51 protein-coding genes, 5 pseudogenes and 1 riboswitch are annotated in these 51,167 nt (G+C 35.5%); of the genes and pseudogenes, 7 read left to right on the top strand and 49 right to left on the bottom strand.

What is annotated here, in order from left to right; all coding sequences use genetic code 11:
- Positions 1 to 195: 195 nt before the first annotated feature.
- The gene (locus LRP84_RS18080; RefSeq protein WP_230576347.1) at positions 196 to 1,086 is read right to left on the bottom strand and encodes an SDR family oxidoreductase; all 891 of its coding nucleotides are present in this window, start codon (positions 1,084 to 1,086) and stop codon (positions 196 to 198) included.
- 79 nt (positions 1,087 to 1,165) lie between these two features.
- Positions 1,166 to 1,345 (bottom strand): annotated as a pseudogene (locus LRP84_RS22675) (hypothetical protein); the annotation flags it as partial.
- A gap of 104 nt (positions 1,346 to 1,449) precedes the next feature.
- Between LRP84_RS22675 and LRP84_RS18075 the strand changes: the two are divergent.
- Positions 1,450 to 1,752 (top strand): iron-sulfur cluster biosynthesis family protein, encoded by a 303-nt coding sequence (locus LRP84_RS18075; RefSeq protein WP_230576346.1) that lies wholly within the window; start codon positions 1,450 to 1,452, stop codon positions 1,750 to 1,752.
- Positions 1,753 to 2,034: 282 nt separating this feature from the next.
- Here LRP84_RS18075 and LRP84_RS18070 read toward each other — a convergent pair whose 3' ends face one another.
- The 29 genes and pseudogenes from LRP84_RS18070 to phaZ all read right to left on the bottom strand — a co-directional run bounded on the left by LRP84_RS18070 (position 2,035) and on the right by phaZ (position 26,795).
- Positions 2,035 to 2,778: an NAD-dependent protein deacylase gene (locus LRP84_RS18070; RefSeq protein WP_230576349.1), complete on the bottom strand. Its 744-nt coding sequence runs from the start codon at positions 2,776 to 2,778 to the stop codon at positions 2,035 to 2,037.
- A gap of 69 nt (positions 2,779 to 2,847) precedes the next feature.
- Entirely contained in the window at positions 2,848 to 3,495 is a 648-nt protein-coding gene (gene pcp, locus LRP84_RS18065; RefSeq protein ID WP_230576345.1) for a pyroglutamyl-peptidase I, read from the bottom strand.
- A 14-nt stretch (positions 3,496 to 3,509) separates the two neighbouring features.
- Complete coding sequence (locus LRP84_RS18060; RefSeq protein ID WP_230576344.1) at positions 3,510 to 4,472, bottom strand: DUF979 domain-containing protein; 963 nt, start codon at positions 4,470 to 4,472, stop codon at positions 3,510 to 3,512.
- A gap of 1 nt (position 4,473) precedes the next feature.
- Complete coding sequence (locus tag LRP84_RS18055; RefSeq protein ID WP_230576343.1) at positions 4,474 to 5,169, bottom strand: DUF969 domain-containing protein; 696 nt, start codon at positions 5,167 to 5,169, stop codon at positions 4,474 to 4,476.
- Positions 5,170 to 5,196: 27 nt separating this feature from the next.
- Positions 5,197 to 5,952, bottom strand: coding sequence for a 5-oxoprolinase subunit PxpA (pxpA, locus tag LRP84_RS18050; protein ID WP_230576342.1), 756 nt, complete (start codon positions 5,950 to 5,952; stop codon positions 5,197 to 5,199).
- Entirely contained in the window at positions 5,949 to 6,947 is a 999-nt protein-coding gene (locus LRP84_RS18045; RefSeq protein ID WP_230576341.1) for a 5-oxoprolinase subunit C family protein, read from the bottom strand. Before LRP84_RS18045 ends, pxpA begins: the two co-directional genes overlap by 4 nt.
- Positions 6,944 to 7,651: a 5-oxoprolinase subunit PxpB gene (gene pxpB, locus LRP84_RS18040; RefSeq protein ID WP_230576340.1), complete on the bottom strand. Its 708-nt coding sequence runs from the start codon at positions 7,649 to 7,651 to the stop codon at positions 6,944 to 6,946. The genes LRP84_RS18045 and pxpB overlap by 4 nt, the downstream gene beginning before the upstream one ends.
- A complete protein-coding gene (locus LRP84_RS18035; protein ID WP_230576339.1) occupies positions 7,651 to 8,418 on the bottom strand; it encodes an IclR family transcriptional regulator in 768 nt (255 codons plus the stop codon). Before LRP84_RS18035 ends, pxpB begins: the two co-directional genes overlap by 1 nt.
- A gap of 178 nt (positions 8,419 to 8,596) precedes the next feature.
- On the bottom strand, positions 8,597 to 9,139 hold the full coding sequence (gene lepB, locus LRP84_RS18030; protein WP_230576338.1) for a signal peptidase I: 543 nt from the start codon (positions 9,137 to 9,139) through the stop codon (positions 8,597 to 8,599).
- 13 nt (positions 9,140 to 9,152) lie between these two features.
- Positions 9,153 to 9,833: a copper homeostasis protein CutC gene (locus LRP84_RS18025; RefSeq protein WP_230576337.1), complete on the bottom strand. Its 681-nt coding sequence runs from the start codon at positions 9,831 to 9,833 to the stop codon at positions 9,153 to 9,155.
- Positions 9,834 to 9,893: 60 nt separating this feature from the next.
- Positions 9,894 to 11,048, bottom strand: coding sequence for an acyl-CoA dehydrogenase family protein (locus tag LRP84_RS18020; RefSeq protein WP_230576336.1), 1,155 nt, complete (start codon positions 11,046 to 11,048; stop codon positions 9,894 to 9,896).
- Positions 11,049 to 11,279: 231 nt separating this feature from the next.
- The gene (locus LRP84_RS18015) at positions 11,280 to 11,906 is read right to left on the bottom strand and encodes a YdcF family protein (RefSeq protein WP_437438791.1); all 627 of its coding nucleotides are present in this window, start codon (positions 11,904 to 11,906) and stop codon (positions 11,280 to 11,282) included.
- Positions 11,907 to 12,390: 484 nt separating this feature from the next.
- The gene (locus tag LRP84_RS18010) at positions 12,391 to 12,555 is read right to left on the bottom strand and encodes a DUF2197 domain-containing protein (protein ID WP_230576334.1); all 165 of its coding nucleotides are present in this window, start codon (positions 12,553 to 12,555) and stop codon (positions 12,391 to 12,393) included.
- Positions 12,556 to 12,779: 224 nt separating this feature from the next.
- Entirely contained in the window at positions 12,780 to 12,998 is a 219-nt protein-coding gene (locus LRP84_RS18005) for a TetR/AcrR family transcriptional regulator (RefSeq protein ID WP_230576333.1), read from the bottom strand.
- Between the two features lie 51 nt (positions 12,999 to 13,049).
- Positions 13,050 to 13,301 (bottom strand): hypothetical protein, encoded by a 252-nt coding sequence (locus LRP84_RS18000; protein ID WP_230576332.1) that lies wholly within the window; start codon positions 13,299 to 13,301, stop codon positions 13,050 to 13,052.
- A gap of 381 nt (positions 13,302 to 13,682) precedes the next feature.
- Complete coding sequence (locus tag LRP84_RS17995) at positions 13,683 to 14,180, bottom strand: GNAT family N-acetyltransferase (protein ID WP_230576331.1); 498 nt, start codon at positions 14,178 to 14,180, stop codon at positions 13,683 to 13,685.
- Between the two features lie 10 nt (positions 14,181 to 14,190).
- Positions 14,191 to 14,403 (bottom strand): annotated as a pseudogene (locus LRP84_RS17990) (GNAT family N-acetyltransferase); the annotation flags it as partial.
- On the bottom strand, positions 14,340 to 14,516 hold the full coding sequence (locus LRP84_RS17985) for a hypothetical protein (RefSeq protein ID WP_230576330.1): 177 nt from the start codon (positions 14,514 to 14,516) through the stop codon (positions 14,340 to 14,342). The gene LRP84_RS17985 and the pseudogene LRP84_RS17990, both read right to left, overlap by 64 nt.
- A 153-nt stretch (positions 14,517 to 14,669) precedes the next feature.
- Entirely contained in the window at positions 14,670 to 16,982 is a 2,313-nt protein-coding gene (locus LRP84_RS17980; protein WP_230576329.1) for an AAA domain-containing protein, read from the bottom strand.
- 443 nt (positions 16,983 to 17,425) lie between these two features.
- Complete coding sequence (locus LRP84_RS17975) at positions 17,426 to 18,805, bottom strand: sensor histidine kinase (protein WP_230576328.1); 1,380 nt, start codon at positions 18,803 to 18,805, stop codon at positions 17,426 to 17,428.
- A 1-nt stretch (position 18,806) separates the two neighbouring features.
- The gene (locus LRP84_RS17970; protein WP_098310774.1) at positions 18,807 to 19,478 is read right to left on the bottom strand and encodes a response regulator transcription factor; all 672 of its coding nucleotides are present in this window, start codon (positions 19,476 to 19,478) and stop codon (positions 18,807 to 18,809) included.
- 96 nt (positions 19,479 to 19,574) lie between these two features.
- Positions 19,575 to 20,822, bottom strand: a complete 1,248-nt coding sequence (locus LRP84_RS17965) for a DUF1015 domain-containing protein (RefSeq protein WP_230576327.1) — start codon at positions 20,820 to 20,822, stop codon at positions 19,575 to 19,577.
- Positions 20,823 to 20,921: 99 nt separating this feature from the next.
- Positions 20,922 to 22,094 carry a phosphoglycerate dehydrogenase gene (locus tag LRP84_RS17960; RefSeq protein ID WP_230576326.1) on the bottom strand — a complete coding sequence of 391 codons (1,173 nt, stop codon included), beginning with the start codon at positions 22,092 to 22,094 and terminating at the stop codon, positions 20,922 to 20,924.
- A gap of 12 nt (positions 22,095 to 22,106) precedes the next feature.
- Positions 22,107 to 23,189, bottom strand: coding sequence for a 3-phosphoserine/phosphohydroxythreonine transaminase (gene serC, locus LRP84_RS17955; RefSeq protein ID WP_230576325.1), 1,083 nt, complete (start codon positions 23,187 to 23,189; stop codon positions 22,107 to 22,109).
- A 463-nt stretch (positions 23,190 to 23,652) separates the two neighbouring features.
- On the bottom strand, positions 23,653 to 23,844 hold the full coding sequence (locus tag LRP84_RS17950) for a DUF378 domain-containing protein (RefSeq protein ID WP_230576324.1): 192 nt from the start codon (positions 23,842 to 23,844) through the stop codon (positions 23,653 to 23,655).
- A 175-nt stretch (positions 23,845 to 24,019) separates the two neighbouring features.
- Complete coding sequence (locus tag LRP84_RS17945) at positions 24,020 to 24,220, bottom strand: NETI motif-containing protein (RefSeq protein WP_230576323.1); 201 nt, start codon at positions 24,218 to 24,220, stop codon at positions 24,020 to 24,022.
- A gap of 4 nt (positions 24,221 to 24,224) precedes the next feature.
- Complete coding sequence (locus LRP84_RS17940; protein WP_230576322.1) at positions 24,225 to 25,400, bottom strand: MFS transporter; 1,176 nt, start codon at positions 25,398 to 25,400, stop codon at positions 24,225 to 24,227.
- A gap of 111 nt (positions 25,401 to 25,511) precedes the next feature.
- Positions 25,512 to 25,820: a hypothetical protein gene (locus LRP84_RS17935; RefSeq protein ID WP_230576321.1), complete on the bottom strand. Its 309-nt coding sequence runs from the start codon at positions 25,818 to 25,820 to the stop codon at positions 25,512 to 25,514.
- A 78-nt stretch (positions 25,821 to 25,898) separates the two neighbouring features.
- Positions 25,899 to 26,795: an intracellular short-chain-length polyhydroxyalkanoate depolymerase gene (gene phaZ, locus LRP84_RS17930; RefSeq protein WP_230576320.1), complete on the bottom strand. Its 897-nt coding sequence runs from the start codon at positions 26,793 to 26,795 to the stop codon at positions 25,899 to 25,901.
- A 199-nt stretch (positions 26,796 to 26,994) separates the two neighbouring features.
- On the opposite strand from phaZ, the gene LRP84_RS17925 reads away from it, so the two are divergent.
- From LRP84_RS17925 to LRP84_RS17915, 3 genes are all read left to right on the top strand, one after another.
- On the top strand, positions 26,995 to 27,411 hold the full coding sequence (locus tag LRP84_RS17925) for a MarR family winged helix-turn-helix transcriptional regulator (protein ID WP_230576319.1): 417 nt from the start codon (positions 26,995 to 26,997) through the stop codon (positions 27,409 to 27,411).
- A 17-nt stretch (positions 27,412 to 27,428) separates the two neighbouring features.
- Positions 27,429 to 28,628: an MFS transporter gene (locus LRP84_RS17920; RefSeq protein ID WP_230576318.1), complete on the top strand. Its 1,200-nt coding sequence runs from the start codon at positions 27,429 to 27,431 to the stop codon at positions 28,626 to 28,628.
- A gap of 93 nt (positions 28,629 to 28,721) precedes the next feature.
- Positions 28,722 to 29,975, top strand: coding sequence for a serine hydrolase domain-containing protein (locus LRP84_RS17915; RefSeq protein ID WP_230576317.1), 1,254 nt, complete (start codon positions 28,722 to 28,724; stop codon positions 29,973 to 29,975).
- A gap of 45 nt (positions 29,976 to 30,020) precedes the next feature.
- On the opposite strand, the gene LRP84_RS17910 is transcribed toward LRP84_RS17915, so the two are convergent.
- From LRP84_RS17910 to LRP84_RS17890, 5 genes and pseudogenes are all read right to left on the bottom strand, one after another.
- The gene (locus tag LRP84_RS17910; RefSeq protein WP_230576316.1) at positions 30,021 to 30,359 is read right to left on the bottom strand and encodes a hypothetical protein; all 339 of its coding nucleotides are present in this window, start codon (positions 30,357 to 30,359) and stop codon (positions 30,021 to 30,023) included.
- 56 nt (positions 30,360 to 30,415) lie between these two features.
- Positions 30,416 to 30,578 (bottom strand): annotated as a pseudogene (locus LRP84_RS17905) (flavodoxin family protein); the annotation flags it as partial.
- Between the two features lie 59 nt (positions 30,579 to 30,637).
- Positions 30,638 to 32,089: pseudogene (locus tag LRP84_RS17900) on the bottom strand (RNA-guided endonuclease InsQ/TnpB family protein).
- Positions 32,090 to 32,266: 177 nt separating this feature from the next.
- A pseudogene (locus tag LRP84_RS17895) lies at positions 32,267 to 32,644 on the bottom strand (NAD(P)H-dependent oxidoreductase); the annotation flags it as partial.
- A gap of 289 nt (positions 32,645 to 32,933) precedes the next feature.
- Positions 32,934 to 33,236, bottom strand: coding sequence for a hypothetical protein (locus LRP84_RS17890; RefSeq protein WP_230576315.1), 303 nt, complete (start codon positions 33,234 to 33,236; stop codon positions 32,934 to 32,936).
- A 68-nt stretch (positions 33,237 to 33,304) separates the two neighbouring features.
- A riboswitch (SAM riboswitch) is annotated at positions 33,305 to 33,403 on the bottom strand.
- A gap of 146 nt (positions 33,404 to 33,549) precedes the next feature.
- Here LRP84_RS17890 and LRP84_RS17885 point away from each other — a divergent pair.
- Entirely contained in the window at positions 33,550 to 33,741 is a 192-nt protein-coding gene (locus tag LRP84_RS17885; protein WP_230576314.1) for a hypothetical protein, read from the top strand.
- 66 nt (positions 33,742 to 33,807) lie between these two features.
- Here the strand turns inward: LRP84_RS17885 and LRP84_RS17880 are convergent, their stop codons facing one another.
- The 9 genes from LRP84_RS17880 to rraA all read right to left on the bottom strand — a co-directional run bounded on the left by LRP84_RS17880 (position 33,808) and on the right by rraA (position 43,953).
- Positions 33,808 to 34,530 carry a YwiC-like family protein gene (locus tag LRP84_RS17880; protein WP_230576348.1) on the bottom strand — a complete coding sequence of 241 codons (723 nt, stop codon included), beginning with the start codon at positions 34,528 to 34,530 and terminating at the stop codon, positions 33,808 to 33,810.
- Positions 34,531 to 34,705: 175 nt separating this feature from the next.
- On the bottom strand, positions 34,706 to 35,170 hold the full coding sequence (locus tag LRP84_RS17875; protein WP_230576313.1) for a VOC family protein: 465 nt from the start codon (positions 35,168 to 35,170) through the stop codon (positions 34,706 to 34,708).
- Positions 35,171 to 35,577: 407 nt separating this feature from the next.
- Positions 35,578 to 37,029: an RNA-guided endonuclease InsQ/TnpB family protein gene (locus LRP84_RS17870; protein WP_230576312.1), complete on the bottom strand. Its 1,452-nt coding sequence runs from the start codon at positions 37,027 to 37,029 to the stop codon at positions 35,578 to 35,580.
- Between the two features lie 312 nt (positions 37,030 to 37,341).
- Complete coding sequence (locus LRP84_RS17865; RefSeq protein WP_230576311.1) at positions 37,342 to 38,028, bottom strand: ECF transporter S component; 687 nt, start codon at positions 38,026 to 38,028, stop codon at positions 37,342 to 37,344.
- Complete coding sequence (locus LRP84_RS17860) at positions 38,004 to 39,656, bottom strand: ABC transporter ATP-binding protein (protein WP_230576310.1); 1,653 nt, start codon at positions 39,654 to 39,656, stop codon at positions 38,004 to 38,006. Before LRP84_RS17860 ends, LRP84_RS17865 begins: the two co-directional genes overlap by 25 nt.
- The gene (locus LRP84_RS17855) at positions 39,635 to 40,513 is read right to left on the bottom strand and encodes an energy-coupling factor transporter transmembrane component T (protein WP_230576309.1); all 879 of its coding nucleotides are present in this window, start codon (positions 40,511 to 40,513) and stop codon (positions 39,635 to 39,637) included. The genes LRP84_RS17860 and LRP84_RS17855 overlap by 22 nt, the downstream gene beginning before the upstream one ends.
- Before the next feature lie 6 nt (positions 40,514 to 40,519).
- Positions 40,520 to 41,293 (bottom strand): DUF4430 domain-containing protein, encoded by a 774-nt coding sequence (locus LRP84_RS17850; RefSeq protein WP_230576308.1) that lies wholly within the window; start codon positions 41,291 to 41,293, stop codon positions 40,520 to 40,522.
- Positions 41,294 to 41,348: 55 nt separating this feature from the next.
- The gene (locus LRP84_RS17845; RefSeq protein WP_230576307.1) at positions 41,349 to 43,001 is read right to left on the bottom strand and encodes a DUF4430 domain-containing protein; all 1,653 of its coding nucleotides are present in this window, start codon (positions 42,999 to 43,001) and stop codon (positions 41,349 to 41,351) included.
- 466 nt (positions 43,002 to 43,467) lie between these two features.
- Positions 43,468 to 43,953, bottom strand: a complete 486-nt coding sequence (gene rraA, locus LRP84_RS17840; RefSeq protein ID WP_230576306.1) for a ribonuclease E activity regulator RraA — start codon at positions 43,951 to 43,953, stop codon at positions 43,468 to 43,470.
- 121 nt (positions 43,954 to 44,074) lie between these two features.
- Here rraA and ybaK point away from each other — a divergent pair, with 121 nt between their 5' ends.
- Together ybaK and LRP84_RS17830 are read left to right on the top strand one after the other, a co-directional pair.
- Positions 44,075 to 44,548, top strand: coding sequence for a Cys-tRNA(Pro) deacylase (gene ybaK / locus LRP84_RS17835; protein ID WP_230576305.1), 474 nt, complete (start codon positions 44,075 to 44,077; stop codon positions 44,546 to 44,548).
- A gap of 359 nt (positions 44,549 to 44,907) precedes the next feature.
- A complete protein-coding gene (locus LRP84_RS17830; protein ID WP_230576304.1) occupies positions 44,908 to 46,206 on the top strand; it encodes a histidine--tRNA ligase in 1,299 nt (432 codons plus the stop codon).
- A 159-nt stretch (positions 46,207 to 46,365) separates the two neighbouring features.
- Here the strand turns inward: LRP84_RS17830 and LRP84_RS17825 are convergent, their stop codons facing one another.
- The 4 genes from LRP84_RS17825 to LRP84_RS17810 all read right to left on the bottom strand — a co-directional run bounded on the left by LRP84_RS17825 (position 46,366) and on the right by LRP84_RS17810 (position 50,398).
- Positions 46,366 to 46,962, bottom strand: coding sequence for a hypothetical protein (locus LRP84_RS17825; RefSeq protein ID WP_230576303.1), 597 nt, complete (start codon positions 46,960 to 46,962; stop codon positions 46,366 to 46,368).
- 210 nt (positions 46,963 to 47,172) lie between these two features.
- Entirely contained in the window at positions 47,173 to 47,967 is a 795-nt protein-coding gene (locus LRP84_RS17820; protein ID WP_230576302.1) for an SDR family oxidoreductase, read from the bottom strand.
- A gap of 57 nt (positions 47,968 to 48,024) precedes the next feature.
- Positions 48,025 to 49,680 carry a putative ABC transporter permease subunit gene (locus LRP84_RS17815; protein ID WP_230576301.1) on the bottom strand — a complete coding sequence of 552 codons (1,656 nt, stop codon included), beginning with the start codon at positions 49,678 to 49,680 and terminating at the stop codon, positions 48,025 to 48,027.
- A complete protein-coding gene (locus LRP84_RS17810; protein WP_230576300.1) occupies positions 49,673 to 50,398 on the bottom strand; it encodes an ABC transporter ATP-binding protein in 726 nt (241 codons plus the stop codon). The genes LRP84_RS17815 and LRP84_RS17810 overlap by 8 nt, the downstream gene beginning before the upstream one ends.
- Between the last annotated feature and the right edge of the window lie 769 nt (positions 50,399 to 51,167).

Below are 51,167 nucleotides of genomic sequence, written 5' to 3'. Positions count from 1 at the left end.
ATAACAACCTATCAAAATTTATTATCAAGACCTAAATTATAAAAATCCTTAAAAATAAAGGAGAACACATATTATTCATGTATAATATGTGTTCTCCTTTTATCTGGCATTAAACAAAAACACCCGTTATTTTAAGTACATTTCTTCACAATCTGCTGGCAGGTTTAATATCGTTTGAATCGAAGGGATTTACTCTTATCCATTTATAATCACTCCACCGTTTACATGAAGAATTTGTCCTGTCATATATGAGGAGTCGTCCGACGCCAAATAAACATAGGCAGGGGCCAGTTCAAAAGGTTGTGCAGTACGTTTCATTGGCGTAATGCTTCCAAATGTTGCATAAATTTCCGGCGGAGTGCTTGAAGGGATAAGAGGAGTCCATACAGGCCCTGGAGCAACGCCATTGACCCGGATTCCTTGATTAATGACTGATAATGCTAACGAGCGGGTAAATGCAACGACAGCCCCCTTGGAAGCGGCATAATCAATTGCGGGCTCAAGTCCATTGTATGCGGCGAGTGAAGCCGTATTGATAATAGAGCTTCCATTTTTTAAATAGGGCATGGCTGCTTGTGTTAAATAAAAATATGAAAAAATGTTTGTTTTAAAAGTACGTTTGAGCTGCTCTGCTGAAATGTCGCTGATACTTGCTTGTGCATGTCCTTCTCCCGCATTATTGACCAGGATTTCAAGATGGCCAAATGCTTCTATTGTCTTTTTAACGACATAATGACAAAACCCGTCATCCCCAATATCACCTGCGATTGTCAGGCATTGTCTGCCCAATTGGTTCACTCTGTCTTTTGTTTCGGATGCATCCCCATGCTCATTTAAATAAACAATTACAATATCCGCCCCTTCTTTTGCGAAAGCAATGGAGACAGCCCGGCCGATCCCGCTGTCTCCCCCAGTAATGATGGCGACTTTGTTCAATAGTTTGTTGCTTCCAGAATAATTAGGATTTTCGGAGATAGGTCTTGGAATCATCAAAGATTCAATACCCGGCTGCTGAGGTTGGTATTGCGGGGGAAATTCGATTGGAACTGTATCGCACTTTTCTACAAACCCAAAATGCTCAGACATAATAAGCCAGCCCCCCTTCGGTTATATGTGATTTAGCATATTCTTAAAAAGATTATAGGTGCATGCCCTGTGTCTTGGCTTTCAATTTTTTCGACCCATTCCCTGTATCCTGCAAATACAGGAAATACCGTTTTAACGAATAACAGTATTTCTTCTGTGTGCTGCTACTTTTCCCTGTGACATCCAGATACTTAAGGTACTTTATCACAGGGATTACAGGAATGCCTTCATAATAGACATAATATCCTCTTATTATCATAGTATGTTTAACGAAAGTTGATAGGTTTTCTTATGTGTCCGAGTAGCCGGTTTATTATATTTTTGCCATAATAGAATGAGTATTTAAGAAAAGGAAGGGATTGCATGAACATTTGTGTTACAAATACAGCAAGAGAAAAACTGCAACAATTACAAAACGAAGGTAAAACAATTATTAGAGTAAGAGGAAGTATAGGCAACACTTGTACTGTCTATGTGAATATCGATTTAATTGTCGATGAATATCATGCAAATGATGTCGTATTTGAAGACGAACAACTTGTTATTCAAATCAATGACTTCACAAAAGATTATATCGGAAATACAATGACGCTAGATTACAGCACAGGCTTTAAAATTACAACACCAAGTGAAACGATTGTTTATGGTTTATCGCTAAAAAAATAATATAAAGTGAAACTTCCATCGATGGGTTTTTTTCATCCCCTACTGATGGTTAGTTGAACCAATCGAGCTTTTATGGGATAAAAAACTTGATTTTCATAATAAGCAACTCTCTTATTGTGAATTGATTCCTAAATAAAAGAACAAATAACGCATGGATAAAGGAAACAACCATGCGTTATTTGTTACTGCTTCTTATTCTCTTAGGTTAATACATTCGCTAGTTGGGCACTATATATCCTTTTAAAACTAATTTGGCATACACTTTTTTAGCCTTAGTTTCATTTACTCTTCCTTGTCTACTCCACCTGCTAAAAATCCATTCACAAATTCGCCTATTGTTACATGAAACGTATAATCAAAATACGACTCTTGTCCTGTTCGCTCGTCATTAATAAGGATCGTCGTTGCCCCTATCTCTCGTTTCGCTATTTGTGGGAATGACGCTACAGGCTGTACTTTTAATGATGTTCCCATCACAAGCAATACATCTGTTTCATACAAGCGTTCAACAGCTGTTTGAAATTGAGGCAATGTGTCTCCATATAACACAACATCAGGATTTAAAATGAAATTACACTTCTCACAACGCGGCACTTCATGTTCAATCATATATTGCAAGTTATACTTTATACCGCACTTCGGACAATGAGCAGATTGCAGTGTACCATGTAAATCAATGACACGTTTACTCCCGCTCAATTGATGAAGTCCATCAATATTTTGTGTTAAAACAACAACATCTTTTCCACTTTCTTCTAACTGTGCAACAAACGTATGTCCTTTATTCGGTTTATATTGATGAAATGTTTCGATTTGAAAGATTGCTTTATAATGTTCCCAAAAATCTTTCGGGTTGCGATTATAATATCCTCTTGATAAATACATTTCTACTTTTGCATCCGCATACAAACCGTTTGCTGATCGAAAGTCTGGAATCCCACTCTCTGTACTTGCACCTGCTCCAGTTAACACCGTAATCTTCTTAGCATTGTCAATGATAGAACGCACTTCTCCATAATGCTGCACAACATTCACCTCTATGTATATTTCTTCTTTCATTATAACAGGCATATGCAGCAACTTGGAAATTTTCTCTTAATGCGTTGTACCTTCTGCTACTACTATATCTATTTCTACTTCCAAAGCTGTTTGTATTAAAAGCTCTATTCCTTTTGTAATGTTAGAAAGCGACATGCTCGGTTGTCCAGGATACGCACTCGCCTGTTCTGGTAAAAACGGAATATGTACAAAACCACCAGAAATACGATTTTCCCTTTTTGCTAGTATGTGCATAAGTCCGTAAAAAAGATGATTACAGACAAACGTCCCTGCTGTTTGGGAAACAGATGCTGGAATTCCCCCTTCACGAAGTTGCTTCACAATTGCTTTTATGGGAAGTGTTGACCAATACGCCACTGGACCATCCTCAATCACTGGTATATCAATCGGCTGATTTCCTTTATTATCAGGAATTCTTGCATCATCTACATTAATTGCAACGCGCTCCACTGTAATATCGGAACGTCCTCCTGCTTGTCCAATACACACCACACGAGCTGGATCTACTTCATCAATATAAAATTCTAACATTTGTAAGGATGTGTGAAAAACAGTAGGAATTTGTTTACTAACGATTGTATATTCACCTATTCTCTTTTGATCAAGTTGTTTAGCAACTTCCCAAGCAGGATTGATTTTTTCTCCTCCAAATGGTTCAAATCCTGTTAATAAAATTTTTTTCATCAATCCTCCCTCCTTTAAAATCGATATACAAGTACGTACATAACAAGCATGTTAATTATAAAAATAGCGACGGCAACTGGCGCTTGCGCTTTAATAACAGCATTTTTATCTTTAAGCTCTAACAACATTGCCGGAACAATGTTAAAGTTAGCAGCCATCGGCGTTAACAATGTGCCGCAATAACCAGCAAACATACCAAGCGCTGCCATAATTGCTGGGTTTCCTCCGTGCATTTGAACAATAAGAGGCAATCCAATCCCACCTGTAATAACAGCAAAAGCAGCGAACGCATTTCCCATTACCATTGTAAATAACATCATTCCTAAGCAATATGCCATGACAGCCACGAATGGATATTCAGTCGGCAATACTTGTCCAACTAAATCCGCCACTACCTGTCCAACTCCAGACTTAGCAAATATACCGCCAAGAGCAGCAAGCATTTGTGGTAAAATAACGGCCCATCCGACCGCTTGTAGTAAACGACTTCCTTCTTGAACTGGCTCTGTCACTTTTGCTTTTGTAATGGCCATCGCAAAAGCAAAGGCAACTAATGCACCTAATGCTAGTGCAATTAGTGTTACTTTTTCAGGATCCACAACAAATATATTTCCAAACTTCAGCTTCCCAAGAGTGAGCGTTCCGATAATAGTAAACAAAGGAATTAAAATAGCTGGCATGAAAATTTTATTTCCTAATTTTGCTGCATGTTTTACACGCTCTTCTACTGGTGCTTCTTGTTCATTTGATTTTGTTACTTTGTTTAATGATGCTAAAATAACCATAATTAAAACGAGACAACCGACATAAAACGAGGGCATGATACTTCCAAATAAAAATGTAATAGCAAACAACGCCCAAAACAAACTAGAGCCAAAACGGTTCGGATGTTGACGATCAAAAGCAACACGAATTGCAATAAAAGCAACAATAATACCAAGTAGATAATAAATTGTATCAAGTGTAATTAATTTCACGCTACATCGCCTCCTTATTTTGATTCGCTTCTTGTTTCATGACGTCGTCTATATGTCTATCAATTTGACGAAAACGAATCCAACTTACAATAAATGCGGAAATTGCTGTTGGAATCCCCCAAAGTGCCATATCCCACACATCAACATGCATGCCGACAGAATCAAAAAATCCTTTCATTAATAAAATAGCTCCTGTTGCAATAAAAATATCTTCTCCAAAAAACCATGCTGTATTTTCTGCAGCTGCTGCAGATGCTTTAATTTTTTCTTTTAACTTCTCTGGAAGTTTTCCATAACGAGCCTGCGCTGCTCCTTCTGCCATTGGTGCAACAAGTGGTCTTACTGTTTGTGCATGTCCTCCAATGTTAAGCCCAATCGCTGCAGTTGCTTCGCGAATGGTAAAATACGATAGAAGAACGCGTCCCGTCGTTGCTCCTTTTGATTTTGTAATCAGTGCTTCCGCTCGTTCTTTCAATCCGTAACGTTCTAAAATCCCAATAACTGGAAGTGTTAATAAAATTGGCATAGACATATATCGATTTTCTACAAAGAATTTTCCAAATAGACTTATCACTTCATGAAATGACATACCGGATACCATCCCTGTTACAATTCCAGCTACCATAACAACTAACAATGTATTAAGTCGAAATAAAAAACCAACTGCTACAAGTAAAATTCCAATCAATTTCACCATATATAAACCCCCTATCTTTTTTACGTGTTACGGTGCACAAATGTTAATTTGTGCTTGCTGCAGTGCATTGTAAATGCTTTTCGCATAATCAACAGCATGCACGCCATCCCCATGAATACAAATTGTATGTGCTGCAATTGAAACGATAGTCCCATCAACAGCCTGAACATTACCTTTTTGTACCATTTGCAATACTTGTCTTATTGCATCTTCTTTATTTGTAATCAATGCATTCGATTCTGCACGATTTGTTAAGGTCCCATTACTTTGATATGTTCGATCTGCAAATACCTCTTGTACAACACGAAGGTTATATTTTTCTCCTGCACGCAAAAATGCACTACTTGCTAATCCGAATAAAAGCAGATCTGGATTTACTTTATAAATAGCTTTTGCAATAGCATCTGCGATTTCTGAATTTACTGCTGCTAGATTATAGAGCGCACCGTGCGGTTTAACATGATTCATTTTTCCACCCAATGCACGAATAAACCCATCTAATGCCCCGATTTGATAAATCATATAATCGTACACTTCATCTGGTGAAACACGCATCATTCTTCTTCCAAAACCAATAAGGTCTGGTAAGCCTGGATGTGCACCTATTGAAACATTATGTTCTAGCGCTTTTGCAACAGTACTATGCATAACTGAAGGATCACCAGCATGAAATCCACAAGCAATGTTTACCGATGAAACATAAGGTAGAATCGCATCATCATTTCCTATGTTATATACTCCAAAACTTTCTCCTAAATCACAATTTAAATCCACTACATTCATGCTTTTTCTCCTTTAAGCTTAATGAACATTTTTAAAAGATACATTGTTTGTTCTTGTTTTATATATAGCTGCTGTGCTTCTATTACTGAAATTTTCGAAAACGAAAGATAATCTCCTGGCTTTAATTGTGCAAGCAGCGGTATATCAATTGAAATTACATTGGCAATTCGCGGATATCCACCTGTCGTTTGACGATCTGCCATTAATATAATAGGTTGTCCTTCAGGTGGTACTTGGATTGTCCCATGCGTCACAGTATCTGATAGCAACTCTAATTTCCCCTCTACCGTTACCTGCTCCCCATCTATACGGTACCCCATTCGATCTGCATAATTGGAAACTTTAAATTGCTTTGTAAAAAAAGTATGACGACTCTCTTCCGTAAACTTTTCAAACTCTAATCCTTCCACGACACGAATCTTCGGACAATGATGATAGTTTGGTAAACAACTAGAATTTACTCCCCACATCGTTGTATCTCGTTTTTCATTTACAAGCTGCTGAATAACACGTTTTGCCCAAAGAGAAGGTGAACCTATTTGGAATTGATCACCCTTTTGTAAAGCACGACCTTCCAATCCACCTAAATTAGCTCGCATATACGTACTTTTGCTCTTCATTACATCTGGAACATGAATTCCACCAGCAAATGCTACATATGCTCTACATCCTGACTGAATCTTCTTAAAACAAAGCATACTTCCCTCTTTTGCTAATACCGGGCGCCACAATGGAACTCGTTTTCCATTTAAAAGTGGTTCCATATTCGCACCGCCAATTGCAATTAATGTCGTCTGCTTTATTAACAGTTTCGGCCCAATAATCGTAATTTCTAATCCAGCTTCTCCTTCTGCATTTCCAACTAACATATTTGCAATTCTAAGTGCAAATATGTCCATCGCTCCGCCAACTGGTACACCGTATTGTTGATATGTATGTCTTCCTAAATCTTGTACAGTTGTCAACATTCCTTGTTGTAGCACCTCTATGCTCATACATTCTCATCCTCCCATTGTTGAAATTCTGTTTCTGTTATGGGGATGAAACGTAAATACATACCACTTTGTAGATAAGTAGGCGGTACTTTTTGAGGACGAAATAAGGAAAGCGGTGTGCGTCCGATAATATTCCATCCGCCTGGTGTTTCAAGTGGATATATACCTGTTTGACTTCCACCGATTCCAACAGATCCAGCTGGAATCTTTAATCGCGGTGTATGCTTTCGTGGAGTTGCAATCCGTTGCGGCATACCTCCTAAATAAGGAAATCCTGGTGTGAAACCGAGCATATAAACAAAATAAGTGGATTCACTATGAATACGAATTACATCTTCTATTGTTAGCCCATGATACTTTGCTACTTCTTCCAAATCAGGACCATATTCCCCTCCGTAACAAACCGGAATGGATATATATTCATATTCTTTTATTTTCTTATCATTCTCACCTTGTAAAAGTGACTGCACATGATAACAAACATAGTCATACGGCGAATCATTTATCTTTTTCTCCCTATACAATGTGTAGGCATCATAATAAATTGTCACAGATGTATAAGAAGGAACACATTCTATCATCCCAACAAACGGTACGTTTTGTAACGCTTCAAATAAAGATTGTACTTGCTTATAAGTTTCCATATTGATTTTCTGTCCAAATGTAACGACAATCGCTTGATCACCTAATGCTGAAAACTCCATTATTCCCCTACTTTCTTTTCTCTCCACCCTAATTCTATTGATACTTGTTTCGTTGTTCGAATAAGATTTTCAATCCATTTTATAATTACTGTTTCATCATACTCAGCTTCTAGACCCGAAATACTCATACCACCAACTATCATATCATCACTTCCAAAAATCGGAGCAGCTATAGCCGCTGTATGATTTTCAAGTTCTGAATAACTAATGGTATAACCGTTATCCTTTGCAGTTTGCAGCATATCACGTAGTTCATTTTCATCTGTAACCGTGCCCTTTGCAAGTGCAACAAATGTTGTATTTTTTATATAATTTTCTTGTTCTTCTTTTGAAAAATATGTAAGTAAAATACGTGGACACGCTCCAGCATACAGCGGAGCTCGCCGTCCAATTGCTGTATATACACGTACAGGTTGATCCCCGTCAATTTTTTCAATATAAATGGCTTCATCACCATCTTGAATAATTAAATTAACTGCTTGTCCAATTTCTTTTTGTAATTTTTCCATATAAGGCTTCGCAATTTTCCGTAAAGATAACCGCTCTGAAACAAGCTGACCAAATCGTAAAAAAACAAATCCTAACTTGTATGCACCATCTATTGTTTTTTGCAACAAACCCATTTCTTCAAGAGATCCAATAAGACGATGTACTGATGTTTTAGGCATACCAGTCAATCTCACCATCTCAGCTAATGTTAACGTGTCATGCTCATAAAATAATTCTAAAATGTTCATTGTTTTCACTGCTGTTTTGTTATAACTCATGAAGTCCCCCTCCGTTCCGTATTTCAGAACGCTTATTCCGATTTTCGAAATGAAATATCTGTTTTAAATTATAAAATATTCTCTTAATTCAAACAATACATTTTTTATCTTTATTATTAATAAAAATAAAAAAAGCAATCAAACTCTAAATGAGTTTAGTTGCTTTTTTTATAAACTACTATAATGCTCTAGCATGCTGCAGTGGCCAAAATACCACTGAACCTTTCCCAACAATTTGTTTTTCAGAAACAAAACCAAATGCTCGGCTATCCTTAGATACTTGACGGTTATCTCCCAGTACAAATACATAACCTTCAGGAACTGTTTTCTTTCCAGTTATCTCTTCTAACGTAAAGTCAGGAGTTAGCTCCCCTCCAGATAGTTGCTTTTTATATTCATCTAAATATGGTTCAGCAACTGGCTTACCATTTACATATAAAACATCATGTTTATACTCAATTGTATCTCCAGGTAAACCAATTACTCGTTTTACTAAATCATGACCTTCATTCCCGTGAAAGACAATGATATTAAAACGATCTAATCCTTGTAGACTATATCCAATTTTATTCACAACCATTCTCTCATTATTTTCTAGCGTTGGCATCATGGATTCTCCCTGCACAAGCGACGGTGTAAACAAAAATGCACGACAAACAAATGCAATAACCAAAGCTAGAGCTATACTTTTAACCCATGACACGATCTCATTCTTTTTCATCTAGATATCTCCTTTAACAACTAGTCAGTTTTACAATTTCTTGTACATTTTGAACGACAACTTCACCAAAACACGATTTTCCTTCTCTCACTGCTGTACCAACATGAGCTTGTGTAATTCCAGTATCGTGTAACAATTGCTGCACATTCTCTTTCGTCACACCACTGCCAACAACGATTTGTATTTGTCCCTCACTTGCTTGATTCATACCACGTAAAACAGAAATGTTATCTTCTATTTTCCCTTGTCCACCAGATGTTAAAATATGTGTAATCTTATTAAATTTCCGCAATATTTTTACGCTTCCTACTAAATCCGTCATTTCATCAATTGCTCGGTGAAACGTCACATTCATTTCATCTACTACTTCTAATAACTGTCCTAATTTTTCTTCATCAATTTTATTATCTCCATTCAAAACACCTAAAACAACACCAGTTGCGCCAAGTTGTTTTGCGATACGAATATCCTCTTTCATTAACTCAATTTCCTCTTTAGAATATACGAAAGATTTTGCATGTGGACGAATCATTACATGTACAGGAATGGTAACGGCTTCTATTACATTTTTTATTAATGCATAGCTTGGTGTAAGCCCGCCTTCTGTAAATGCTGTAATTAACTCTATCCGTTCTCCACCACCACGTTCAATCCGTTTTGCATCTTCTAAACATGTTGCAATGACTTCTAACATATGTATTCTCCTTTTCATACATCACTTGCCCTTATTATATACGAAAAGGAAAAACAGTGCCTATTTTTCAGTTTCAAAATCTTGCAAGGCATACTGCGCTAATAGTGAAATTGTCGCATCATCCATCGGAGGATTATGAAGTCCAGCACGTACGTGTAAGTAATAGCGATGTAACGGATTTTTCTCAGATAAACTTCTGGCTCCGACAATACGCATCGCTTTATCTACAATAGAAATTGCCGTATTTGTCGCAGTATACTTCACCGCGGCCATCTCTGCTTGCAAACTTTCTTTACTTCCTTCTTCATACTGCTTTGCAACACTATATAAGAAAGAACGGGCTTGCATCATTTCTAATTCCATTTCTCCTATTAATCTTTGAACATTTGGCACCGTTGCTATAGGTGCTTGTAAACTATTCGGTTGATACGTTGCTGCAAATTGCAAGGCATACCGACGTGCAGCTTGTGCAATGCCAAGATAACAAGCTGGAATATGCAGCAGCCATCCTCTTCTCTTTGTCATCCTACGCGGAGAAATAATCTCTACAAAGTATTTATGCGGAACCACTACTTGTTCTAAAATTAGATCATGACTTGCTGTCCCGCGCATAGCTACACTATCCCACGTTTCTTCAATTGAAACACCCTCTGTATTACGCGGGACAAGAAATTCCCCTACTTCCTCTGTCCCTTCTATAAATGCTGAAACGAGAAAGTAATCTAATACCGGTGCCATTGTTGTGAATGTTTTCCTACCAGAAATCATCCAGGTATCTCCCTTTTGAATAGCTGTTGTCTCCGGCTTTCCTCCTCGTGTTGGACTGCCCGTATTTCGTTCCGTTGCTGCTCGGTTTACAAGGGCCCCGTCTTTCACTTTCTCACAAAGCCAAGAAAACAGCTTCTTATCCCATGAGCGATTTTCTGAAAGTTCTTGTATAATTCCAAGATGCCAGCCCATACATAATGCTGTTGCCCCATCACCTTGTGCAATATATTCTTGAAATAGTAAAAAATCATACAGAGATATCCCTGCCCCGCCTTCGTCATGCGGAACAGTCCATGCTGTATATCCAATCCCTTTTAAATCTTCTATATTTTCAAAAGGAAATGAATATAATTCATCTAACTGCTGTTCTCTATTTGAGAATAGAGTGATATATGGTTGTAATTTACTTAATCGCTCTCGTTGCTCTCTCGTTCTTACAAACTCCATTTCATCAGCCCCCTCTATTTCATGCTAAAATTATATGCACACTGTTCTCTTTAGCTACTTTAGTTATCCCACACTAATGAACTGTAAAAACCCCTCTGATGGATGTTTCACTATATACATTCTTTCCCTTAAACATATTAATCTGCATTTCAATTATTACACTATTCCGATGAAAAAACAATGCTTTAAACACAAAAAAGATTTCCTAAAAACATTAGGAAATCTTCCTTTTTAATCACCTTTTAAAAAGCGAACAGGCAAGGATGCAACATAACCAATATAAGAGCATAGCTCTTTGAAAAAGAAAGGTAACTCTGTGTCTAGACTACGATAAGCAGACGTTGGCGTTGGTGAAGAATATGCATCCATACCAAGATGTTTTGCAATTTGCATCGCTCGTTTCATATGAAGTGGATCGCTTACAATTGTGTAAGTCTGTAAGCCATGTTCGTTTCCAATTTGCAGAGCATTTTTTAAATTCTCTTCTGTATAACGTGATTCCGTTTCAATTAAAATATCTTCCTCTTTTACATTATGCTTTAATGCATATATTTTCGCAGTACGCGCTTCTTCTAATTCCGTTTCAAATTTCGTACCACCTGTAAAAATAATTTTTTTAACGTTCCCATTCTGATAAAGAGAAATGGCATGATTAATTCTCTCACGAAATACTGGAGACGGTTTTCCATTCCACGACGCGGCTCCTAATACAATTGCAGCATCCGTATCAACTTGATCTGTCTTAGAACGATAATGCCAAATATCATACGCCGCATAGCTGACAAAGACAATAATTGAACCAAGTATAAATAAGAGTGCCTGTACCACCCTTATTTTTATACTTCTTTTTTTCTTCATAACATTACAGCCCCCGTATTTCATACATACTTTATATAAAAATTCATATAATCGAATGTTTGTTCAATTTATTATTTGAATTGATTTGAAAGAAGGTGTTTTTCCTCATAGCAGTTTTATAAAAGGCTTTTCAATAAAAAAGTGGTTTTTATATTTCACACTTACATTCGTGGTCTACTTATAATAATAACAACTTATATTTCTCTCAAATTCTCATACTTCTATATTGTAGCGAATTTTTTTACAGAATGGAACGCTGAAACAAAAGTATATAAAATACGTAATAGTTTTGTAAGAAAAAATGGCTTCTAATGCAGTTATCAAGACCTAAATTTAAAAAATCCAAATAAATAAAGGACAATACATATTGTATATGACTACTATGTATTGTCCTTTATTCAATTAAAGCACCCGTTAGCGTAACAAAAATGGGAAACAATTGGACATTATATATACTAGCAAAATTGAGTAGTAGATATTACCACTATCTAAAAAAATGTTTTATTGCTTCAAGTTGTATTTTATGATTACATTCGTCACAACAATATTTCCCTTTCGGATTTTTCTTGAATTGCTTATATTTTTCAGTTCCTTCATATACCCGAAATACATTTTTACAACAAAAACAAATAACCTCATAAAATATCATGTACTTCCCCTCCCTAGGGTGATGCCTGCTCAAAGATTGTGATAAGCTCTTTAGTGTAATCTTTAACGTTAAGATCGGGATTTATATTTTCAATGGGAAGAAAAATAGTTTCATCATGGTCTGCTGCAAACCGAAGTTTGCCTTCATCTGTTCTTTCATTCGAAACAATTTCTATAACAACGAATACATGCTTTCGATTTTCATCTATAAATTTCAGATTGGATTCAATATACGTTTGAAGCATTCTTTCTTGGGGACGTTTGAGCTTCAATTTGAGGACAAATAAAGGACTGGCAAGCTATATAGTAATTAGTTACAACTTGCTCGAGAAGTTCCTCTTTGTTTGTAAAGTGATAAGAAATAATCCCCTTACTTATTTTTGCGCGTTTAGCGATTTGTCCTAAAGAGGCTTGTGCATAACCCACTTCAGCAAATTGTCTCAATCGCACATTCCACAATTTGAGCTCTACGGGCTTTTTCAATTTATCGGAGGATTATTTCTCTTTATGCCCTATTGAATTCTTAATTTCTTCAAGAAGTTTAATAATTTGTTTCTCGTGGTTTGTTCTATTTTTTAAATATTGTAGTAAGTTAAGTGTTAGCAATATTCCAAAGAAATACAAGAATAATTTAGTTAACATTCTGATAATCACTAGGAATAGAGAAGTATTTGGAAGAAACCAATTAAATGGTGCAACCACTAAGAAACTTATAATTAAAGCTATCCATATGTAATTCTTATTCATATTTTGTCACCCTCCTTTTAAATTAAAGTTCTTCCCAGGTGAATTTTACCATATTTATTTACTGTTTTTATTAAGAAAATAAAAATATATCCCAAAATTACGAATCAGTAACAATTTGCGACATTACCTTATCCTTAGTCATCATCTCTCACCATACTAACTTCTCAATATTTTTATATCTGCAGCTGCTTCACGTGTCGATATACACATAACCTATCAATGAACACTTATTGTAACCTTCCACAATCGGGCGCGTTTGTGGAACAAGAAGTAAAGGGATGATACATATTAGTCATGTATAATATGTAACACCCCTTATTTTTATGACTTTTTATATTTTAGGTCTTGATAAATTGATTAGAAGGCATTTCTCTTGAACTACTATTTCAAAATCCAATATTTCATATGTTTTTCCTGTAATACACAACAAAAACCTGATTTCTCTAACACTCTTGCAGAAGCAGTGTTACTTGTTAAACATTCCGCTTTAATCGTCGTTACATTTTGCTGGTTTAATAACCATTGTACAAGGCCTTTTGTCATTTCTGTAGCATAGCCTTTTCCTTGGTAATCTGGGACAATACTATATCCAATTTCAACGATCCCATTCACATCCGGACTACCTTTACATCCCATATCGCCAATAATTGTCTGATCTTCTTTATGAATAATAAGACCACTCCATTGACTACTATCTGGATTTTTAAGTAATCGTTCTGCTTTCCACGGTAAAATTTCCGCATAATCAGGCATTGGCCATTGACTAGCAATTTGGTAAGGGATTATTTTTGAAAGCTCTTCAGTCCCTTTTATTGTAGCCTCTACTAATTCTAATGTGAAAGATATCATTTTTAAGCGTTCTGTTTCTATATATGGCATCTGTTTCCTCCTACTTACATTTTACACTCATTAATTTATTTTCTAATCGTTCTTTTACACTTGACCAATCTTCTGAGATAACACTATACACAACAGCATCCCTCACATATCCATTTGGAAGTTGGTGTTCATTTCACAGAATACCTTCTTTTACTGCACCTAATCTTTCAATAGCCCGCTGTGAGTTTTCATTGTGAGTATCTGTTTTAAATTGTACATGTAATTTGTTATTAAATATGTCCAAATATCTGGGTGTTTTTCAATAATAGAATACAATAAACGTGCATCTTTTACAGATAATAATTGTAATATTGCTCGGTTATATACTATCTTCACAGGACAATCCTCATTTCTTTTCGTCTCAACTATATAATAATATTAATCTTACGAATTTTCAAAATAATAATCAACGAAAATAACCTCAGACAATTTTTCGTCTGAGGAATTCTCGTTTAATCTTATTCTAATAATGATTCTTCAATAATAATTTTATATTTTTATATCTAAAAATCCTTTTAATACTCCAATTGTTTGCGGAGCTTGTAGTCTCGCTGTTATATATGGAAATTCTGGACTACCATCAAATATCATATGAGCTGTTAATGGAGCACCTGCCCACATTATTTCATCGTCAATGATAATGAATGGCATTACTTTGTTTTGACGACGCGCTTGTACGTTTTTTATCGGAATTGCACCTTCTGTATATAGGATAACACTTGCTTCTGCATGTGCTAATGCTTGCCAAATCCTCTTATCCATGCGGCTTGAATTCGGTATGGATACAATAATTTTCTTTTTTGCTGAAACAATGTCTTTTAATAATGCCCTCGGTTCTTCAGCACTCGTTTGTACAAACCAACGTAATCTTTTTGTAATCTTCCGCTCTAGAAACGTTCTTGATGTTGTACGATCATACACATCTCCTTGCTTTTGTAAGTGCTGTGTTAAATAAGATAAGGCTTGTTTTCGTGAAAGATTTCGCTTCATATATTGGCAATCTGATAACTGAATAAATTTCCCTCTCGCTCTCGTTACTGCAACATTAACGAGTCGATGGTTTTTTTGATCAAAGAATAATACACCTGGCCGTTCTTGCGGATAACTATCAACTGTATCGAATAAAATCATATCACGTTCAGACCCTTGAAATTTGTGAACTGTCGCTGCTAGTACAGGTGCATTTTTGAACTTTGTTTTTTGAAGAAATTCTCGGATACACGTTGATAAAAAACGTGCCTGAGCACGGTATGGTGTAACGATACCAATTGACGGTATTCCATCCACTAAACCAATTAACACAAGTTGCATCGCTAATAGTCCAGAAAAAATATTATAACGTGAGCTAGATGCAACATCTTTTAATGAATAAGCACCGATACTACTTGTATCCATTAAAACTGCCGCTTCCTTCATGAAAGGCTGTAAATTTGCAATATCGTTTCGTGCTGCAACAGATGGATGGTCGAACACTTCATTTTTATAAATAAACTCATTTGTAAAACTTGAAATATGCGGATGCATGCGACGCTGCTCTTGCAGCATGTATAAATTCAGATGCTTTTTGTGCTCGTTTACGGATTCTACTATACCTGCATGATAAAACATATCTTCTTTTAACCATTTATTCACAAGCTCATGATTTGATAAAGCAATCGGTGGTAATTGTAGAAAGTCTCCGCAAACGACAATCCGCTTTCCTAAAGAAGCTGCCAATGCTATTTGCGGAACATATGCCATACTTACTTCATCGACGACCACAAGATCAAATGTTCTTTCATAAACAAGTGAATCGATTGCACATTTCGATAATGTCGCCCCAATGACTTTTGCATTTTCAATATACTCTTTTTCAACTTCCTTCACTTTTGCTTTTTGCTTCCGAAGTTCTCCTTCTATTTCTTGCATTCTTCGTTTTTCGGAAGAAGTTGCTTTATAAGAGAGGATTTTTTGTCTTAATTCTTGTCTTAATTCTTCTAAATACAGCCGCTCTTCTTCCCAATCTTCATTTGTTGATTCAACTAATCGCGTAGTAAGTAACGTTTCATGATTCCAGATTTGTTCATTTTGACTAAAACCATAACGAATAACGTCTCCTGGTACCCACTTCTCTTTTTTCTCAATTTGCTTTGTTACTTCACTCATTAATACATCAACCGCAGCATTACTATGAGCTAATACAAGAACAGATTTTCCACTTTGATAATGAGCTGCAATAATTCGCGATAAATTATATGATTTCCCTGTACCCGGAGGTCCCCAGATGTACGTTGTTGCATTATAAAAAGCACGATATGCAAGTTCATTTTTCACTTTTTTCATTTTCACAATATGCTTTGGCTCACTATCACCCCGTAATAACCGTTTCACGCGCTGACGTCTTTGTTTATCCTTTCTCACTTCTTTTAAACGCTCTTGCAACTGTTCTAACAGTTGCCATGGTTCACTATATAACGCCGCTTCTTGTATATGTTGCTGCATATAACAATTGAGTTTCACTTCAATGTCTAGCCCTTGAACAGATAATACTTCTCCAGTTGCTTCCTCACCGTCAAATTCAATTCGAATTGGTGTTCCGTCTGGTAAACTCACTTCAGAAATAAGCTGAAATACATATACACTACTTTCATAGTCTGTATATAAAAAACGTCCATTTATAATGGATAGTTTACTTCCACCAATTGTTTTCCAATGTTTAATTTCATATGTTAACGCTTGATGCCACTCTTTCATCGTCTCTGTTAATGAAGGAGTTTGCGCAGATGTAATCATGTTTATATCTCCTTCCTCTTCTGCAAACATACTTTCTCACTATACCATACATTATAGCTTTAATTGACAAAATTCCTATTGCTGTTTCATTAACAGCTTTATCCTTTAACTCCAAATAAAATATAATAGAAAGAACTAGACTACGGGCTTGCTAATACTACGGCAAAACAATTTTACGCAAAAAATGGATTTGAACTATATCGTGAATTCATTTACAAAAGAATATAATATCATGATTTCTCATATCCTCTGTATCTAGAACTAACAATACATAGTATTTTTATCCAAATACCCCTTATCAAAATCCGGAATTCTCATTATTTTTATTACCCGTAGATACATACCAAAATAAAAAAGGAGCACAATTTGCTCCTTTTTATTGTTAGCTAAGTGAATCATGTACTGCTAAATGGTACACTTAGTTATTATTTGTATCTTCAAATCGAAACCATTACATAATTTGTAGAATCCTTTTACGCTTTTGGAAGCTGAATTGTAAACGTGGTACCTTCTCCTTTTATACTATGTACAGTAATAGTTCCTTCATGAAGATCAACAATTTTTTTCACAATTGAAAGACCTAGTCCACTTCCTTCTATTGTTCTATTTCGTGCTTCATCAACTTTGTAGAATCGCTCAAAAACCTTTTCTATCTCCTCCTCACTCATACCTAGTCCTGTGTCAGAGATAGAAAAATATAATTCCGTTTCTTTCTCTTCTCCGTAAAATGAAATGGTCCCGCCACTTTCTGTGAATTTAATGCTATTCGTCAATAAATTTGTCCACACTTGATGAAGCAAATTTTCATCTCCACATACTTGTATACTTGGAACATCCAATTCAATCGCGACATCTTTTTCACGCCATTGCCACTCTAACATAAAAATAACATCTCTTATTTGCTTTCCAGCATCAAACATTTTCTTATCCAAAACTTGTTCTTCTTTATCTAAAGATGCAAGCGTTAATAATTGTTTACACAAACTAGACATACGTCTACTTTCTGATTCAATAATTTTCAAATAACGCTTACGTTCTGATTCACTCATATCATTTGTTTGTAAGGTCTTCGAAAATCCTTGAATTGACGCAAGAGGTGATTGAAACTCATGCGAAACGTTTGAAACAAACTCTTGCCGCATCCGATCTAAGTCCTTTAAGCTTTTTGCCATTTTACGAAAACTGACAGCCAGTGTTCCAATTTCATCTTTTCGATATTCTGGCAGGGCTATTTCATACTCTCCATTTGCAATTTTCTTAGTTGCACTCGTAAAAAGTTGAATAGGACGTACAATAAACCGTGCTGCAATTACAATACAAATAATACTTAATCCAACAGTTAAACATATTAATACAGCAAAGAAAATGCGCATTTCTCCAAATTGCTGTTGAATATCAGGACGAATAAAGAGCGCATAGTTTTTCCCATCATGTTGAATCGGAATCCCAATACTATTTAAAAGCTCATTATCAAAAAAACCGGTTATAAATAACCGTGCAGGGTACGTTGAAATACCATTATATGTGTGCCCTTTTAATACACTCTCTATTGTTTCTTCATTCACATTAATTTTTCGAAATGCATTCCCATATCGCTTCCCTTGTTTTTGATCATCTACAACATAAATTTCAAAACCAAGATTAGAAATAGATTGTAAATACTCCTCTCGACTATGTTCATCAGACTTTTCATATAAATGTTTAACTTCTTGAGCGTATTTTAAAATCTTTTCACTGTTATATGGTTTCAAATAAATATGATAATACACATTCGATAATAAAAAACCAACTACACTACTGGCTAACATAATAACAATAGAAATCATAACAAATCGTGAATATAATGATCGCATCTTATTTCAACTCCAATTTATATCCAAGACCACGCACCGTCTTAATTTGAAAATCATCTGTCCGTTTAGAAAAACGATCACGCAATCGCTTAATATGTACATCTACGGTACGTTCATCTCCCGCAAAATCAACTCCCCATACAAGTTCAATCAATTCTTCCCGAGAAAAAATTCGTCCCGGATAACTCGCAAGCTGTGATAATAACTCAAATTCTTTTAGCGGTAATAAAATAGTTTGTTCTTGACAACGTACTTCATAGCTTTTCCGATCGATTGTCGTTCCATGTAATTGAATAATATCTGCATTTAACATTTGATAACGACGTAACAATGCTTTCATTCGAAATAATACTTCCGCCGGCTCAAACGGTTTCACAATATAATCATCCGTTCCAACAGAAAAGCCCTTTTCCTTATCTATTAATTGATCTTTTGCCGTTAACATAATAACTGGTATATCATAATATTTTCTAATTTCTTCACAAAGTGTATAACCATCCATATGCGGCATCATAATGTCAACAATCGCCAAATGAATTGTTTCTTTCTCTAATATAGACTGTGCTACTTTTCCATCTTCAGCTTCCCACACTGTATAACCTTCTTTTTGAAGGTGATAACGTAGAAGTTCTCTTATATGTAAATCATCATCCGCTAATAAAATATGTATCATATATCTCGAGTCCTTTCCTTCAGTTAGTACGACTTTACATTATAAGATTGATACAAAATATGCAAGAAAAAAAGAGAAAGCAATCTGCCCCCTCTTCTACTCTAACGAATGAATAAATAAACCGCTGCGAAGCTTCGGTTCAAACCACGTTGACTTTGGCGGCATAACTTCTCCCGCATCCGCAATATCCAGTAAATCTTCCATTGTTGTTGGATACATGGAAAAAGCAACAGTCCACCCTTCTTCATCAACCATTCTTTCTAGCTCTTTCAGTCCGCGTATTCCTCCTACAAAATCAATTCTGTCATTTGTACTAGGATCATCAATTTGTAAAATTGTATATAACAACTGTTCTTGTAAGATTGATACATCTAATCTTTTTACAACATCATATGCATTAAACACGTTTGCTTTTGCAGTCAGCTTATACCATACCTTATTCAAATACATCCCAAATGTATGACGCTCTGCTGGTTTATATGGTACCACTTTTGCTTTTTCTACATAAAAAGCTTGAGATATTTCTTGTAAGAATTGTTCTTCTGATAATCCGTTTATATCCTTTACAATGCGATTATAATCCCAAATTGATAATTCATCTTTCGGGAAAAGTACAGATAAAAAGTAATTAAATTCTTCATCACCTGTATAATTGGAATATGCTTCGCGGCGCATCATTCCAACCTTCACAGCAGATGCTGAGCGGTGATGACCATCAGCAATATATAAAGAAGGTATTTCCTCAAAATGTTCTATTAATGTAGCGATGACTCTTTCTTCATGAATAATCCATGCTTTATGCCTAATTGCATCGTCTGCTGTAAATTCATAAACCGGACTATGCGTTGCTTTCCAATTCGCAATTACATTTGCAATTTCACTTTTCCCACGATATGTTACAAAGATGGGTCCTGTATGAGCATTACATACATCAACATGACGAATGCGATCTTTTTCTTTTTCAGCTCTCGTCCGCTCATGTTTCTTAATGGTGTCGTTCATATATTCATCAATCGATGTACAAACAACAAGTCCAGTTTGAGAACGACCATTCATTGTAAGTTCATAAATATAAAAACATGCTTTCTCTTCTTGTATAAGCACACCTGTTTCAACCATATGTTGTAAATTTTTCTTTGCTTTCTCATACACAGCGTTATCATAAGGTGAAATAGATGAACTTAAGTCAATTTCAGCCTTATCAATATGCAAAAATGAATAAGGATTATCTTTTGCAATTTCTCTTGCCTCACTACTATTGAGTACATCATATGGAAGAGCAGCCACTTCTTTTGCGCGCTCTTGTACAGGGCGAATTGCCTGAAATGGTTTAATTGTTGCCAATGAAATCTCTCCTTTATCCCGCTATTGGCGGGTAGTAAGCCTTATTGGTTCAACTAACCATCAGTGGAGGATGAAGCCCCCACTGATGGAAGTTTCACTTTATACAATCATCCGAACTGCTACGACACCTGCAATGTTTCTAATTGTTGCAACAACATCTTCTTTAATAAACTCATCTATACCATTATCAATATCAATCATTGTATATGCAAAAGAGCCTTTACTACGGTTAATCATATCAGCAATATTAATATGATGCTCTGCCAAACATGCTGTAATTTGACCCACCATGTTCGGAATGTTTTGATGCGCAATTGTAATCCGTTTCTTTCCAATGTAAGGCAGTTCTACATTGGGATAATTAACCGAATTACGAATATTTCCAGTTTCTAAAAAGTCTCGCAGCTGCCGAGACGCCATAACCGCACAATTTTCTTCTGACTCAGACGTAGATGCTCCGAGATGCGGCGTTGCAATGACGTTTTTCATTTGTAGCACACGCTCGTTTGGAAAATCTGTTATATAATGCTTCACTATACCCGCCTCAAGTGCTTGTTCTAACACCGTTTCATCAACAAGCTCTCCACGAGAGAAATTTAAAATACGAGCTCCCTTTTTCATTACTTGAAATGCATGTTCATTTATTATGCCTCGCGTTTGTTCTACTAACGGAACGTGCAAAGTAATATAGTCACATGTTGCAAAAATTTCCTCTAAACTGAATGCCCGCTGTACTTGTCTCGATAACCGCCAAGCTGTTTCAACAGAAACATATGGATCATAGCCAACAACATCCATTCCTAATGATAGAGCATCATTTGCAACAAGAGCTCCAATTGCTCCTAGTCCAATAATCCCAAGTCGCTTTCCTGCAATCTCTGAACCAACATATTGCTTTTTTCCTTTCTCGACAAGCTGTGGTACCTCTTCCCCTTGCAAGTCTTTTGTCCACACAACCCCATCTACAATATTACGAGAGGACATAATTAAACTTGCAAGCACAAGTTCTTTTACCGCATTCGCATTAGCCCCTGGTGTATTAAAAACAACAATTCCTTTCTCTGTACAGCGCTCAACTGGTATGTTATTTACACCTGCACCTGCTCTGGCGATGGCTTTTAACTGCTCAGAAAACTCTTCATGATGCAATGAATAGCTTCGCAATAAAATACCATCAGGCTGCTCAATTGTTTCTCCTACTCTATATGTATCTGTTGAAAAAGTAGAAATCCCTTTTTCAGCAATTTGATTTAACGTTTGAATATGAAACATTTCTTCATCCCCTTATTTGTGTTTCTTTTCAAATATATGCATAAAATCCACAAGCGCTTGTACGCCCTCTATTGGCATTGCGTTATAAATACTAGCACGCATACCGCCAACAGAACGATGCCCTTTTAATGTTTCAAAACCAAGCTTTTTTGCTTCTTGTATAAACAATGCATCCCGTTCATTTGAAGATGTTGTAAATGGAATATTCATTAAAGATCGATACGTAGCATTTACTGGTGAAGTGAATAAACTTGATTCATCTATAAAGTTGTATAAAATTGCTGCTTTTTCGTGATTTCTTTTCTCTATTGCCTGCACACCGCCTTGCGCTTTCAGCCATTGTAAAACTAACTTTGTTACATAAATGCTAAAAGATGGTGGAGTATTATAAAGTGAATTATGTTTACTGTAAGTTTCATAGTTTAGCATCGTCGGACAAGCAGAATTCGCAGAGCCGATTAAATCTTTACGAACAATAACAACTGTTAATCCTGCAGGCCCTAAATTTTTCTGTGCTCCGGCATAAATAAGGCCGAATTTTGTTATATCATACTCTTCGGATAAAATATTTGAAGACATATCAGCAACAAGTGGGATTTCTCCTGTTTCGGGAATATTAACATAACGTGTACCTTCAATTGTATTGTTCGTTGTAATATGCACATAATCTATTTTTCGAGAGAAAAGTGTGCTATTTATCTCTGGAATGGATTTAAATTGATCATTTTCTGAAGATGCAACAACCGAAACAGTTCCGATTTTTTCCGCTTCTTGAATCGCCTTTTTTGACCAAGAACCTGTATGCACATATGCTGCTTGCTGATGTCGGTGCATTAAATTTAGTGGAATCATGGAGAATTGTAAAGATGCGCCTCCTTGTATAAAAAGCACTTCATAATTTTTAGGGATATTCATTAATTCACAAAGTAGGGTTTTCGTTTCGTCTATAACGTCCTGAAATGCTGTAGATCTATGACTCATTTCCATTACAGACATACCTGTTTCATGATAGTTCAATAATTCTTTTTGTACTTGCTCTAAAACAGGTGTTGGAAGTATAGATGGTCCAGCTGAAAAATTGTATACTCGATGCATCTCATTCTCCTCTTTCTTTTATATTTAAAAATTTTTAAACTTTCTGAATTATAACGCATATAAAATACTCGGTCAAACTGTTTTTCTCATTTTATTCTAAGACGTATTGGAACCGTTCGCACAAGTAATTTTTCATAAAGTAAAACTTCCATCAATGGGGGTTTCTTCATCCCCCATTGATGGTTAGTTGAACCAATCGGGCTTTTACGGACAGTTCTCCTCACCTATCTTCCTCGAGTTCCTCACAATCTTGAGGTGAGGATCTTACTGTCCGTTAATGCGGGATAAAGTGAAACTTCCATCAGTGGGAGTTTTTTCATCCCTCACTGATGGTTAACAAATCGGACTTTTACGGGCAGCCCCTCCACCTTCTATCCTTCTAAACATTGAAACAGGCGAATCAAAATACAAAAAAAGTGTTAAGCACGTCTGCTTAACACTTTGAATGATAATTGTATAATTGCTAATTACTTGCAAAAAAACGGTCATAGATTTGATACAGTGCTGAAAGACCAAAAAGCCAATAAACGGTGTCAACAAGTGCTGGTACAGAACCAAAAAGTTTTTCTACGAGATTAAAATCTAGCGCAACAAACAACCAATTCAAACCGCCAATAATCACCAGAATTGCTGTAAGGTAAGACAAAAATTTCATTATGATTGCCCCCTCGGTGAAAAATGGTGAAAGATCTTTCGATATATTATATGTGGTAAATTCTTAAACTTGCACATTTTTTTCTATAAAGAATTATTTATCCAGCATTAACGAGAAATAACCTTGTTTATACCACTCAGAAAATAAAAATAGAAAGATCCTTTGCAAGACCTTTCTATCTTACCTTTCCTTCAAATACTATTTTTCGTCCACACGGCTCTACAACCGTTTTCCCATCCCTTTTCACCTCATGAAAAATAGGCTCTTCCATTCGACGAGAAGGTGTATATCCTTCTTTTTCCATCCTCTCTAAACACTGCGCAATTGTTTCATCTGGTAATACTTCAAATTTTTTCTTTTTTAATTGTTTTGTCATTGTTTTACCTACTTTCTACTTTCCTTACCATTGATTGACTTCTCATATATGTCATATAAATAATCGATATAACTGCCATGACGATCATAACAGCAAGAAAAAAGCTTGTATACTGTATTTTCTCTATAAACAGTCCACCTAATACAGGACCCGTAATGCTTCCGACACTAAAAGCAATTCCGCACAAAATGTTTCCTGCTGGTAGTAAGTGCCTTGGTAATAAATCTGTCATATAACCGAGCCCCAGTGAAAAACATGATCCAATGACCATACCCCCAATTAACATAAACGCAAATACAAACCCATAATACTCATCAAATACAGCTGCTAATAGAAAAATCAATGTACTAATGCTAAACGACCATGTTAGAATACGCTCCCTTCCAAATCGATCGCTAAGCATACCAAGTGGAATTTGCGTAACAATTCCACCTATAGCAAATGCTGGTAATAAAAATGAAATTTGTTCAACTGACCAACCTTTCCGCATTGCGTATACAGGCAAATTACTATTAAGCATCGCTTCCAATGCTCCATAAGCTAATGGTGCAAGCAGTGCAATCCAGCCAATCATCAACACTTTTTTATAGCGCTGCAAAGAAGATTCACTTTCTTGATTCACTTCACCTTGATCCGGGAATGTATTTTGCGTCGGAATCAATAATAACCAGCCTATTAAACAAAGAACTGTCGATACAATAAACGGAGTTGTAATCCCATATTGTACTGTACTTGCTAGGTATGGTCCAATTGCAAAACCAATACCGAAAAATGCTCCGTAAATGGAAACTTGTTTTCCTACTTTATGCGGGCTTGCAGTCGTTGTAATCCATGTTTGCGTCCCGACATGAAGCATATGATCTCCTACTCCAACTAAAAAACGAAGAACAAACCACACCCAAAAAGAAAATGTTTGTGTAAATAAAAATAGTGCTCCAACAACAATAAAGCCCCCAATTACAATAAGAGGCTTCATCCCAAACTTTTGCATCGGTTTCTCAAGCCAAGGTGAAATAACAAGAATACCAATATATAATGCCGTAGCATGAATACCATTAAAACTTGAGCTAATCCCTTCCTTTTCAAAAATCATTGCAATTGCTGGCAACAACATACCTTGTGAAAGTCCAGATATTGCAACAATTCCAATCATAACCCAAAATGTATACCTTCTCCCCATTTCATTACGCTCCCTCTTTGAACTCACATCCTTTATTATAGCTGTTTTATCCATAAATCGTATACTCTCAATTTTCACAAAAATCAAGCTAGAAGTCCAAACTTCTAGCTCTCAGCCGTCCCATATATGAGCTTTTACATATGACTGCATATGATTTACATATGATTTTACTTTTGGGGCATAGAAAGTGGGATACTGCACAACTACACCTTGCACTGGATGCGAATAGGAATAAGTCACATAATATTTCGTTCCATATACTGGAGGGAATGTTTGAAAATATAATTTCTGAATATGCGTATTAGTTCCGTTTAACAAAGGATGCTTTTGTACAGTTCCATAACTAATAGATGGGTAAACAGTTGCTCTTGGAATAATTTTTGATATGCACGCAACTGGTTCCATAAAAAAAATATCCATAATTCTTCTCCTTTTAGAAACAATAACGCTACATTATATGTTATTTATTGACAAAAGGAAGTAAATAAGAATAATTTATTACCCTTTCAAAAACGTAATTACTTCGTTTACAATTACCTCTAAACAATCAATAAATGGAGAATGTCCACAATCTTCTAGCACGACTAATTTTGCATTTGGCAGATGCTTTGCTAGCTCTTCACCAACCGCTTTTGGAACAACATAATCACGATCACCTTGGAGAACTAATGTTGGTACTTGAATGCGATTAATATTCCTATTCCCAGCTACAACTCCGTTATGTTCATCTGATATATTGAATGTTACAAGCGCATAATTTACATCAACAAAATTACGCTGCGTTAACATATCATCAAGATATTTTTCATACCGCTCTGGCTGAGGTTGATGCTGGGTGTAGATAAGCAAATTCCATATCGTGCGATAATATTGCTTATTCTTTTGTTCTAAAGCTTCAACAACAGGTACAATTTGAACAGGATCTTGAGAAATTTCTTCCTTTGTTTTTAATAAGTTTGAAACAATTGGCTGACCGTTTATATCTTTCTTAAAAATCGGATATCCTTTCATCCCTACAGATTCAACTAGTATGAGCTTTTTCACATCCATCGGATAAGAAGCTGCAAACTGCATAGCAACTCCTCCCCCCATTGACCATCCTACCAATGAAAAATTTTTCAATTGCAATTCATTCACGAACAACTTTACGTCTTGCGCAAAATCGTTTAATGAATCAATAGGCTGATGGTAAGTTGAAAAACCAAAACCACGTAAATCAAGAGCATAAATATGATAAGAATCTTGTAACTGTTCTATAACTAAATCCCAATGCTGTGAAGATGTCATATTCCCGTGAATAAGCACTAATACTTCTGTTCCACTTCCCACTTCTTGATAGGCAATTGTTTCGCCGTTTGATAATACTACTGACTTCATGATTGTAGGTTTAATCATCCTCTTTCCCCCTCAAAATTATCAATAACATATAATTCAAAAGACAGAAAATTCTCAACTTTATAATATCATACAGAATATACGTTCTCAATCTAAAAATTAACGTACTTTTAACATAAGCATGGCGCACAGACTACTAGACAATTCAGAAAAAAAGGGATATAGTTAGCTAGGTAACTAATTAGGAAGGAAGAAATATATGGACGAAAAACAACATTTTTTTCACGTCGTCAGTCAAACTTCTCGGAAATTTTCCAAAAAGTTTAATGAACGTGTTTCTCCAACTGGTTTATACAGTGCACAGTGGGCTGTAATCTTCAGATTGCATCAGACTGGACCTTGCACACAAACTGAATTATGCCAATATTTAAATGTTGAATCACCAACAATGACTCGCACTTTAACACGCATGGAATCGATAGGCTGGATCATTAGAAAAGAAGGAACGGATCGACGCGAGAAGCTCATTTCTTTATCAGAAACAGCACTAGCAATGATTCCAATGTGGCAAGAAGAGGTAGACTCATTTGAGGAAAAAGCACTGCAAGATATTAACGATGAAGAACTTCGTCGTGCTTTTCACGTACTACAAAAAGCAATTCGTAATCTTGATTAGAAATTGGAGGGATGACTATGAAAAGTCAAAGACTTTGGACGAAAGACTTCATCGGAACATGTTTGAGTAGTCTATTTCTCTTTTTAACATTTTATATGCTCATGACAACCTTACCCATATATGTCATCGACGGACTAAAAGGAAAACCTGGAGAAATGGGTCTTGTTGCAACAGTGTTTCTAATTTCTTCTGTACTATGCCGACCATTTACAGGTAAATGGCTCGATGATTTAGGAAGAAAGAAAATATTATTTATCTCTCTTTCACTCTTTTTAGCTGCAACAGTAATGTATTTTGGTGCTCAAAGTTTATTTTTATTACTCGCTTTGCGCTTCTTACATGGTATCGGATTTGGGATGGCAACGACAGCTACTGGTACAATCGTAACAGATGTAGCCCCGGCCCATCGACGCGGTGAAGCGCTCGGTTATTATGGAGTATTTATGAGTTTACCAATGGTTATTGGTCCTTTTTTAGGATTAACTATCATTTCTGAATTTTCGTTTACAGTTTTATTCATTGTTTGTTCTATATTTTCTATGCTTGCTTTTCTATGCGGACTACTAGTAAATATTCCTGACGAAAAAACAACTGTAAAGAAGGAAAAGAAACATATGCAATGGAAAGATTTAATCGAGCCTTCAACAATTCCAATTGCTATCACAGGCTGCGTACTTTCCTTTTCCTATAGCGGTATCCTTTCATTTATCCCGATTTATGCAAAGGAACTTGGCATGGCTGATATTGCAAGTTATTTCTTTGTCGTATATGCAATTGTAGTTGTTATTTCTCGTCCATTTTCAGGTAAAATATTTGATCGATTCGGAGAAAATGTTCTCATTTATCCCTCTATTATGATATTTATGATTGGAATGTTCACTTTAAGTCAAGCGCAAACGCCATTTTGGTTACTTGCTGCCGGTGTACTTATCGGTATAGGATACGGAACCTTAATTCCGAGCTTCCAAACAATTGCAATTAGTGTCGCTCCGCACCATCGACGCGGATCTGCAACAGCTACTTATTTCTCATTTTTTGATACAGGTATGGGTATCGGATCTTTCGTACTAGGTATTATCGCAGCACATTCAAGCTATCATAATATGTATTTTATCTCTTCTATTATCGTTGCATTTACATTACTTATTTATTATTTTCTTCACGGGCGAAAACAAAAGTTCAAAAAGCAAACAACACAAGGAAAATTATCTGCTTAATGATATAAGAGAGAGTAAACTTCTATGTTTACTCTCTTTTTTTTGCTCATTAAGAAACTTATACCTTATAATGAAATCATAAGGAGGCTTGTTATGAGATTCAAAAAATCCCCTCTAATTTTAATCGTTTTTATTTTTTTATTTATGTTAATCGGTATGAATTTTACGTTATTCAAACAAAATAAAGGGTTTTCCTCAAAACAAACAGTAACGAAAAAAAACTGGTTAAATGATCCATATCTTCGTTGGTCGTATTCACATATGCGAGAATTTGCTTCCACAAAAGTTGTCGCTAAAAATCAAAATTATGTATCTCCCCTTCCAACTAACTTAGAAAATTTAGATGATTTACATATTACAGATGAAAATAATGATAATACGACCGTTCTGCAATTATTAGAAAAATACAAAACAGATGCTTTCATTGTCCTGCACGATGATAAGGTTGTATATGAACGATATTTTGATGGATATAAAGAAAATGAACCACACGGTATGGCTTCGTTATCGAAAGTATTTACAGGATTTCTCATTAGCGAACTCATTGAAGAAGGAAAGCTACAACCCGATATAACTGCAGAAACTTACATAAAAGAATTACAAGGAACACCATTTGGAAAGGCAACAATTCAGCAACTACTAGATATGCAGGTTTCAGTAGAATACCCAACTCATGGCTTTAAACAGGCTGGATTAGATAATCAAGATGCACAATTATATTTAGCGAGTAATCTTCTTCCTCGCGGCAAAAACTATGATGGGCCGTTAAAAATTTATGACATGTTACTAGAAGCAAACGAAACTGCTGCTCCTAGAGAGAATTTTTCATATAATAACGGTTCCGCTGAAACACTTGGGTGGGTAATTCGTACTGTGACAGGAAAATCCCTAGCAGACATGGTAAGTGAACGTTTTTGGTCACAAATTGGAGCAGAAGAGGATGCTTATTATGTCGTTGATGAAACAGGGGTGGAACAAGCCAGCGCAGGATTAAATGCGACCGCTCGAGATATGGCAAGGTTCGGAAAAATGATTGTAGACAATGGCGTATATGATGGAAAGCAAATTATTTCTTCTTCTATCATTGATGAAATTAAGAATATTAAAAAAGACGAACTTCCAGTTGGAGATGGTGAAGCATATTCTTATCATAATCAATGGTGGATCCCGCATAACGTAAATGGCGCATTCGAAGTACTTGGCAGTTATGGACAACGATTATATATCGATCCAACTGCAAATATGGTTATCGTTCACTTTTCATCAAATGCTAATCATAACGGAGAAATACAATCCGCATATAGAGATATGTATTTACAAATCGCTAAGTATTTACAAAAACACTAAAATTAGACTTAAACTCTCAAAGTTTTTGTTACAAAAAGAGCTGTCTCACGGCAGCTCTTTCTCTATAATTGTAATTACATTTTTCCATTGTTCTTCTGAAAAACATAAAGGTTCTAACTGAAATACCATCGAACACAAATCTTCTATATAATGGACATTTGCCTGTAAAAATTCCCATCGGAGCAACTTAGGTATATATAAATCTGCAACCTGTTTATTTTGCTCTACTAAAATGTCTACTTCTCTCTCACAAATACCCCTTATAAGATATTCTTCCCGCACTTCTTGTTTAACTTTAGAAAATTGCTTGCTATTCTCTTTTATCCTAGATAAACAAGAAAGATAAGAATAAAACAAATCATCTTCTCTTTTACATACATTCATAATTTTATAAATCTGCTCCCTATTTTCCATAATTCCCCTGCCTTTTCATATACCTTTTACAGCCATTTCTCTCTTTTTTCTTGTTTACTATTTTTCACAGATTGAAATACAGAACGCTTTATGTTACCCACAAAAATACAATATTCCTTTCTTCATCACAATCCATTCAGCTGATCGGTATGAAAGAGCAGCGTACCATAAAGGAGAATCTAGTGTATGAAAACTCCCGCCACTTATCTCCTTCGGATCTTGAAGTGGGGGTTTCTCGTATATCACCTTCAAATGATGCTTAACACGAGTGGAGTTGACACAGCTGCCTGATGGCACAACCCCTCTATTCCATCGGCGAACGCCTTTGGAACTGCTTTTTTTAAGATGTTATAGGAACCATTCACATCTGCGTTTAGTAGTTTATTCTCTTTCGTACGATACAATCCACGTTTGATCCGTTTTCCACTGAATAGAGGAAAGTCTTCCTCACCGTAAGTGGGGATTGCATCATTGTCTAAAAAGGATGCTTTACTTGTATACGATTCTTCTACAACTTGTACAGCAATACCTTTTCTTTTTGCCTTATAGGTGATCATTTCAATGAGTAGATTATGCGGGATATGACAGAACGTTTGATTCTGGCGTTTCCCCATTTCAATGTTTTGTTTCCATGATGTATTTTTCCCAATCACAATCAAAGAAATCTCCTGTTGAATCGCCAGCTCGACAATGTGATAACTCATTTTATGAAAGAGATCTTTTATTTTAAGAAACCGTTTTTCATGAAGTCTCTCTAAACGCTTTGATGTGTGTGGTCCTTCTTTTGGTTCTTTCCCATGACGAAGAATACCCAGTAAATAAGCCTTTTGCTTGTTGTAGTATTGATTGATACTTTTGATGACATTGCCCTTTACTAACACAGGAATGGCTCCTGTATTTGTTGTGATAGTTACAATGTTATCGATTCCTAAATCAATACTCATATAGCGGTTGTTGTCCACATGCTCAGGTGCTGACTCGGGTTGTTCTGCCACAATTTCCACCTTAAATTTCCCATAAGTAGGAGAAACGCGTACCTCCTTGAGATTTTCGATACGCCCAAACAATTTACCAATATTTAATTTCATGCTTGTTTTTGGAAAGCGAATATATTTGTCTTGGAGTTTGCATACTTGATTTGTGAATACAATTTCTTTCATAGATGATTTGATATATTTGGGAATGCGAGGTCTGCCAGTAAAGGTGGAAGGATGTTTCTTGTATGCCTTGATGGAAGCGAAGAATGATTTCCAATTTTGATACAACTTCTTCATAACTGCTTGATTCGTTTGCGCTGGCAAGTTCATATAATCTTGTTGTTTCATTGTTTTAAACAAGCAATCTAAGAAATGATACGATAGGAACGATTTCTCTTGTGTCGGGAATGTAAACAAGTTACATTTCATTTCTTTTTGTTCTTTAACAGGTTTTTCTTTCTATTTTTGCACGCGTTTTTGGTACGCATGGAATTGATTTTCATTCATGATTTCAATATGTGCTTGTAATGTATGGAGAACTTCTTGTTGAAGTGGTTGTAATGGTTGATCCGTACGTAAGGCCGTATACACTTGGCGAACATAGAAATTCGTTGTATTGTAGAGATTTTTTGCGTTTCGACACATTTCCATGAAGTAGGCGTGCAATTTGTAACCTTTCTTAATCCAAATTTGATAGGTTGCATATTCTTTTTCTTTCGTCATCATTTTCACCTCTCACTCTTCTTACCTTCAGGATAATACAAAAAGGCCAAAAAAGAACATACATTCGTATCGACTCAGGAAATTTTTTTACAAATTCAAAGGCAATTCATCCCCTCCTTAAACTGGGCTATGCTCTGCGCGTTTTGAAGATGGGGTTTTTTTGCCCATTTTCTGACAAATCACCCATGCTTGTTTTCCTGTAAGTAATCCTTTAGGCATTATCCCTTCATATTTATAGGCAAAACCTGAAACAAATACTCGGTCAATAAATCCCTTTAATATTGCCGGCATACTCCACCACCAAACTGGGTAAATAAAAATGAAGTAATCTGCCTCCGTAACTAATTTCCTATATTCACCTGTTTCTTCCTCATGCACTAAATCTCTTCTCTTTTTTGTCTCATTAAAGGTTAGAACAGGATTAAATTGTTCCTTATACAGATCAAGAACAGTTACAGAGTGATTTGTTTTTTGTAATCCTTGTTCCACATGTTTCAAAATAGCAGCGTTGAAACTTGACGAGTTTGGATGCGCGTATACAATCAATATGTTCATTGTAAACAACACCTTTCCTTTAATTTCCTTTTGACTTTTATTGGATTCACATGCTATTCTAATACATGTCAAAGGGCAAGCCCCTTTTACAAAACAATGACACCTATTCGGCGATGGTGTCTTTTTTATTTGTTAGCCGAGAATGCCCATCTTTCGGGGCACATTAAATTTTTGAACACTACACACTCAGCACCATTTCCTTGTAAAAAGACTGCATAGTACAGTCTTTTTATCTACATACCTCTAAAATAAGTGAATTTTCAAACAAATTATAACATAAAAAGAGAGATCAACTCCCTCTTCTTTTCTCTTTTACTATGTAGTAAATCCCCTTATCATCTATATATTGGTGCGGCTCTGCTAAAGTAATTTTCCCATCCAGTTTTAATTCATCAAGTAACCGTAATAAATAAAATTGCTGAAGCATCTTTTTTGCAAATTTCCCCTTATGTTCAGAAGCAATATACTCTTGAATATCCAATAACGTAATTGGCTCTTCTTGTTCTTCCATATATTCGTAAATTGCACTTCGCAATGTAATATATTTCTCAATTGTCACAGCTATGTCCACTCCTTTCTTCTCGTTGTCCATCTTTCATTATCGGTTTTTTAACAATAAAAAAACCTCTTCGATAAGAAGAAGCGGAACATATCTCTTCCTTCTTATCTTTCAGAACAAAAATGTTCTGCTGGAATTAGCACCTGCATTGCGGTTGCTGGGTTTCATCGGGCCAGTCCCTCCACCTCTCTGGATAAGAAAATATTCACTTTATCCCTTACTATAATGAATATAACCAAAAAAGTCAATTCTTATAAGAATTATCAGGATTCATTTTTTAGAAAATTATTATATTTTGTTTCGTTTTGCTCATACTACAAATGTATAGACCAAAGGAGGTGCAATCATGCAAAAAAATGCACGTGGTCATGTTCAAGATTCTTGCCAAGCTTTACATGAAGCAAAAAACTGTTTACAAAACGCCTTGCAAACAGTCGAGAAAGCAGATAATCGTCAACGTATTGAACAATCTTTACAAGCTGTCCAACATGCGCTGCAACAGTGCGATAGTACGGCAAACATTTTATTTCAAGAATAAACAATTCCTAACAATAAAAAGTAAGCACGTATGAATCATGCTTACTTTTTATTCATTAATTTAATATCAACCCTTAAATTGAAATAATACTGTAGTAGCAATGAAAAAATAAACTGAATTGACGATCTCCCACACACCAACTTTTAAAACAGTTACTTTTTTACCATACAGCACAATAGCGCGAATGCAACTTGGAATAAACGCAATGACAAACCAAGGAGACACAATGAACGTACCGACTACAAGTGATAAATGGTATCCCCATGAAATCCAACGATATGTTGGATTTTTCTTTTCTCGAATCATCGTTTTCACATAGAACGTACTTCCCAGAAAGTACAAAAATGAAACAAGTGCGATTAGCCATGCCGTTTCATCAATTGTTTTCATTGTGAAATAATAACTGATCATTCCGCCAATACAAAAAACGATAATAGCACTAACATCATTCAGTAATGCTCGTTCATTCTTTTGACGAGCAAAAAAAATGTTTACAAAAAATAATGGAAGCATATATATTGCAAAAAAAAGAATTCGCCATTCGTATGTAAGTGGAACTATACCAAACAAAATAGCGAGACTAAAATATATGAGCGTCCAATGTAAATAGCGCTTTTGCCGCATTTGTTTCACATACATTAAAAAGGGATATGTTGCTAAATAGACAAATAGCCATGCTAAAAAAAGTGGTATGTGCTGCCATGTCGCTTTGCCAATTAAAGCACTAAGCAAAAACGGGATAAGAAGCATCGCCCATGCACCATGCTGTTTTGGAATCACTGGCTTTATCATATAGACACCTCAACTTCGAAAATGATTCTCAATGTTTATTATATATAATCAATCCTGCTGTTTCCGAGGAAATTTTGTCTATAATTAAACATTTTGAAAATTAAAGAATTCATTCACAACACACACCGTACATCTCCACATTTTCACATTCTACACCATTAGAATTTTGTTTCTAAACGTTTCTAATAACCATTTCTTTTTCCCATTCACTTAAGTATGGTACATATCCAAGTTCATTTGGTTCATCAGATAATAAAGAAATAAACTCCAGCTTATTTCCATCATAATCGAGAAAATAAACACTTGCTGCCGGCATCCAGCTTTGGACAATAGGTTCTTGATTCCCTTTTCCTTGGCTTCCGATTACTTCTATTCCTCTCTCTTCAAGCCATATTTTGGACTGCATTAAGAAATTCAATTCTACCTCAAAAGCGAAATGATTGAGCTGAATAGAAGCATCAGTTGGCACTTCCCATAATCCCAGCATTTGTTGTCTAACTTCTCCTACCCAAAAAAAGGCTACTTTCCTTTCGGGTGATTTTCTTGCTAGCTTTAATCCAAGTTTATTTTGATAAAAATCAATTGCTCTCTCTAAATCTCTTACATGCAAATGTGTTTCATATATACTCTTTATCATGTTTTACATCCCTTCTTCGTACTAATGCAATAAATTCTAACTGCTGTCAATGAGCATTTTCCCCCATGCGTTAATTAGTTGCAGCCATTGCCTGTGCCAAGCCAACAGTTATCACTCATCTCCCCCCCTTGTTTTCTCTCAATTTTACGATAGGGAATTTATATACAAAAGGGAAAAATCTGTAATATCACTCTCTTTATCACTAACAGTATATAGAGATATCCTTATTACAACATCCATCTGTTGTATCATCTTTCTATCTATGAATGTAATACCATAGTATGAGAAACAAAGTATGAATTGAATTCTAATTCCTAAATAGTTAATTAGAAATGCACTTAACTCATGAAAACTCCCGCCACTTATCTCCTTCGGATCTTGAAGTGGGGGTTTCTCGTGTATCACCCTCAAGAGATGCTTAACACGAGTGGAGTTGACACAGCTGCCAGATGGCACAACCCCTCTATTCCATCGGCAAACGCCTTTGGAACTGCTTTTTTTAAGATGTTATAGGAAGCATTCACATCTGCGTTCAGTAGTTTATTCTCTTTCGTACGATACAAGCCACGTTTGATACGTTTTCCACTGAATACAGGAATGTCTTCCTCACCGTAAGTGGGGATCGCATCATTGTCTAGAAAGGATGCCTTGCTTGTATACGATTCTTCTACGACTTGTACAGGAATGCCTTTTCGTTTTGCTTTATAGATGATCATTTCAATGAGGAGATTGTGTGGGATATGGCAGAACAATTGATTCTGTCGTTTTCCCATCTCACTGTTTTGTTTCCATGATGTATTTTTCCCAATCACAATCATAGAGATCTCATGTTGAACTGCGAAATAAACAATGTGGTAACTGATTTTGTGAAAGAAATCTTTTATCTTAAGAAACCGCTTCTCATGAAGCCTCTCTAAGCGGTTTGATGTATGTGGTCCTTCTTTTGGTTCTTTTCCATGACGAAGAATACCCAGTAAATAAGCCCTTTGCTTGTTGTAATATTGATTAATGCTTTTAATCACATTGCCCTTTACCAACACAGGAATGGCCCCTGTATTCGTTGTGATAGTTGCAATGTTATTGATTCCTAAATCAACACTCATATAGCGATTATTGTCGACATACTCAGGTACTGGCTCAGATTGTTCTGTCACAATTTCCACTTTAAACTTCCCGTAAGCAGGAGAAACACGTACCTCTTTCAGATTTTCGATATATCCGAACAATTTACCAATATTTAATTTTATGCTTGTTTTTGGAAAACGAATGTATTTATCTTGGAGTTTACACACTTGATTGGTGAATACAATTTCTTTCATAGATGATTTGATATATTTGGGAATGTGAGGTTTGCCAGTAAAAGTGGAAGGATGTTTCTTGTATGCCTCAATGGATGCAAAGAATGATTTCCAATTTTGATATAACTTCTTCATAACTGCTTGATTCGTTTGCGATGGCAAATTCATATAATCTTGTTGTTTCATTGTTTTAAACAAACAATCTAGAAAATTATAGGATAGAAAAGATTTCTCTTTTGTCGGGAATGTAAACAAGTTACATTTTATGTCTTTCTGTTCTTTAACAGGTTTTTCTTTTTGTTTTTGTACACGTTTTTGATACGCATGAAGTTGATTTTCATTCATGGTTTCAATATGTGTTTGTAATGTATGGAGAACTTTTTGTTGAAGGGGCTGTAAAGTTTTCTCTGTACGTAAAGCCGTATACACTTGGCGAATGTAGAAGTTTGTTGTATTGTAGAGATTTTTTGCATTTTGACACATTTCCATGAAGTAGACGTGCAATTTATGACCTTTCTTGATCCAAATTTGATAGGTTGCATATTCTTTTTCTTTTGTCATCATGTTCACCTCCTTCTTTCCTTCATGATACTACAAAGTAGTCAAAAGGAACATACATTCGCCATGCTACGAAAATATTTTTACAAATGCGATGGCAATTCATCTCCACCTTAAACTGGGCTATGCCCTACACGTTTTGAAGATGGAGTTTTCTTGCCAATTTTTCGATAAATAAAAAAGACACCCTTACAAGATGTAAGAAGTGTCTCAAAAGGCGAACGAATATGTAAGTCGCGATCCTACAGTATATATTTATGTCTTATAAGAAAAACTTATTCCCTATTTACTTGAGAAAACGTACATTACATTTCTTTATTCTAATATACCGTACTTCTTCTTAAAGCGTGCCAATATTTTAATCCAAGATGTGCTAAACACCCAAAGAAAAAATACATTGGAAAGTGCATGTGCAAGATCAAAATAAAAACTTGTAATGTATGCTTTTATAAAAGTATCCCATGTCAGTTCTTTCAAAAAGCCAATAAGAAACCATAAATTCATAATCCAGTTAAAAGCAAATCCTGCTATAAATCCAAAGAGAACTCTTCCCCATAACATTTTCATCATCCACGTATGACGCAGCAGCCCTGCTGAAAAACCCATCATACCCCAGCAAAACATTTGCCACGGGGTCCAAGGTCCTTGTCCTAGGAATATATTAGAAACTAACGCAGCTGTTGCACCGATAAGAAAACCCGTTTCACTACCAAATACAATTGCTGATACAATAATAACAAACGAAGTTGGTTGTACACTCGGAATGATGGAAAATGGAACGCGACTAATTGCAGCAATTGCCGCTAGGACAGCTACAATCACAATTTCACGCGAAACAAAAGCTTTTTTCTCGAAACGTACATAAAATGGCAACATAATCACAATTAAAAAGAAAAGACTGCACCATATATAATATTGATCCGTCACAAACGACGTAAATAAAAGTGTACTAATCAACACTATAAAAACGACTACAACTATACCAGCATATCTTTTGGACACGCCTCAAACACATCCTCCCATGTTAAAGCATACGGCAGTTGTTTACGAATAAAACGATTAACAGACGTTGTATAAAAAAAGTTCTCACTAAAAAAGCGGGCCGGTGTGTCTTCCATAATAATTTTCCCATCAAATAACATGATACAGTTATCCACATATTTTGCTGCAAACTCAATATCATGCGTCGCCATAACAATCGTCGTTCCTTCTTTTTGTAATTGCTGAAATAACTCGCCAAGCTGTTCTTTCTTTCCTGGGTCTAGTCCCTTTGTAGGTTCATCTAATAATAATAGATTCGGCTTTGATAATAACACTGTACAAAGAGCGATTAATTGCTGTTCTCCGCCGCTACAATCATGCGGATGGCGATTACGAATATGCAAGAGTGAAAACTTCCGAAGCATTTCTTCTACTTTTTCATTCGCTTCTTTTTTATATAATTCTTGCGCACGGCTAAAAAGTTCGTCCCAAACAGTATCATGTGTAAAATGATAGTAAGGGTGCTGCGATACATAACCGATTTTCTTAAAGCGCTCTGTTACTTCTGTTTTATGAATTAACTTACCTTCCCAAATGACTTTTCCTCTGCGACATTTTTGCAGCCCTGCTAAAAGCGTTAATAAAGTTGATTTTCCAGTACCATTTTTCCCAACAAGTGCTGTCCATTGTCCCTGTTTAACCGCCAACATCAAATCCTGTAAAATAAACGATCCATGCTTTTCATATTGAAATGAAACGTGTTTTGCTTGTAATAATACATATACCTTTTCTGTATGCTGCGATGGTATATCATACTGAATTTCATTTAAAATAGGGCGAATTTGTTTCTGTGCATCACGCACTGTAAATGGAACTTGTTCAGCCTTCCATTCTAAAAACAAACGTGGAATTTGCGGAATATATGGTCGGAACTCTTCTACTTTCCACATTTCTAGAATTACTTCACTTGGGTTTCCATCATAAACAATTGTACCTTCATCCATAAAAACGATTCGGTCTGCCAGAGGAACCACTTCGTCTAAACGATGTTCACTCATAATGATTGTAATTCCTAATTCTTCATGAATTCGTTTCAATAACCCTAAAAAATCTTTTGCTGCAATTGGATCTAGCTGTGCTGTCGGTTCATCTAATAGCAACAATTTAGGCTGTAAAACAAGTACAGCAGCTAAATTTACAAGCTGCTTTTGTCCTCCAGATAACGTATGTACAGATTGATGTAACATATCTTGAAATCCTAAAAAACTGATTAATTCAGCAATTCTTTTTTGAATGACAGTTGTTTCATAGCCGACATTCTCAAGAGAAAATGCAAGCTCTTGAATAACAGTATCCATCACAAGCTGATTCTCTGGGTTTTGGAATACCATGCCGATTTCTTGAGCCGATAATAAATCTGGTATTGTATGTAAAGATTCTCCATCATAATACATGCTGCCTTCTCTCATTCCAATTGGGAGAAGTTCTTTTTTGAAATGTTTTAATAACGTCGTCTTGCCGCAACCAGAACGTCCTGCTAACACGACAAATTCTCCATGGGAAACAGATAAAGATACATTACATAAAGCGGCAGACTCCTCGTCTGAATATGTAAATGAAAGCTGTTTTATTTCTGCATGCGCCACCATAACCACTCCCTCCCTTCTACTAAAATTGGTAGACTTATATACATAAGAAATGGAATAAACAAAAACAGATCATTTTGTTGCAAAAGGAGTGATTCTACTTTTGGATAAATCGTTAAAACACCATATCCTTTACTTACTCCGCAAAAGCAATATACAAATAAAATTACTAACAAAGTAAGGACAAGCCAATCTCTATGTTCCATACGGTATCGAATATATGTACTTCGTTTTGTCACTCCAAATCCGCGTGCCTGCATAGAATCAGCGGTTTGAAGTGCTTCTTCTAATGAACAAACTAATAATACTTGCAAAAGCTTCATGCCGTTCTGTGCTCTTTCTTTCAGAGAACCCGCATCCACTCGAACTCCTTTTGTCTTTTGCACAAGTGTAATATGAGTGAGACGTCTCATAAATAAAGGTACAAAGCGAACTGTAATCATTGTAAGCAATGCTACTTTCGGAGAAATACGAGAAAATAAATATAAAAACTTATGACTTGATATCATTTCATTATAAGAAGCAAACGTAAACAAAATCGCAAACAATGATAACGCCATTGTGTATCCATATGTCACTGCTTCTAATGTAATCGGATTATAACCTATATAAAATAAAATTGTACTGCCTCGGTGTGTTAATAACGGGTTTATAATTGTAATAATAAGAGCGAAAAAAAGTGAACTTGGTAACATTTTTTTCATTTTTTCTCCATTACCTTGTATGATATTTAATATAAGAATCATACAAATTGCACCAATTAAAAAAACAGGGTGAAGACATACCATACATAGTATAATCACCCCTACATAATACAGAAAATTGACGAGCGGATGCATAGAAGAAAATGCTAATCTCATTACTTGTTACCGATTTCCCTTCCTATAATCTAACGCATAAAACCATTCAATTTTATCTCCTTGTTTCACTTTATACTTGCCTGCACTTATATTGGCATTAACTCCATTTACACTATACATCCAACCACTTAGGTCGCCTTTATCTTTTTCATATAAGTTATTTATCCCGCGAACATATACACTACTTCCAGATCCACTAGCTTCCATTTGAATCCCTTTTTGCTTCATTGTACGAGCCAATACTTTAAAAACTGTATCTCCATCTTGAAGTTCTACTTCCGTTCCCCCTAAAATCGTGCTTTGATCATCACGTACTGATAACGTAACCGTCTTTACCTCTTGTTTCGGTTCCGATTTTGCCTCTGGAGCAGGGGTTATTGGTGAAGGAGTCCCTTCAGAATGAACCTGTGCCGACTGTTGGTTTTCAGATGTTTGTTGTGTATTTTCCTGCTTCGGCGTTTCTTTTGGCTCATTTACAACTTTGGATTTTTCTTGAGACTGTACTTTTTGCTCTTGATTTTGTGATTGTTCTATATTTTGTTTTTGTGCTGGATTCTGTTCGATAGATTTTGAATCTGCAGCTTTTTCTTCTTGAGATTTCTCTTCTTGTTTCTGTTCTTGTTTCTGTTCTTCTGAAGTTTGCTGTTCCTGTTTCTTTTCATCTTTTTGCTCTGTTTGTTTTGCGTCTGTCTTTTTATCTGTCTTTACCTCATTTTGACTACACCCAGTGATTAAACTAAATGAGAAAACAAACAACACAAGCCATTTCAGCATTTTCATAATTTCTCACACCTTTCGCAATAAAATTAGGAGCAAATATTTGCTCCTAATTTTGTCAAGCCGCTTTTCTTCTCCATAATACATATGCAGCGCCAATGCACAGTACGCCAAATGCAGCTGGCATAGCAGTATTTAATCGAGACATACCTGTTTCTGGTAAACTATGTTTTTCTACTTTCGCTTCCTTTTGTTCAGCTTGATCTTCTGCAGCTACAATTGACTGTTTATCCGCTTGTTTTTGAGGTTCCTCTGTTACAGATTGCTCATCACCAGTTGGTTGTTTCGGCTCTTCCGTTGAGTTATTCCCTTCATTGGTTGGTGTTGAAGCGTTTGTCCAATCGAAAATAGAACCTTTACCATTTAAATAGTTCTTATACTGAACAAGCGCTAACATCGCTTGCTCAGTTGCCATACTATCTTCCTCAGTATCGTTTGGCAACCATTTAAATCCACCATTCTCTAATTGATAAGATAGTAAATTTTGAACCGCATTATAATTATTTTTTGTATATGTAGTACTTGTTGGATCTATGCCAGCTGCTGCAAGTCCAAGAACAACTTCCGCTACACTGTTGGCATTTTCTACACCGCCGGATGTAAATCCACCTTTATCTGTCTGTATACTCGCTAAATATTGCTTCGCTTTATCTAATGCTTGCTTTACTTCCGCTTGATCTTGATATGGTGCTAATGCTGAGAAAACCATGCCAGTTACATCAGCATCACTTGGTTCCTCTAATTTCCCCATATACGCCCATCCGCCATCTGTATGCTGTGATTTTAAAATTGCATTTACTAATGTATCGCGGTTCCATTTCGCATCAGCTGGCACGTCATATTTTTTTGTATCTAATGCAAGTAAACTAAAAGTATATCCCGTAATAGAATCTATTTTCTCAAAGTTATATAATTTTGAAATTAAGTTATTACTAGCAATATTTGTTGGATCACCTTCTACCGCTGAAACTGCTAAAATTGTACGTGCTAACTCAGTGGAAGAGAATCTGTTTTCCTTCTCTTTAATACGCTCTTCTAATGATTGTAAATAGTTTGATTTTATCTCTTTAGAAACTTCTTGACCTGATTGAGTTAGACCAATCACTACCCAGTCACTATCTATACCATCTTTCATCATCTTTTGAGCAGTTTTTACAATTGCTCCATCAACTTTCTTCGTTACATCACCTGTTGTAGGTTCTTGCGGTTTTGTTGCATCAGGTTTGCCTGTACCTGGTTTTTCTGTATCAGGCTGTTTCTTACATGTACCAAGTTCATCTAATACTTGCTGCAAAGTTTGTTGACTCATATTGTTCCAGTCTGAAACAAAACGATAAGCTACAACATCTCCAACTTCTAGCTTATAGCTATCTGCCCCAACCATCGGTGATTTGTTATTGACTTCATAAGACCAACCGCTCGTTTCACTAGCCATTAATCCATCAATGCCTTTAACGTATACACCATACTTCGTGTTTTCTGCCGTTACTTTACTCCCCATTTCTTTTTGCAGTAAACTATAAGCCGTTTCTCCGTCTTGAATTGCAACTTCTTTTGGACATAGCATAATCCCTTTTTGTGAATCTCCAACAATTGCTAACGTTGCTGTTTTGCCTTCAGCAAAGGCAATATGTACGGTATTTGCAAAAGACAAGAAAACTAATGCAATCGTCATGAATGACATGAATAACCATTTTTTCATGTTTGCCATACTATTTATTCCTCCCCTTTCCTAAAAATCGCATAAAAAAATACCCTCAAAGGGCGCGCATAAACACGCTTCAAACAAGCGTTCAACGGATGCACAGCACCTCTATCTCCATAGGTTATTGTATTTGCATAGGTAAGGTACCCAGTTTATGAAACAATGACTTTTTGCATTTTCTGATAAAAAATGTAAAAAGTCTTCTCATTTACAGTAGCGGAATAACATTGAAACTCCGCCGAACTTCCTCTTTTTTTACCTAGTGAAACACTATACTCCTATACAATTCACAATATTACAAAATTCTGTACTATTTTACTATTTTTATATTTTTTTGTCTATCATTTCTCGTATTTGCTTTTTAAGAATACCAATATTCTTGTAACTCTCTTTTTAAAGCCTTATATTAATGTGCATTTGTATCTGAAAATATTTCTATCACTATTTACATTCAAATTTCCTTTTCTTCACATCATGACTCATGATGAATTTCTTTTTTACATACAATGACACCATCTTCATCAACATAGACATAATCTCCTGGAATCCAAGAAACCCCTCCAAAGGACACAGGAATATTTGTTTCTCCATTCCCTTCTTTCACGCTTCGCTTTGGCATCGTTGTAATCGCTAAAATACCAAGCTCAATTTTACTAAGCTCTACACAATCACGAACACAGCCATATATAATAATACCTGCTAAATTTCGTTCCTTTGCAATGTTTGCTAAATTATCACCAAGTAACGCACAATTTGTTGAGCCTTCTCCGTCCACAACTAATACTGTACCCTCAGGTAACGTTTCTAGCGCTTGCTTCACAAGTACATTATCATCTTTTACTTTCACCGTTGCAATTTTTCCGTGAAACTGCTTTTTCTTTCCGTATGATTGAAACAGAGGCTTACATACTTCCACTTCAGTTTCATATGCATCATAAAGATCAGTTGTTCTCCACATCTTTTTCCCTCTTTTCTTTTCAAAATATATGTTACATATTCTTGTCCTTTCTCATTTTCCCTGTCTTATTTTGCAAAATTTTGTATACTAAAAATAAGAACCAAAAAAGGAAGTGTAGAAAATGAGTAGTAAAACAAACGCTTGTCGTTTATTAGATAAGTATAAAACTCCATATACAATACATGAATATGAGTGGGATGAGGAAAATTTAGATGCAAAACACGTTGCTGAACAAGTTGATTTACAATTAGAACAAGTCTTCAAAACCCTCGTCCTTCGCGGAGATAAAACTGGGGTAATTATGGCTTGTATACCTTCACATAAAGAACTCAACTTAAAAGCATTAGCGTCTGCAAGTAAAAATAAAAAAGTAGAGATGGTTCCAATGAAGGAAATACTTGGATTAACAGGATACATACGTGGCGGTGTTTCACCTCTTGGCGTGAAAAAAAATTATCCGCTCTTTATTGACGAATCTGCTGAAAATTTAAATCCAATCAGTATTAGCGCTGGAAAAAGAGGATTACAAATCTTTATTAATGGTGCAGACTTTATTAAAATAAGTAATGGAACACTTACATCTATTACTTCATGAAAAAACTGTCTCATACATGAGGCAGTTTTTTCATCCTCACTAAACTTTTCCATACCTCAAGCTTTAAAAAAGTGTAGCTTTTATCAGCAGAGAGCTTAATGCCCTTAAGTAACAGGGTGAAAAAATGTTTGATAATTCAAATTAATTTTGGTATGATATAAAAAAATTTAAGGAGAGATTGCTTATGTTAAATCGTAATACTTCTTTCCAACTTCATCATCATATATAACGCCTTGTATCCGAAGAATTTTTTCTTCGTGGGTACAGGGCTATTCCTGTTACCCACGAAGCGACTATAAAGCTATGTGGGTATTTTTATACCTACATAGCTTTTTTTATTTCAAAAAGGAGTGATAAACATGAACTTACAAAACGTAAAAGGAACAAAAGACTATTTACCAGAAGAACAATTACTGCGTAATACAATTAAACGGACTTGTGAAGAAACATTTGAAGCTTACGGCTGTAAGCCATTAGAAACACCCATTTTGAATATGTACGATTTAATGGCTTATAAATATGGAGGAGGCGCTGAAATTTTAAAGGAAATGTATACCCTTCGTGATCAAGGCAATCGTGAACTTGCACTGCGTTATGATTTAACAATTCCTTTCGCAAAAGTTGTAGCTATGAATCCAGAAATCCGTCTTCCGTTTAAACGTTATGAAATTGGGAAAGTATTTCGTAATGGCCCAATTAAACAAGGAAGATTTCGAGAATTTGTACAGTGCGATGTAGATATTGTTGGAGTTGAATCCATTATAGCGGAAGCAGAATTAATGGTAATGGCTCTCGATATATTAAAAAAATTAACCCTAGATGTAACTATTCAATATAACAACCGAAAGCTATTAACAGGAATATTACAAGCCATACAAATACCTGAATCACAAATACAAGATGTTATTTTATCTGTAGATAAGCTTGAGAAAATCGGTATTGAAGGTGTAAGAAATGATTTAATAAATCGAGGATTACAAAGTGAAACAATCGATAGATTATGTAAGGCGTTGGAAACATGTATGTCTATGCAGCTCTCTGAATTTGATAAAGTATTCTCTAATCCACTTGTAAAGGAAGGCGTTACTGAACTCCAAGAACTTAAGCAATACTTAATTGCACTTGGAATTGAATCTAATACAGTATTTTCTCCTTTTCTCGCAAGAGGTCTTACAATGTATACCGGAACGATTTATGAAATCTTTTTAACGGATGGTAGCATCACCTCTAGCATTGGTAGCGGTGGTCGTTATGATCATATTATTGGTGCATTTCGAAATGATAATAAATCTTATCCGACAGTTGGAATTTCCTTTGGTTTAGACGTCATTTATACTGCTCTTATACAAAAAGAACGTGCCTCCTCTTCTGTCGATATCTTTGTCATTCCACTCGGAACGCAGGCAAAATGTTTAAAAATTGCACACACATTGCGAACAAATGAAAATTTAAAAGTAGAACTTGAACTAACAAATCGTAAATTAAAACGTACCCTTAACTATGCAAACAAAGAAAACATTCCGTATGTACTTATTGTTGGTGAAGAAGAAATAAATAACAATGTAGCTGTTTTACGAAATATGAAGGAAGGAACTGAACAAAATATACCTCTTGCTTGTATTGAAAATGGCACTTTAAAACAATATTTATATCGTTAATCGAACCATTCCCGCACATACCATATTTTTTATTAAAAAGTTGTGTTATGTATTTGTTGCAACTAATCATAAAAGGAGAAACGTACACATCTGCTACGTTTCTCCTTTTATTACATATGTTATATATAAGATAAGATTTAATTTCAACTTGATTTTTTATTAAAGCTTATTTAAAAATTGATTCAAATCTTGCTTTGTTTTCGTAGTTAACGTTTTTAACTTTTTTAAGTCCTGCTTTTGTTTTTCCATTTCAACAATTAGTGGGTATAAATTTTGTTCGATTGTTTTATAATCGGATGGATGTTTTGTTTCAACTTCTTTCTCAACTACATCCCATTTATCAGCAATCTGCTTTCCTAGTTTATTTACAGTTTCTTGTTTCGGATTTGCTTTCAATTGCTTGTCCACTTCTTCTATTAACTGTACAACTTCTGTTACTCCGTTTTTCATACTAGCATTTTGCTTTGCATTTGTTGATTTTGTTTCTTTTGTTCCGTTTTTCTCATTTTTCGTTTGTTCTGTATTCGTTGATGTCGCTTCAGTTTTCCCATCTGCACTTGTTGTTTTTGAGTCCTTCTCCTCATTTTTACTCGTATTTGTTTGTTCTGCACTTGTTGTTTTCGCTTCTTCTTGAGCGTTTGTTTGTTCCTTTTTACTTTGATTTGCTTGTTCTTTTTCTGTCGAGGTACCGCAAGCTGTAATGGAGAGCATCGCTCCAATCGCCAATGAAGCAATCGATATTTTTTTCAAATTCATAATAAGCCTCCTAAATATTACAATTTCGCCTCCCAAATAGTTTTCTATATCCTCCCAAAAATTCCTTTTTATTATTTATTACAAACACAAATTTCTCAATAAAGTGAAACTTCCATCAGTGGGGGTTTTTTCATCCCCCACTGATGGTTAGTTGAACCAATCGGGCTTTTACGGACAGTTAGCCCCCACCTATCTTCTTCGCTTTTTTCTTCATCTTGAGGTGAGGGTCTTACTGTCCGTTAATGCGGGATAAAATCCTCCTGTCGAATGAATAACCTGCCCCGTCACCCATGCTGCTTCTTCACTTACTAAAAAAGCAATCAACTGAGCTGCATCCTTCGGCTCCCCAACTCTTCCTGTTGGAAACCTTGTTGCAAAATATTGCTTCATTTCTTCATTCATCCACCCTGTATTGGTTGGTCCTGGATTAACCGCATTTACTGTAATCCCCTTTTTCGCAGCAGCTGGTGCAATCGAAACCGTAAATGTTTCGATTGCACCCTTTGTTACGGCATATGCAAGTTCATCTGGCATCGGCGCTAATGATTGCCCCGACGTAAGGTTAATAATTCTTCCGCCTTTTTCTTTTGTAAAGTACTTCATAAATAGTGTACTTAACAAAATCGGCGCTCTTACATTTACTGTATAATGCGAATCTAACTTTTCCACATCGATTGACTCATAATTTGTATTTATAGAATACGCAGCATTATTTACTAAAATTGTCGGCTCTCCGAAGCGTTCTGATACCATATATAACAAACGGTTCGGCGCATAAGACTGCGCCAAATTAATCTCAGCCATATCACAACGTACGCCAAAACTTTCAACTTCTTCTTTTAATAAAAACGGCTCATCTCTTTCCATCCCCCAAGGCATTGTTTTATCATAGCGAGGCCAATAAGTAAAAAAGATATCTGTCCCTTTCTGAGCTAATTCTTTGCAAACCGCTGCTCCAATACCATGTAACCGAGTTGCACCTGTGACAATTGCAATTTTCCTCATAGCGACTTCTCCCCCTCATATAATAAATCCTCTGTATAGTAACAGAGGATTTACAATTTATTTAATATTTGCTAGGATACGTTCAGCACCAAGTTGTAAACTACGAGATACAATAACATTTACAATAGTAAAAACAACTAGGATACTTAAAAACATACCCCACATTCCAATTCCTAATAAGAAAAATAACGCACATACTCCACCAACAGTAATACCAACTAATAATACATTAACAAGCCAATTCCAAAGCGTAGTATAACGACCTTTAAACATTTTTTGTTCGGAATCCCAATGAATATCAGCTGTTTGCGCATCCCAGCGTGTACCAATTAAATTGTTTAACCATAACCCATTTGCACAAAGTAAGAACCAAAGTAAGATAAATACTGGCGACACACCACCTATTATGATAAGCACAAGACCAAAGATAGCTAAAATAGTGATATTAATTAGCCAAGCTGTAAATACTTTCGCAAAGAAAATACCGTCTGCCTTGACTGGTAAATAGCGATTGATAAACCAGGTGCGACCTTCTCTTGAAAAAGATGTTGTCGCAATAACGTTTGATCCCATTAAAAACATACCTGCACAAAAAGCAAGACCAAGCGCAAGACTTGCTGTTTCGCTATCTTTTGCAAATTTATTTAACCAAGCTAAGTTGCCGTCTTGAACAAAAATAATAAAGAAAAACATAATTGGCATAACAAATGTTTGCACAATACAGTTAATAAAGAATTGTGGTGTGCGAATCAAAATATGAAACTCTTTTTTCACATATGCTTTCCAATGCGAATTTTGTACAGTAGCTTTATTAAAATTCTCAGAAGAAATCACTTCTTTTTTCGCAGTACTATTCGAAAGTCCAATAACTCCTTTTAAATATGTACGCTCCGCAACATAGAAAAACAGTACATAAAACGCAAATGAAATGGCAGCGAAAAGAAGTAAATATAAAATTCCTTTCCACGAAACACTTTCTATTAACGCCATTGCCCCAAAATATGTTGTCGGAAAATAGTTTGTCATTTCTACTAGAAACGAAGATTGATTATTTGCAAAATAGTCTGCTGCCATTTGTCCGGAAGCAGCACTTCTATTTTTCCATTGAATAAATACATTAATGCCTACAACCATCAACAAAGTAAATAAACCCATTAACATATTACTTCGATCTTTATTTTTTGCGATATTTGTATAACGCATAATTACTGTCATGAGAAGCGAAGCAAGAACTAACGGAATGATTGGGAAAAATATGTAAACAATTAGAGCATATACATAATATGTAATAAAAGCACTACTTTGCAACCCATACACAATAAAGATTGGAAATAAAACAAAAGAAGCCATCACATATTGTGTAATTAATACCGTAATAAACTTTGCAGTAATAATATGGGCTGGCTGAAGTGGTAATGGTAATAACATTTCAACGTCATCATTATAATAAAATACTGTTAAAATTGTCGTAATACTAACCACAAACACCCATATACTTCCAATCGATAACCCCATGCCAATAAGTAAGTTTTCCTGACCAACTTGTTTTAATCCCCCATACATTCCATATGCAAGCGGACCTATAAACAAAAATCCAACACACATAAGGCCTAAAAATGAAAACAAATATACAGCACGCTTCTTCTTATCGGTTAACATGTCAGCATAATTCATTTTTAATAATATTTTTGTTAACATCCAAATCTTATTCATTTTCCGTCATCTCCAAGAACATTTTTTCAAGAGATTCATTAGATTCAAAATGCTCTCGCATTTCTGCTAAATTCCCTCGAAATTGAAGTGTTCCTTTATTAATAATCGCAACTTGATCACATAACTTTTCAGCCACTTCTAGCACGTGCGTCGAAAAAAACACCGTTTTCCCTTTATCAGCATGTTCACGCATCATTTGTTTTAATATAAATGCTGACTTGGGATCTAATCCTGTCATCGGTTCGTCTAATATCCATACATCTGGATCATGCAAAAGGACTCCAATTATAATAATTTTTTGGCGCATCCCATGCGAATAACTTTGAATTTGATCAGACAATGCTTCGTACAAACTAAAACGTTCTGCTAGTGTTCGAATTTTTTCTTGACGCACATCTTTCGGAACATCGTACATATCCGCCATAAAATTTAAATATTCAATCCCTCTTAAGCGTAAAAACATATCGGGACTGTCAGGAACATACCCAAATAACTTTTTCGCTTCAAGCGGCTCTTTTGTAATGTCTTTTCCATTTACAGAAATCGTCCCGCTATCAAGAGAGTGAACACCCGTTATCATCTTAATTGTCGTTGATTTCCCCGCACCGTTTGGACCTAAAAAACCAAATATCTCTCCACTCGGCACTGTTAAATCCAAATTTTTTACCGCAAATTTACTACCATTATAGCTCTTTGATACATTAACAATTTCAATCATCAGTATCCATTCCTTCCCTGGTTTTCCAATAATCACTACCTAATTATAGCATAATACATTTTTAGATTTTTATAACTTTTTAGATTTATTAATTATTAATATCCTAGACTTTTCATTTTCAACTTATATACTTTATCCCGCATTATTGGGCAGTCCCCCCCACTGATGGAAGTTTCACTTTATTAAAAATGATAAAAAACGAAGAGGATTATCTCTAAAAAATCCCCATCAAAAACAAAAAAGAGAGTGCTTATATGTTTAACGGGTTCTCTTTTGGGGTGCAAAAATCAATTTCACAATACATTTTTAACGTGAATTCACGTTTTTTATTTCCTTTATATTACTACACTCTTTGATGTTTTTATTAAAATTAAAGCAGGATTTCGCATACCAATTATCGAATATGGAAATAATTATTGTACAGTGTGAATTTAACTGTGAATTATCATGTGATTTTTACTGTGAATATGCTTTAACCATCCTTCGTACTTTCTACAACTTCTGTTTGCCATACAATTCATGGGATAAAGTGAAGGCTACACCAGCTCAAAGATTGGGAATTGCCGATAAACAATTTACGATGAAGGATAATATTTATTTTAAGTAGGTTCTGTTATCTTTCGTTGTTGATTTACTTTATTAAACTATTGGGAAGTTTTGTTGAACAAGTTGTAAATTTAACATTTTAAAATAAGAGCGTTTCTTTGTAATGAGAAATGCTTTTTATTTTTGTCAAAATTAAAAGGATATAATAATAACAATAATAATA

Origin of the sequence: Bacillus rhizoplanae, assembly GCF_917563915.1 — a bacterium.
In the GTDB taxonomy this organism is placed as follows: domain Bacteria; phylum Bacillota; class Bacilli; order Bacillales; family Bacillaceae_G; genus Bacillus_A; species Bacillus_A rhizoplanae.
This window is presented reverse-complemented; position numbering and strand designations above follow the sequence as displayed.

Excerpts from the sequence above, each read along its gene's own strand:
- LRP84_RS18080 (WP_230576347.1), bottom strand. The coding sequence starts at position 1,086 with ATGTCTGAGCATTTTGGGTTTGTAGAAAAGTGCGATACAGTTCCAATC.
- LRP84_RS18075 (WP_230576346.1), top strand. The coding sequence starts at position 1,450 with ATGAACATTTGTGTTACAAATACAGCAAGAGAAAAACTGCAACAATTA.
- pcp (WP_230576345.1), bottom strand. The coding sequence starts at position 3,495 with ATGAAAAAAATTTTATTAACAGGATTTGAACCATTTGGAGGAGAAAAA.
- LRP84_RS18055 (WP_230576343.1), bottom strand. The coding sequence starts at position 5,169 with ATGGTGAAATTGATTGGAATTTTACTTGTAGCAGTTGGTTTTTTATTT.
- pxpA (WP_230576342.1), bottom strand. The coding sequence starts at position 5,952 with ATGAATGTAGTGGATTTAAATTGTGATTTAGGAGAAAGTTTTGGAGTA.
- LRP84_RS18045 (WP_230576341.1), bottom strand. The coding sequence starts at position 6,947 with ATGAGCATAGAGGTGCTACAACAAGGAATGTTGACAACTGTACAAGAT.
- pxpB (WP_230576340.1), bottom strand. The coding sequence starts at position 7,651 with ATGGAGTTTTCAGCATTAGGTGATCAAGCGATTGTCGTTACATTTGGA.
- LRP84_RS18035 (WP_230576339.1), bottom strand. The coding sequence starts at position 8,418 with ATGAGTTATAACAAAACAGCAGTGAAAACAATGAACATTTTAGAATTA.
- lepB (WP_230576338.1), bottom strand. The coding sequence starts at position 9,139 with ATGAAAAAGAATGAGATCGTGTCATGGGTTAAAAGTATAGCTCTAGCT.
- LRP84_RS18025 (WP_230576337.1), bottom strand. The coding sequence starts at position 9,833 with ATGTTAGAAGTCATTGCAACATGTTTAGAAGATGCAAAACGGATTGAA.
- LRP84_RS18020 (WP_230576336.1), bottom strand. The coding sequence starts at position 11,048 with ATGGAGTTTGTAAGAACGAGAGAGCAACGAGAGCGATTAAGTAAATTA.
- LRP84_RS18015 (WP_437438791.1), bottom strand. The coding sequence starts at position 11,906 with ATGAAGAAAAAAAGAAGTATAAAAATAAGGGTGGTACAGGCACTCTTA.
- LRP84_RS18010 (WP_230576334.1), bottom strand. The coding sequence starts at position 12,555 with ATGATATTTTATGAGGTTATTTGTTTTTGTTGTAAAAATGTATTTCGG.
- LRP84_RS18000 (WP_230576332.1), bottom strand. The coding sequence starts at position 13,301 with ATGAATAAGAATTACATATGGATAGCTTTAATTATAAGTTTCTTAGTG.
- LRP84_RS17995 (WP_230576331.1), bottom strand. The coding sequence starts at position 14,180 with ATGCCATATATAGAAACAGAACGCTTAAAAATGATATCTTTCACATTA.
- LRP84_RS17980 (WP_230576329.1), bottom strand. The coding sequence starts at position 16,982 with ATGTTTGCAGAAGAGGAAGGAGATATAAACATGATTACATCTGCGCAA.
- LRP84_RS17975 (WP_230576328.1), bottom strand. The coding sequence starts at position 18,805 with ATGCGATCATTATATTCACGATTTGTTATGATTTCTATTGTTATTATG.
- LRP84_RS17970 (WP_098310774.1), bottom strand. The coding sequence starts at position 19,478 with ATGATACATATTTTATTAGCGGATGATGATTTACATATAAGAGAACTT.
- LRP84_RS17960 (WP_230576326.1), bottom strand. The coding sequence starts at position 22,094 with ATGTTTCATATTCAAACGTTAAATCAAATTGCTGAAAAAGGGATTTCT.
- serC (WP_230576325.1), bottom strand. The coding sequence starts at position 23,189 with ATGCATCGAGTATACAATTTTTCAGCTGGACCATCTATACTTCCAACA.
- LRP84_RS17950 (WP_230576324.1), bottom strand. The coding sequence starts at position 23,844 with ATGAAATTTTTGTCTTACCTTACAGCAATTCTGGTGATTATTGGCGGT.
- LRP84_RS17945 (WP_230576323.1), bottom strand. The coding sequence starts at position 24,220 with ATGACAAAACAATTAAAAAAGAAAAAATTTGAAGTATTACCAGATGAA.
- LRP84_RS17940 (WP_230576322.1), bottom strand. The coding sequence starts at position 25,400 with ATGGGGAGAAGGTATACATTTTGGGTTATGATTGGAATTGTTGCAATA.
- LRP84_RS17935 (WP_230576321.1), bottom strand. The coding sequence starts at position 25,820 with ATGGATATTTTTTTTATGGAACCAGTTGCGTGCATATCAAAAATTATT.
- phaZ (WP_230576320.1), bottom strand. The coding sequence starts at position 26,795 with ATGATTAAACCTACAATCATGAAGTCAGTAGTATTATCAAACGGCGAA.
- LRP84_RS17925 (WP_230576319.1), top strand. The coding sequence starts at position 26,995 with ATGGACGAAAAACAACATTTTTTTCACGTCGTCAGTCAAACTTCTCGG.
- LRP84_RS17920 (WP_230576318.1), top strand. The coding sequence starts at position 27,429 with ATGAAAAGTCAAAGACTTTGGACGAAAGACTTCATCGGAACATGTTTG.
- LRP84_RS17915 (WP_230576317.1), top strand. The coding sequence starts at position 28,722 with ATGAGATTCAAAAAATCCCCTCTAATTTTAATCGTTTTTATTTTTTTA.
- LRP84_RS17910 (WP_230576316.1), bottom strand. The coding sequence starts at position 30,359 with ATGAATGTATGTAAAAGAGAAGATGATTTGTTTTATTCTTATCTTTCT.
- LRP84_RS17890 (WP_230576315.1), bottom strand. The coding sequence starts at position 33,236 with ATGGACAACGAGAAGAAAGGAGTGGACATAGCTGTGACAATTGAGAAA.
- LRP84_RS17885 (WP_230576314.1), top strand. The coding sequence starts at position 33,550 with ATGCAAAAAAATGCACGTGGTCATGTTCAAGATTCTTGCCAAGCTTTA.
- LRP84_RS17875 (WP_230576313.1), bottom strand. The coding sequence starts at position 35,170 with ATGATAAAGAGTATATATGAAACACATTTGCATGTAAGAGATTTAGAG.
- LRP84_RS17870 (WP_230576312.1), bottom strand. The coding sequence starts at position 37,029 with ATGACAAAAGAAAAAGAATATGCAACCTATCAAATTTGGATCAAGAAA.
- LRP84_RS17860 (WP_230576310.1), bottom strand. The coding sequence starts at position 39,656 with ATGGTGGCGCATGCAGAAATAAAACAGCTTTCATTTACATATTCAGAC.
- LRP84_RS17855 (WP_230576309.1), bottom strand. The coding sequence starts at position 40,513 with ATGAGATTAGCATTTTCTTCTATGCATCCGCTCGTCAATTTTCTGTAT.
- LRP84_RS17850 (WP_230576308.1), bottom strand. The coding sequence starts at position 41,293 with ATGAAAATGCTGAAATGGCTTGTGTTGTTTGTTTTCTCATTTAGTTTA.
- LRP84_RS17845 (WP_230576307.1), bottom strand. The coding sequence starts at position 43,001 with ATGGCAAACATGAAAAAATGGTTATTCATGTCATTCATGACGATTGCA.
- rraA (WP_230576306.1), bottom strand. The coding sequence starts at position 43,953 with ATGTGGAGAACAACTGATCTTTATGATGCATATGAAACTGAAGTGGAA.
- ybaK (WP_230576305.1), top strand. The coding sequence starts at position 44,075 with ATGAGTAGTAAAACAAACGCTTGTCGTTTATTAGATAAGTATAAAACT.
- LRP84_RS17830 (WP_230576304.1), top strand. The coding sequence starts at position 44,908 with ATGAACTTACAAAACGTAAAAGGAACAAAAGACTATTTACCAGAAGAA.
- LRP84_RS17825 (WP_230576303.1), bottom strand. The coding sequence starts at position 46,962 with ATGAATTTGAAAAAAATATCGATTGCTTCATTGGCGATTGGAGCGATG.
- LRP84_RS17820 (WP_230576302.1), bottom strand. The coding sequence starts at position 47,967 with ATGAGGAAAATTGCAATTGTCACAGGTGCAACTCGGTTACATGGTATT.
- LRP84_RS17815 (WP_230576301.1), bottom strand. The coding sequence starts at position 49,680 with ATGAATAAGATTTGGATGTTAACAAAAATATTATTAAAAATGAATTAT.
- LRP84_RS17810 (WP_230576300.1), bottom strand. The coding sequence starts at position 50,398 with ATGATTGAAATTGTTAATGTATCAAAGAGCTATAATGGTAGTAAATTT.